The following is a 56006-nucleotide window of genomic DNA, read 5'->3' as shown; positions in this document are numbered from 1 at the left end:
CGCCGCGCGTCTGGTCGCCGATGTAGGTCGGCGCGCTTTCGCCTTTGGCGCGCTTCACCGCCCGGCCGATGCCGCCGAGCGTGTCGAAATAGTGGTCGATGGTGGTGACGCCGAGCTCGACCGATTCGAGGTTCTGGTAGGCGAGATCGACGCCGCCCAGCACGCTTTGCAGCAGTTCCGGCTGCGCCTTTGCTTGGCCATCGCGGCCGTAGGCGAAGCACTTGCGCCTCGCGTAGCAGTCCGCCAGCTCGTCCTCGTGCTCGAACGTCCCCGCGTCCACCATCATGTTGACGTTGGCGCCATAGGCCCCGTCGGCGTTGGAGAAGACGCGCAGCGCCGCCGTCTCGATGTCGCAGCCCGCTTCGGCCATGTGCTTCAGCGCGTTGGCGCGGAGGTAGTTTTCTTCCTCCGGCTCGTCGGCGCTGGCGGCCAGCCACGCCGCCTCGGCCAGCATCCGCGTCTGGATCGGCAGCAGGTCGCGGAAGATGCCCGAGAGTGTCGCCATCACGTCGATGCGTGGCCGACCCAGCTCCGCCAGCGGGATAAGCCGCGCGCCGCAGACGCGGCCGTAGCTGTCGAGCCGCGGCGCCGCGCCCATCAGCGCCATCGCCTGCGCCACCGGCGCGCCCTCGGTCTTGAGGTTGTCGGCGCCCCACAGGACGATGGCGACGGTGCGCGGCAGCGGCCTGCCGCCCTCCATGTGCCGCGCCAGCAGCCGCGCGGCCTGCTTCGCGCCGTCCTGCATCGCGAAGGCCGAGGGCAGGCGGAACGGGTCGAAGCCGTGCAGGTTGCGCCCCGTCGGCAGCACGTCGGGGCTGCGCAGGATGTCGCCGCCCGGCGCGGGCGGGATGAAGCCCGCGTCGAGCGCGTGGATGATGGCCGGCGTCTCGTTGTCGCGCGCGAGGTTGTCGGCGATGGCCTTCAGCCGGGTCAGCGCGGCCACGTCGCCGCCATGCGCGCGCGCCGCCGCCATCGGGGCGAGCCCCGCCGCCAGCGCGTCGATGGCCGCGCGCGGCAGCGCGTCGCCCGCCGCCTCGGCCACCGCCGCCAGCATGTCGGCCCGCGCCGCCTCGCTCGCCGGCCGGCCCACGACGTGCAGGCCGTGGGGGATCAGCGCGTACTCCACGTCGAGCAGCTTCGGGCCCAGCGCCGCCACCTCTCCCTCGGCGTCGGCCCAGGCCGGCTCCAGCGCGGCGAGGTCCACCGCCGCCGCCTGCGCCTGGATCAGCTCTGCGAGATCGGCGCGCTCATGCGCCTGCTCCGGCGGCGTGGAGCGCCAGCGGTCGAGCGAGGCCTTGAGGTCGAGCAGCCCGCGGTAGAGGCCCGCGGCAGCCAGCGGCGGCGTCAGGTGGCTGATCAGCGTCGCCGCCCCGCGCCGCTTCGCAAGCGCGCCCTCCGAAGGGTTGTTGGCGGCGTAGAGGTAGAAGTTCGGCAGATCGCCGATCAGCCGGTCGGGCCAGTCGTCGCCGGCGAGCCCCGCCTGCTTGCCGGGCATGAACTCCAGCGCGCCATGGGTGCCGAAATGCAGCACGGCGTGCGCCTGAAAATCCTCGCGCAGCCAGCGGTAATAGGCGCTGAAGGCGTGGGTCGGCGCGAAGCCGCGCTCGAAGAGCAGCCGCATCGGGTCGCCCTCGTAGCCGAAGCCCGGCTGCACGCCGACGAAGACGGCGCCGAACTGGCGGCCCAGCACAAAGATGTCGCGACCGTCGGTGAGCTGGCGGCCCGGCGCCGGGCCCCACTGCGCCTCGATCTGCGCCAGATGCGGCTCGCGGCGGACATGGTCCTCGGCGGAGATGCGCGCATGCACGTTCGCGTCGGCGCCGAAGCGCTCGGCATTGCCCTGCAGCACATCCGCCCGCAGCGCGTCGACGGTGGCGGGAACCTCCACCGAATAGCCGGCCTCCTTCAGCGCCTTCAACGTGTTGAAGAGCGACTCGAAGACCGAGAGATAAGCCGCCGTCCCCGTCGCCCCGGCGTTGGGCGGGAAGTTGAAGAGCGTGATCGCGATCCGCCGCTCGGCCCGCGCAGCGCGGCGCAGGCGGATCAGCCGGTCGACGCGCGCCGCCAGCACCTCGGCGCGCTCGGCGCAGGCGTGCATCGCGCGCGGCTCCGAACCAGTGAAGTCGCACTCGCGCGCGCAGCCGCCGCAATGGCCGTTCAGCCCCGCCGAGCGCCCGCCGAACACGATCGGGCCAGTGGCGCCGTCGATCTCGGGAATGGCGACCATGATCGTCGCCTCGACCGGCGTCAGCCCGCGCGCACCGTCGCGCCAGGCCTCAAGCGTCTGGAACTCCAGCGCGTGCGCGGCGAGATAGGGCACGTCGAGCCGCGTCAGCATCGCCTCGGCGCCGGCGGCGTCGTTGTAGGCCGGGCCCCCTACCAGCGAGAAGCCGGTGAGCGACACCACCGCGTCCACGACCGGGCGGCCATCCTTCATGAAGAACGCCTCGATGGCGGGGCGCTGGTCGAGCCCGCTGGCGAAGCACGGGATCACCCGCAGCCCCTTCGCCTCGAGCGCGCGGATCGCGCCGTCATAGTGCCGCGCGTCGCCCGAGAGCACATAGGCGCGCATCACCAGCAGGCCGACCGTGCCGGCGGTTCCGCCCTTCGGCAGGGCGTCGACCGTCTCGGCCATGCGGCCCTTGAGGTCGGGGTGGTACACGCCGATGTCGGGATAGTCCTGCGGCGCCTGCGCGGCCTTCTCCAACATCGGCGCACCGCCGTAGCGACCGACGAGAAACCGGATCATGTTCAGCACGTTCTCGTCGGAGCCGGCGAGGTAGTACTGCATGGTCAGGAAATAGGCGCGCAGATCCTGCGCCTTGCCGGGGATGTATTTCAGGATTTTCGGCAGGCGTCGCAGCATCTTCATCTGCCCGGCGCCGGAGGATTTCGCGCCCGGCTTCGGCTTGCCGCGCAGGCGCTTCAGCATCGCCAGCGGGCCGGTCTGCTCCACGCTCATGTCCATGCGGCCGAGCCGGGTGAGCTTGACGACCTCGCCCGCCGACATCACGCCGACCATCGCGCGGCAGTGGGGCCTGCGGGCCTCCAGCGCGGGCATGATCATCTGGATGTGCTCGTCGAGAAACATCATCGACGCCACGACGATGTCCGCCCGGCCCACCGCCTCGCGCGCGTCGTGCAGCGCCTGCGGGTTCGCCGACCAGTCCGACGCCGCATGCGCGGTCACCACGACGCCCGCGCCCTCGGCGTCGAGCGCGGCCTGAGCCCGGTCGACCGCGGCGCCGAGGTGATTGTCGAGCGAGATGAGGCAGAGCCGCAGCGGCGCCGGCGCCCCGGTCGGCCGGTGGGCCTCAGCGCGCATAGTGGGCCTTGGCGTCATAGAGCGTCTCCACGTCGATGGCGGTCACGCCGCGCATCGCGGCATAGGCCTCGGTGTTGCGCCGGGCCTTGCCGCGCACGAAGAACGGGATCTTCTTCAGTTCCTTCTCGGCGTCCGCCGTCCAGCGGATCTCGGAGTCGACCGGCGCCGCCATGGTCGCGGGCTGCGCCTCTGCGGCGGCCGCCGGCGGCGCTTCGGGCGCCGGCGCGGCGCGCGGCGCGCCGCCGTGCAGATGCGAGGGGCCGGCGCCGTCGTGAAACTCGAAATCGTCGCGGAACATGTGCAGGAGGTGCTCCTCCAGCCCCATGACCAGCGGATGCACCAGCGTGTCGAACAGCACGTTGGCGCCCTCGAAGCCCATCACGGGGGAGTAGCGGGCGGGGAAATCCTGCACATGCACCGGCGCGGAGATCACCGCGCAGGGCAGGCCCAGCCGCTTGGCGATGTGGCGCTCCATCTGGGTGCCCATCACCATCTCCGGCTGCAGCCGCTGGATGGCCTCCTCGATCTCCAGATAGTCGTCGGAGATCAGCGCCTCGACGCCGTGACTCTCGGCGGCGGCGCGCAGGTCGCGGGCGAATTCGCGGTTGTAGCAGCCGAGGCCGACGACCTCGAAGCCCATCTCCTCGGCCGCGACGCGGGCCATGGCGACGGCGTGGGTGGCGTCGCCGAAGACGAAGACGCGCTTGCCGGTGAGGTAGGTGCTGTCCACCGAACGGGTCCACCACGGCATGTTGGTGGGCTCGTCGGCCAGCAGCGGCGCGGGGTCCACGCCCGCCAGCGCCGCGACTTCGGCGATGAAGTCGCGCGTCGCGCCGACTCCGATGGGGACGACGGTGGTGCGCCTCAAGCCGTGGGTCTTCTCAAGCCAGCGTGCGGCGGTGTCCGCTATCTCGGGATAGAGCACCACGTTGAAGTCCGCGTCCGCCAGCCGCGCGATGTCCTCGGGGCCCGCGCCCAGCGGCGCCGCGACGTTCACCGTCACGCCCAGCCGCGCCAGCAGCCCGGTGATCTCCTTGAGGTCGTCGCGGTGCCGGAAGCCCAGCGCGCAGGGGCCGAGGATGTTGCAGCGCGGCCCGCCCGGCGTGCGCTCCACCTTGCCGGCGAGGCGCCGCACGATCTGGTAGAAGGTCTCCGACGCGCCCCAATGCTCCTTCTTCTGGTAGCTCGGCAGCTCCAGCGGGATCACGGGCACCGGCAGGTCCATGCCTTCCGCCAGCCCGCCGGGATCGTCCTGAATGAGTTCCGCCGTGCAGGAGGCCCCCACCAGCAGCGCCTTGGGCTGGTAGCGCGCCACCGCGTCGAGGCAGGCCTGGCGGAACAGGTCTGCGGTGTCCGCGCCGAGGTCGCGCGCCTGAAAGGTCGTGTAGGTCACGGGCGGGCGGTGGTCGCGCCGCTCGATCATCGTGAACAGCAGGTCGGCGTAGGTGTCGCCCTGCGGCGCGTGCAGCACATAATGGGTGTCGCGCATGGCGGTGGCGATCCGCATCGCGCCCACATGCGGCGGCCCCTCATATGTCCAGACGGTCAGCTTCATAGCTTCAGCCTCAGACGACGGTTGAGCGGGCGGGAGAACAGCCCGGCGAGGTCTCCCGCCTGGTCGAAGCCGTGGATCGGCGTGAACACCAGCTCGATGGCCCACTTCGTCGTGAGGCCCTCGGCCTCCAGCGGATTGGCGAGGCCGAGCCCGCACACCGTGATGTCGGGCCGGGCGGCCCTTGCGCGGTCGAGCTGCTTCTCGACGTCCTGCCCTTCGGAGAGCGTGCAGTCGGGGAGCAGCGCCAGCTCCTCCGCCATCTGGGCGCGGTGGATGTAAGGCGCCCCAACCTCGATGAGCCCCATGCCGCATTCGCGGGCGAGAAATCGCGCGATGGGGATTTCGAGCTGGCTGTCGGGGAAGAAGAAGGCGCGCTTGCCGCGCAGATGCTCCGACGCGCGCGCCACCGCCTCCTGCGCCCGCCTGCGACCCGGCGCGATGGCGGCCTCGACGCGGGCGGGGTCGGCGCCGAACGCCTCCGCAGCCGCGCGCAGCCACGCCTCGGTTCCCTCCGCGCCCAGCGGGAAGGGCGCGGGCAGCCGCGTAGCGCCCCGCGCCTCAAGCAGCCGCGCCGTTTCCGCGAGGAAGGGCTGCGCGAGCATCATCTGCGTGTTCGGCCCGACGGCCGGCATGGCGGCGGCGGCGCGCGCCGGCAGGAAGCGCACCGGGCCGACGCCCATCTCGCTGAACAGCCGCGCAAACTGGTCCTCGACCACGTCCGCCAGCGCGCCCACGACCAGCAGCTCCTTCGCATCCGTTTCCGGCAGCGTCGGGACCAGCGCGGCCAGGCAGGCGTCCTCGCCTTGCGTGAACGTCGTCTCGATGCCGGATCCGGAGTAGTTCAGCACCCGGCAGCGTCCGGTATTGGCCGCGCTCAGCCGTTCCGCTGCGCGCCCGAGGTCCATCTTGATGACCTCCGACGGGCAGGAGCCGACGAGAAACAGCAGCCTGATCTCGGGCCGGCGCGCCAGAAGCTGCGCCACGACGCGGTCAAGCTCCTCGTTGGCGTCCTTCATGCCGGAGAGGTCGTGGTCGTCGATCACCGCGGTGGCGAAGCGCGGCTCGGCGAAGATCATCACGCCGGCGGCGGACTGGATAAGATGCGCGCAGGTGCGCGAGCCGACGACGAGGAAGAAGGCGTCCTGGATCTTGCGGTGCAGCCAGACGATGCCGGTAAGCCCGCAGAACACCTCGCGCTGGCCGCGCTCCTTCAGCACGGGCCGCTCGGCGCAGCCGGGCGTGGGGCGCGGGGGGAGGTCGAGCGGGCTCATTGCGCATACTCCGCCCAACGGCGGCCCTCGTCGGGGTCGGGCCGGGCGCCCTCCAGCCGCGCCATGCGCAGCTTCCACAGAAACTGCGCGGCGTTGACGACGTAGATGGCGTAGGCTGCGAGCGCGACCGCGAACTGCTCGCCCGCCGTCCCCCAGCCGCCCAGCAGCATCGCGAGATAGAGGGTGTGGAGCGCGATCACGCCCATGCTGACCACGTCCTCCCAGAAGAACGCGGGCGCGAACAGCCACTTGCCGAACACGACCTTCTCCCAGACCGAGCCCGTGATCATGATCGTGTAGAGAACCAGCGTCTTTACGACGACCGAGGCGACCGCGGCGCCGTAGCCCTCTCCAGTGGCGAGAAACCGCACGACGAGCGCGAGGCTCGCGAGAAAGACGAGGAACTGGAGCGGGGCCAGGACGCCCTGCACCGTGGTCCATACGGTCGCGTCGCGACGGGCGCGCTCGGCTGGCGTGTAGAGCGCGCGGCCGGCGGGCGTCGTCGTCCGGGGGCCGGATCGGCCCGCCGAAGGCCGGGTCGCCGTCGCCTCGGTCGAGCGTGTCGCCATCGTCGCCCCTCCCCTGGCACCGTCTCGCCGCGACGCCTCGGGCGGCGTCCGGCGCGGAGAGCTTCTGGACCGTCTCTCCATGACTCGAATGCTAGTGCGCCTGACGCCAGAGTGTCAACTAAACATGACGCTCAAACTGGACGGCATGACAGCCGGCGGCGGGACCACGCCGTGCACCGGTCGCGGTCCGGCCTCGCGATGCGCTTGGTTTCTCTAGAAAACGACCGAATCTGCGCCGTTTTGTCGCGAACGAACGTCCATCCCGCGGTTTTATCCAAGCCCCGATGCTCTCTTGCCCAGAGATGCGGCCACACTCTACGCAGTCCGGCGACGGCCGGATCACCGGCGCGCTGTAAATCTCGGTTGACAGCACGCGGCGCCCAGCCGCACGCTGATGGTCAAGGCCTGCGCCGCCGCCATCCGGTCCGGGATCGGCCGGCGCGGCCGCAGACGTCGCGGCTCACCAGCGGCCTTCGGAAGGAAGGCGCTGCGGGACCCGACGAGGACAAGCCGGGAGGACGTTCGGCATGGACGGCATCGACACCTTCGGCCGCCGGCAGGCTTTCGCGTTCGACGAGGCGGCGGCCAGGCCGGCGCGCAAGTCGCCGTGGCGGGCGGACCCAGCCGCCCAGGTTTTCGAACTGGTGCAGACCGAGGTGATTCCCCGCCTTCTCCTGAGTCGCCGCTGCGCCGAGACCGCGCGCCAGCCGACCATGGCCCATGTCGAGACGCTGGCGCGGCTGGCGCTCGCGCGCGACGGCGCCGGCGTCTGGGCGCAGGTCAGCGCGCTGCGCGACGCCGGCGCGCCCCTTTCGGCGCTGTTCGGCGGCCTGATCGGCCCCGCGGCGCGGCGGCTCGGCGACATGTGGAAATCCGACGCGGCCGACTTCGTGCAGGTCGCGCTCGGCTGCGGCCGGCTGGCCGTGGCGGCCCGCAGGCTGGGCGCCGAGGCGGAGGTAGCCCCCGCCGCGGGCGCTCCGCGCCTGCTGGTCGCGACGCTGGAGACCGAGCGCCATTCGCTCGGCGCCGGCATGATCGCCGAGAGCATGCGCGGCGCGGGCTGGTCGGTGAGCGAGGCGCCGGCGACGCGGCCCGAGGAGTTGTGCGCGCTGGCGAGCGACATCGCCTATGACGTCATCGGCGTCTCGGTCGGCGGCGACGCCGGGCACCCCCATGCCCGCGCCGCGATCTCCGCCCTGCGCGCCCTCCCGGCGACGCACGGCCCACGGCGGCCGCTCATCATGGTCGGCGGGCCAGCCCTTGCCTCCTGCCCGACGCTTGCGCAGGCGCTCGGGGCCGACGGTGCGGCGAACGACGGGGTTTCGATGATCATGGCGGCCCGCGCTCACTTGCCGAAACCTACGTGATCAAGGACAAGACAATTGTCCGTTACCGACTGATACAAGGCGCTCCGGTTCATGCAGAGGCCTGTCGCGATCGAGCCGATCAGTCCTTTCCGGGATCCGGAGGGCTCGCTTGGCGCCTTGCCGGCCGAACTGGCGAGCATGGCGCTCGTCGCCGCGAGCGACATCGCGCTGGTGCTGGACGCCGACGGCTACATCCGCGACGTCGCGCATAACGGCGTGGAGCTGGCGCGCGAAGGCTGCGAGGCGTGGATCGGCCAGCGCTGGGTCGACACCGTCTCCCGCGAGACGCGCATCAAGGTCGAGGAGCTTCTGGCGGCCTCGCCGGTCGAGGGGCTGCCGCCCGCCCGCCAGGTCAACCACCTCTCGCCGCGCGGCGTCGAGCTGCCCGTCCGCTACAGCGTCGTCTCCATCGGCCGGGGGCGGCGGCTGGCCGTAGGCCGCGAGATGCGCAGCTTCGCCGCCCTGCAGAGCCGCCTCGTCGAGGCCCAGCACGCCACCGAGCGCGAGTACGCCCGCCTGCGCGACGTCGAGATGCGCTACCGCCTGCTGTTCCAGATGTCGTCGGAGGCGCTGCTGATCGTGGACGCCGCGACCCGCCGCGTCGCCGAGGCGAACCCGGCGGCGGAGCGCATCCTCGGCGGCGGCGGACGGCGCGTGGTCGGCCGGCCGCTGGCGGCGAGCTTCGCCACCGACGACGCCGGCGCGCTCGACCGGCTGGCCGCGCGCGCCCGCACCGCCGGCCGCGCCGACGGCGCCCAGGCCCGGCTTCCGGACGGCGCGACGCTCGACGTCTCCGCCGCGCTGTTCCGGCAGGAGGCCACCGCCTTCCTGCTGATCCGCCTTGGCGGCGCGACCGCCGGTCAGGCGCCCTCCGACGAGGCGCGCGCCGTGGCCGGCGTCATCGCCGCCGCGCCCGAGGCCTATGTCGCGACCGACGACGACGGCGCCATCCGCTACGCCAACATGGCGTTCCTGAACCTCGCCCAGCTCGCCGCGCAGGAGCAAGCCATCGGCGCCTCGCTCGACCGCTTCCTCGGCCGCCCCGGCATCGACCTCAACGTGCTGATCTCGACGCTGCGCGAGACCGGCTCGGTCCGCCTGTTCTCGACCTCGCTGCGCGGCGAGTTCGGCTCGGTCGTCGACGTCGAGATCTGCGCCGCACGCACCGAGGAGGGCGACGCGCCGCTCTACGGCTTCCTGATCCGCAACATCGAGGGCCGCGCGGGCCAGACGCGCGACGGCGTGCTGCCGCGCTCGGTGGAGCAGCTCACCGAACTCGTCGGCCGGGTGCCGCTCAAGGATCTCGTGCGCGAGACGACCGACGTCATCGAGCGCCTGTGCATCGAGGCGGCGCTTGAGCTCACCGGCGACAACCGCGCCTCCGCCGCCGAGATGCTCGGCCTCTCGCGCCAGAGCCTCTATGTGAAGCTGCGCCGCTACGGCCTCGGCGACCTCGACGACGTGGACGGCTAGGCGCGGCGCCCGCTGCGGCGGCGGCGAGCCCCGGTTCAGCCCTCGTCCTTCGCGAACCAGTCGTGGTTGGCGGCGCGGATGCGCTCGATCTGTTCGCGGATGCGCCAGAGATGGGCGCGCATGGCGTCCGCCGCGCCGTCCGCGTCGCCGCGCTTCAGCGCCTCGAAGATCGCCATGTGATCCTCCCAGGCGGCCTGCGAGGCGAAGGAGAGCGAGAGCATCCGCACCCGGTCCATGTGCGACTTCATCTCGTTGATGAGATCCCACGCGAAGCCGACGCCGGCATAGGCGCAGAGGTCGTGGTGGAAGCGGTCGTCGAGGGCGTGGAACGTCGCCCGGTCGTCTGCGTCGACGGCGCGCTTCTGCTCCCGCAGCAGGGCGTCGAGCGCCGCGACCTCCAGCCGCGTCATGCGCTGCGCCGCGGCCCGCACCGTCTCGACCTCCAGCGCCACGCGCACGAAGCGCGCCTGCATCACCGCCGTCTCCGAGATCAGCGTGACCGTCGTGGAGCGCTGCGGCCTGATCTCCAGCAGCCCGAGCTTCGACAGCCTGTAGAACGCGTCCCGCACCGGCTGGCGCGACACGCCGAGCTGCGCCGCCACCTCGACCTCGGAGATCCGCGCGCCCGGCTCCAGCGTCAGCGACAGGATGCTCTGGCGCAGCTGCGCGAAGACCTGGTCGGCGACCGTGGGCCGCGCGACGGGCTCCAGCGTGGGCAGTCGCAGGTCGCTCCCCTCGGCCATGCGGCGTTCTCCCCCCTCGTCGCGGAAGGCCGCAAGCCGCCCCCGCCCCTCCCCCTATGGCCCATTCGAGCGCGTGTTGACAGCATTTCTATACTAGCATATTAGCCTATCACAAGAGCCGTAAGGGCCGGATCGACGGGGTTGGAGACGCGGATGGCGCTGCTGGACGAAGACCGGCTGTTTCCGGTGGAGGGGCGCGCGCGCGACCTCGCCCGCGCCCTGCACGCCGGCGTGCGCGACCTGCCGCTCGTCAGCCCGCACGGCCACACCGACCCGCGCTGGTACGCCGAGGACGCGGCCTTCCCCGACCCCGCACGCCTGTTCGTGACGCCCGACCACTACGTGTTCCGGATGCTGCATTCGCAGGGCGCGCCCCTCGAGGCGCTCGGCGTGCCGCGCGCCGACGGCGGCGAGACCGAGGCCGACCCGCGGGCGGTCTGGCGGATCTTCGCCGAGAACTACCACCTGTTCCGCGGCACGCCCTCACGGCTCTGGCTCGACCACGCCTTCGAGACGGTGTTCGGCGTCAGCGAGCGGCTGTCCGCGGCCAACGCCGACGCCGTCTATGACCGGATCGCCGACTGTCTCGCGCGGCCCGAGTATCGCCCCCGGGCGCTTTTCGAGCGCTTCAACATCGAGGTCATCGCCACGACCGAGAGCCCGCTCGACGACCTGCGCTGGCACGCGATGATCCGCGACAGCGGCTGGAGCGGCCGCGTCGTCACCGCCTACCGGCCCGACCCGGTGGTGGACCCCGAATTCCCCGACTTCGCCGCCAATGTCGAGAAGCTGGGCGCGCTGACGGGCGAGGACGCGACCGGCTGGGACGGCTATCTCACCGCCCACCGCGCGCGCCGCGCCTTCTTCAAGGGGTTCGGCTGCACCTCGACCGACCACGGCCACGCCACCGCCCGCACCGAGGATCTGCCGCAGGCCGACGCCGCCGCCCTCTTTGACAAGGCGCTGCGCGGACGCAGCACGGCGGAGGAGGCCGACGCCTTCCGCGGCCACATGCTGACCGAGATGGCGCGCATGAGCCTCGAAGACGGGCTCGTGCTCCAGATCCATCCCGGCAGCTTCCGCAACCATTCGGCGCAGGCCATGGCGCGGTTCGGGCGGGACAAGGGCTATGACATCCCCACCCGCACCGACTATGTGCGCGCGCTGAAGCCGCTGCTCGACGCGGTGGGCGAGCGCCCCGAACTGACGGTGATCGCCTTCACCCTCGACGAGACGGCTTACGCGCGTGAGCTGGCGCCGCTGGCCGGCGTGTACCCCGCGCTGCGGCTCGGCCCGGCCTGGTGGTTCTACGACAGCCCCGAGGGGATGCGCCGGTTCCGCGAGGCGACCACCGAGACGGCGGGTTTCTACAACACCGTCGGCTTCAACGACGACACCCGCGCCTATCTCTCGATCCCCGCGCGCCATGACGTGGCCCGTCGCGTGGATTGCGCCTTCCTCGCCACGCTGGTCGCCACGGGGCGGCTTGCGGAGGACGAGGCCCACGAGGTCGCCCACGACCTTTCATATCGGCTCGCCAAACGGGCCTACCGGCTGTGACGGCCGTTCCAGGGAGGAAGACAGCATGAAGCACTATCGGACGATCATCGGCGCGCTTCTGGCGTCCGCCGCGCTCGCCGGCGCCGCAGGCGCCTGCGAGATCACCTTCAAGTCCTCCGACACCCACCCCGAGGGCTACCCGACCGTCGCGGCGGTCGAGAAGATGGGCGAGATGCTCAAGGAGCGCTCCAACGGCCGGCTCTGCGTCGAGGTCTACCACTCCGCCCAGCTCGGCGAGGAGAAGGACACCATCGAGCAGACGAAGTTCGGCGTGATCGACTTCAACCGCGTCTCGATGGGCCCGTTCAACAACCTCGTCGAGGAGACCAAGGTCGTCTCGCTGCCGTTCATCTTCCGCGGCACCGACCACATGCACCGCGTGATGGACGGCCCGATCGGCGACGAGATCCTCGCCGCCTTCGAGCCGCACGGCTATGTCGGGCTGGCCTATTACGACGGCGGCAGCCGCAGCTTCTACAACCGCGAGAAGCCGATCAAGTCTGTCGAGGATCTGGCGGGCATGAAGGTGCGCGTCATGCAGTCCGACGTCTTCGTGGACATGATGACCGCGCTCGGCGCCAACGCCACGCCGATGCCCTTCGGCGAGGTCTACTCGGGCCTCCAGACCGGCGTCATCGACGGCGCCGAGAACAACTGGCCGTCCTACGAGTCCACCGGCCACTACGAGGTCGCCGGCTACTACACGCTGAACCAGCACCTGATCGTGCCCGAGGTTCTGGTGATGTCGAAGGTCAGCTGGGACAAGCTGAGCCCCGAGGACCAGGCGCTGGTGCGCCAGGCCGCCAAGGACAGCGTGCCGATCAACCGCGAGCTCTGGGCCGAGCGCGAGAAGGTCTCGGAGGCAAAGGTGCGCGCCGCCGGCGTGCAGGTCATCGACACCATCGACAAGGCGCCCTTCATCGCGGCGATGGCCCCAGTCTATGAGCGCCACGCCAATACCCCCAAGCTCAAGAGCCTCGTCGAGCGCATCCAGGCGACCGAGTGAGCGCTTCCGCCAGCCTGACCGACTGACTGACTGACCCACCGGACGGCCCGCGCGGGCCGTCCGCCCAACCGGCCCCGCCGGCCCGATCCGCGCGGGCAGGCGGCGCACTCTCGAAAAATGGGGACCGCTGCTCGTGAGACGGACCATGGAGATCGCCGCGCTCGGCCTCGGGCGGCTCGCGACGGCCGCCCTGTGGCTGGCGGCCGCGGCGCTGGTGCTGATGACCGTCGTGATCGCGGCGCAGGTGGTGTTCCGCTACGGGCTGAACAGCTCGATCGTCTGGAGCGAACCCTTCGCCGTCATCCTGATGGGCTGGTTCATCTTCCTCGGGGCGGCGGTGGGCATCCGCGAGGGCTACCACCTCAGTTTCGACATCCTGCTCTTCGTGCTGCCCGAGCGGGTGAAGCTGATCCTCTACTCGATCTCGGACATTCTCGTGATCGCCTTCGGCTTCGGCATGCTCTGGTATGGCGGGCAGCTCGCCGCCTCGGCCTACGAGGTGAAGCTGCCCTCGCTCGGCGTCTCCGGCGCGGTGGACTTCGCGCCGCTGGTCGGCGGCGGCGCGCTCATCGTGATCTTCTCGCTGGAGCGCCTCGCCCGCCGCGCGGCCGGCCTTCCGACATCCCGCTTCGGCGACGCCGCCGAAGCCGCCGCCGAAACCAGGGAGGGCTGAGCCCATGGATCTCTGGATCCTGTTCGGGACGTTCACCGTCCTGCTGCTTATCGGCACGCCGGTCGCCTTCTGCCTCGGCATCGCCTCCTTCGCGACGATCCTGCACATGGGGCTGCCGCCGGTGGTGGTGTTCCAGCGGCTGAACTCCGGCGTCTCAGTGTTCGCGCTCATGGCGATCCCGTTCTTCATCTTCGCCGGCGAACTGATGGTGCGCGGCGACATCGCGCGCCGGCTGGTGGCGCTGGCGGGCGGACTGGTGGGGCATTTCCGCGGCGGGCTGGGGCAGGTGAACATCTCCGCCTCGCTGCTCTTCGGCGGCATCTCCGGCTCGGCGGCGGCGGACGCCTCGGCGATCGGCGGGCTGATGGTGCCGCAGATGAAGGAACGCGGCTACGACGTGGACTATGCGGTGAACATCACCGTCGTCTCCTCGATCATCGCGCTGATGATCCCGCCCAGCCACAACATGATCATCTATTCCATCGCCGCCGGCGGGCGCATCTCGATCGCGGACCTCTTCACCGCCGGCATCCTTCCGGGGCTGACGCTGGCGCTGGCGCTGATGGCGACGGCGTGGCTCGTGGCGCGCAAACGGGGCTATCCGGTCGACGCCTTTCCGGGCTGGGCCGCGGTCGGCGCGCTGTTCGTGACCGCCATCCCCGGCATCCTGCTGATCGGGATCATCTTCGGCGGCGTGCGCTCGGGCGTGTTCACCGCCTCCGAGAGCTCCTGCATAGCCGCCGTCTACGCGCTGCTCGTCACGACACTCGCCTACCGCACCATGAGCTGGAGCGGCTTCGTAGCCGCGACCGTCGCCGCCGTGCGCACCACCGCGATGGTGCTGATGGTGATCGGCTGCGCCGCCGCCTTCGGCTGGCTGCTGGCGGTGCTGAGGGTGCCGGCGGCCATGGTCGAGCTGGTGAAGGGCGTCAGCGACAACCCCATCGTCATCCTGCTGCTGATCAACGTCACCCTGCTGGTGCTCGGCACCTTCATGGACATGTCGCCGCTGATCGTGATCACCACGCCGATCTTCCTGCCGGTCGCGACGGCCTTCGGCGTCGACCCGGTGCATTTCGGCGTGATCATGGTGCTCAACCTCGGCATCGGCCTCTGCACGCCACCGGTGGGGGCCGTGCTCTTCGTCGGCTGCGCCGTGGGCGGGATCGGCGTGGGCAAGGTCATACGCACGATCTGGCCTTTCTACCTCGCGGCCTTCGCGACGCTGATGGCCGTCACCTACATCCCCGCCCTTTCCCTCTGGCTGCCCTCGGTGTTCCGATGACCGCATATCCCGAAGTCCCCGCCGACCCCGGCGTGAAGCGCCAGGTGCTGGCCGACCACCCCGATCTGATGGTCGTCGCCTTCCGCTTCGCCCATGCCGGCGCCGAGGGGAAGCTCCACCGCCACCGCCACGTCCAGTCCACCTATGTCGCCTCCGGCCGCTTCCGCTTCACTGTTGGCGGCGCGCCGCGCGAAGTGGGGCCCGGCGACAGCTTCGTGATCGACGGCGACGTGGAGCATGGCTGCGTCTGCCTGGAGCCGGGCGAGCTGATCGACAGCTTCGCCCCGCGCCGCGACGATTTTCTGTGAGAGAGGGCCCAGCCATGCTGACCGTCGAGACCCGCCACGCCGTCGACCCCGCCAGCGCCGAGCGCATGGGCACGCAGGAGCTGCGCGGCGCCTTCCACGCCGGAGGGCTGTTCCGCGACGGCGAGATCCGCCTCGTCTACACCCATTACGACCGCATGATGATCGGCGGCGCGACGCCCGCCGGCGGCGCGCTCACGCTCGACCATGTGGCGCAGACCGGAACGCCGGGCGTGCTCGACCGGCGCGAGATGGCGGTGGTCAACATCGGGGCCGCCGGCGCCGTGGCCGCCTGCGACGAGACCTTCGCCATGGAGAAAGGCGACGTCGTCTATATCGGCATGGGCGCCGGCCCGGTCACGTTCTCCGGCGAGGGCCGTTTCTACATCCTCTCCGCGCCCGCGCACCGCGCGATCCCCGCGCGTCTGGTGCGCCTTTCCGACGCGAAGCAGATCAGGCTCGGCTCGCCCGAGGCGGCCAACGAGCGCACGATCTACCAGTTCATCGTGCCCGAGGCCGGGCCCTCCTGCCAGCTTGTCGTCGGCTACACCAAGTTCGAGCCGGGCTCGGTCTGGAACACCATGCCGGCACACCTGCACGACCGGCGGATGGAAGCCTACCTCTACTTCGACCTCGCCGATGACGCCCGCGTCTTCCACATGATGGGCCGCCCGGAGGAGACCCGGCACATCGTGATGAGGAACGAGGAGGCGGTCCTCTCCCCGGCGTGGTCGATCCACTGCGGCGCCGGCACCGGCCCCTACACCTTCATCTGGGCGATGGCCGGCGACAACGTCGACTACCGCGACGTCGACATGGTGGCGATGGAGACGCTGGCGTGAGCCGCTTCTCGCTGGAGGGCCGCCGCGCGCTCGTCACCGGCGCCAACGCCGGGATCGGCCAGGCCATCGCGGTCGGGCTCGCCGAAGCCGGCGCGGCGGTCGTCTGCGCCGGGCGGCGCGACTGCGACGAGACGCTGGCGCTGGTCGCGGCGGCGGGCGGCCGCGCCGAACCCCTCGCGCTCGACTTCGCCGACCCGATGGCGGCGAAGGGCGTCTTCGAGGGCGAAGGCTTCGACATCCTCGTGAACAACGCCGGGATCATCCGCCGCGCCGACAGCGTCGACTACGCCGAGGCCGACTGGGACGACGTGATGGACGTCAACCTCAAGGCGCTGTTCTTCACCTGTCAGGCCTTCGCGAGGGAGGTCCTTTCGCGAGGCGGCGGCGGGCGGATCGTCAACATCGCCTCGCTCCTGTCGTTCCAGGGCGGCGTCCGCGTGCCGGCCTACACCGCCTCCAAGCACGGCGTGGCGGGGCTGACCAAGATCCTCGCCAACGAATGGGCCGGCCGCGGGCTGAACGTCAACGCCATCGCGCCGGGCTACATCGAGACCGCCAACACCGAGGCCCTGCGCGCCGACCCCGAGCGGTCGAAGGCGATCCTCGACCGCATCCCCGCCGGCCGCTGGGGCGCCGCCGAGGACATCGCGGGAACCGCCGTCTTCCTCTGCTCGCCCGCCGCCGCCTACATCCACGGCGCGGTGCTGAACGTCGACGGAGGCTGGCTTGCCCGCTGAGCGGCCCGCCGAACCCCTCGCCCGCAGCGGCCCGGCCCCGCGCGTCGGCGTCGTCCATCTCGGCCTCGGCGCCTTCTTCCGCGCCCATGGCGCCGTCTATCTCGCCGAGGCGATGGCGGCGACGGGCGGCGACTGGGGCGTGCTCGGCGTCTCGCTGGTCAGGCCCGACATGCGCGACGCGCTGGCGCCGCAGGGCGGCGTCTACACCGCGCTCGAACTCGGCCCCGACGGCGAGACGGCGCGGCGCGTCGAGAGCGTCGTCGGCGTGCTGGTCGCGCGCGAGGATCCCGCCGCGGTGCTAGAGGCGATGGCCGACCCCGCCGTGCGCATCGTCACCCTGACCGTCACCGAGAAGGGCTACCGCCACGAGCCGGCCACCGGCGCGCTCGATCTTGGCCATCCCGACATCGCCCACGACGTTGCGGAATGCCTGCCCGTCTCGGCGCCCGGCTTCCTCGTGCGCGCGCTGCAGCGCCGCCGGGCCGCGGGCGTGGCGCCCTTCACCGTGCTCTGCTGCGACAACCTCCCCGAGAACGGCCGCGTCGTGCGCGGCGTGACGCTGGCGCTCGCCCGCCGCATCGACCCCGCTCTGGCCGACTGGATCGCCGCCGAGGGCCGTTTCCCCTGCAGCATGGTCGACCGCATCGTTCCCGCGACGACGCCGGCCACCATCGCCCGCGTCGCCGAGCTGACCGGCCGCGCCGACGCCGCGCCGGTGCAGCACGAGCCGTTCCGCCAATGGGTCGTCGAGGACGACTTCGTGGGCGGCGCCCGGCCCGAGCTCGCCGCCGCCGGCGCCGAACTGGTGGCCGACGTCGCGCCCTACGAGGGCATGAAGCTGCGGATGCTGAACGGCGCGCACTCCGCACTCGCCTATCTCGGCTACCTTTCCGGGCGCGAGACCGTCGCCGACGCCATGGCCGACCCCGTGCTCGCGGCCTTCGTCCGCCGGCTCTGGCGCGACGAGATCATCCCGGTGGTCGCGGCGCCGCCGGGCGTCGATCTCTCCGCCTACGCCGATGCGCTGGCCCGGCGCTTCGCCAACCCCGCGATCCGCCACCGCACCTGGCAGATCGCCATGGACGGCAGCCAGAAGCTGCCCCAGCGCCTGCTCGCCTCGCTCGACCTGAATCTCGGCGCGGGTCGCCCGGCGCCGGGCCTAGCCCTGGCCGTCGCAGCCTGGATGCGTTACGTCGCCGGCGTCGACGAGGCGGGCGGCCCCATCGACGTGCGCGACCCGATGGCGGCGCGCCTGCGGGCGCTGAGCGACGCCGCCGAGGGGCCGCAGGCGAAGGCGGCCGCGCTGCTCTCGGTCGCGGAGATCTTCCCCCCCGCGCTGGCCAGGCGCCTCGCGGAGCCGGTGGGCGCGGCCTGCGCCCGATTGGCGGAGGTCGGCGCCCGCCGCGCCGCCGCCGACCTGACGGAGACCGCCCCATGATCGAAAGCTGGCGCTGGTACGGCCCGCTCGACCGCATCTCCCTGCCCGAGATCGCCCAGACCGGGGCCGCCGGCATCGTCACCGCGCTCCACGAGATCCCCTATGGCGAGGTCTGGCCGCGCGAGACCATCGCCGCCCGCCGCGCCGAGATCATCGCCGCCGGCTTCGACTGGGTTGCGGTCGAGAGCCTGCCGGTCCACGAGGACATCAAGCGCGGCGAGGGCGACCTCGCGCGCATCTTCGCCAACTACCGCCAGTCGCTCGCGAACCTCGCCGCCGAGGGGCTGCGGACGATCTGCTACAATTTCATGCCGCTGCTCGACTGGACGCGCACCGACCTCGCCCACCCGCTGCCGCGCGGCGGCGCCTGCCTTCGCTTCTCCGCCCCCCGCATGGCCGCCTTCGAACTCCACATGCTGGAGCGCGCGGGCGCCGAGGCCGACTACTCGCCCGAGGCGCTTGAAGCCGCCGAGGCCTGGACGCGCAGGGCGACGGAGCAGGACCGCGCCGACCTGCTCGCCGCGATCATGGCCGGCCTGCCCGGCGCCTATGCCCGCTACGACGTCGCCGGCCTGCGCGAGGCGCTCGCCGGCTGGCGCGGGGTCGACCGCGCGGCGCTGCGCGCCAGCTACCGCCGCTTCCTGGAGGAGGTCGTCCCCACGGCGGAGGAGTTGGGGATGCGCCTCTGCGTCCACCCCGACGACCCGCCGCGCGACATCCTCGGCCTGCCGCGCATCGTCTCCTCGGGAGAAGACATCGCCTGGGTGCTGGGCGCCGTCGACGCGCCCGCCAACGGCGTGACGCTCTGCTCCGGCTCGCTGGGCGCCAACCCGGCCAACGACGTGCCCGCCATAGCCCGCGCCGTCGCCCCGCGCATCCACTTCGCCCACCTGCGCAACGTGCGGAAGGAGCCCGACGGCAGCTTCGAGGAGGCCGAGCATCTGGGCGGAGACACCGACATGGTGGCGTTGATCGAGGCCCTGCTGGCCGAGGAGGCGCGTCGGCGTTCGGAGGGCCGCGAGGACGCCGCGATCCCCTTCCGCCCCGACCACGGCCACGACCTGCTGGGAGACGCCGAGCGCGCCGCCCACCCCGGCTACCCCCTCATCGGCCGCCTGCGCGGCCTCGCCGAACTCCGCGGCGTCGCGCAGGCGGTGACGCGGCTGCGCGCGAGCGGCTAGGGACGCGGCGGGGCGACGGGCGGCGAACACGGCAGGCGGTCTTTCTCCCACGACGGCGCCGCCGCAGCGTCGAAGGCCGCGCCCTCCCTCGGGTGGCCGCTTCGCGACGGCCGAACAATGCGGTTCATGGCGCAAACGACTTCGACCGTTCCGCAGGTCGCGGCGTTGCAATGCGCGGATTTCACCCGTCCGCCCCGCGGCGCCTCTTGAGCGATGAGGGCCGCGCCCTCCCTCGGGTGGGCGCTTCGCGACGGCTGAGCGGCGCGGTTTATGGCGCAAACAACTTCGACGGCGCAGCGGGTTGAGGCGTTGCAATGCGCCCTCCCTGGGGGGAGGGAGGGCGCGGCCCGTGCTGGTCGCACGGGCCAAGGGTCGAGCGAGGCGCCTTCAGGCCACAGGCCGCCTTCCCCGCACCCCGGCCATTCGAACGGAACGGAAGCTCCCACTCGCAACCTCACGGCCCGCAATCGTCGGCGGCGGCCGAACCCCTGCCGAACCCCTGCCGAAAACCCTCCCGAAACTGTCCTGAACCGGAACTTTGCACAACGGGAAGCCATCGCCCCACAATCCGGACGACTCCCTGACTTCGCGAAGGACTCCGCATCGGCGTCCTCACGCGCCACGCGACTCTCGGCCGGGCCGCTGACCACGCCGTGCAGCGCTGCGCCCACCGCCGCGGCGACGGAGTCCTCGGGGCCGGCGCCCTCTGTCGGCGGTCGCGCGGCGTCCCCCTCCGCCCCCTCACCCCGCCCGCTTGCGGCGCCGGCGGCTGTGGTGGGCGCTGCGCGCCGGCGGCGGCTCCCCTGGCGTGGCCGAAGAACTCGCGCCCCGAGAGCTCTCGCGGGATGGCGACGCGGATCGGCGGGCGGTCGGCGCGGCGGCTCTCGCGGCGGACGGCCTCGGCCGCCCGCTGCCCGGCAGCGGCGCCGCGTCGCCCGAGCCGCCGAAGTGAGCAATCCGCGTTCATATTTCCGACGAATTGATTAACTCTCAGGCTTCTCCGGCCGTTGCGCCGTCGAAATCGCCTTGCCCAACAGCGCTGCGCGGAATGGCATGCAATTTGCTCGGTCGGGGACAGCGCAGCCCCGCAGGTCGGGAGCTTCGGTTGGCGTGCCGACGGCAGGAATGCGGTCGACCCGGCAGGGGCGGCGCGTGGGCTCCCCCCCTCGCGCGCCGCCCCGATCCGCCGGGCCGCTGACGGGCGGAAGGCCCGCGTCCGCACCTGTCGAACCGATGACAGCGCGTCGGGCTGGCCGCCGCGCACAGACAGGGAAACCGCCACGCATGTGCGATCACCATCTTAATACCTCCCGCCTCGACCTCGCCGCGCCGCGGCTTGACCGTCGCGGCTTCCTCCGCAGCACCGGCGCCATGACGCTGACCATGGCGGCGGCCGGCGGCCTCGGCGCGGGCCGCGCGCTGGCCTCGGACGCCCTCACCTCCACGCATGGCACGGGCTTCTGCAACCTCAACCTGTTCCTCGCCCACGCCGACCAGCTGGCGCAGGAGGACGGGCTGGAGATCCAGTTCGTCAACACGCCGACCTTCGCCGAGCAGGTGACGTTCCTCGGCATCGGCCAGGTCGATGTCGGCCTGATGCCCTACACGAGCTTCATGGCGCTCTACGACGCCGGCGCGCCGGTGACGATCGTCGCCGGCGGCGGCATCGAGGGCTGCGGCATCGTCTCCCAGCCGGGCCTCGACAGCGCGGAGAAGCTGAAGGGCAAGACGCTCGGCACCTTCCAGCTCGATACGCTCGAAGTCATGCCCTACGACTGGCTCAAGGCGAAGGGCGTGCCCTTCAGCGACGTCAACGTGCGCTACATGGGCAACACGCCCGAGGCGGTGGAGGCGTTCAAGGCCGGCGCGCTCGACTGGATCTGCACCATCGAGCCCTACGTCACCTCGCTCATCAAGGACGTGCCCGGCGCGCATCTGCTCTCCGACGGCAAGGACATCTACGGCGCCGGTTACACCGACTGCGTGCTCGCCTGCCGCACCAACCTCATCACCGAGAAGCCCGCCGCGCTGAAGGCGCTGATCAAGGGCATGATGAAGGCGCAGGCCGCCGCGGAGGCCGACCCCGACACCGCGCTCGAGAAGCTTGTCGGCACATACTACAAGACCTCGATGGAGAACGCCCAGTTCGCCAAGTTCAAGCAGCCCGCGGTGGTGGACGCCCGCAACCAGACCGACTTCATCCTCGAACGCGTCGATAGCGTGATCGAGATGGGCTACATCAAGAAGAAACCCGGCCGCGACGCGATCGACTGGACGCTGCTGGAGGAGGTCATCGCCGAGAACGCCGACCTCTACGGCTCGCTCAAGCTGAAGTCGGCCTGAGATGGCGGACGCCGCGCCCGACATGCGGGCCGGCGGCGCGCGCGCTTCCGGCGGGGCGACAGCCCCGCCGGCCCGTGCGCCGCTGGTCGCGCCGGAGAAGCTGCGGGGCTTCATCGCCTCGTTCGGATGGACCGTGGCCTCCGTCGGCCTGTTCACGCTGATCTGGGAGTTCTGCTGGCTGGTCGGCTGGGCGGACCCCAAGCTGCTGCCGCCGCCGCACATCTTCCTCGGCCAGATCGGCGAACAGACCAAGTTCTTCAACACCGCGACGCGCTGGGCGGTCGGCGTGAACCCCGACAGCGGCCCGACGGGCCTGGAGTCCGTTATGGTGACGGTCGCCGCCACCATGGCGCGCGTCGTCGCCGGCCTCGTCATCGCCTCGGTCCTCGCCATCAGCCTCGGCGTGCTGATCCGCTACTACGTCATGGTCGAGCGCCTCACGCTGCCGACGATCACGCTGCTCTCGCCGGTCTCGCCCATCGCCTGGCTGCCGGTGGCGATCTTCCTGTTCGGCATCGGCAACGCGCCGGCGATCTTCATGGTGGTGGTGGCGCTGTTCTTCCACATGGTGCTGGCGACGGTGACGCACATCGACAACGTCAACCGCAACTTCATCCATGTCGCGCGGACGATGGGGGCGACGAAGCGGCAGGTCTACGCCCGCGTCGTCATTCCCGCGATCCTGCCGGGGCTGCTGATGGTGCTGCGGCTCAACCTGTTCGGCGCCTGGATGGTGGTGCTGGTCGCCGAGAGCACCGGCGTCGGCCACGGGCTCGGGCAGGTCATCATGCTGGCGCGCAACACCTTCAACCCCTCGCTGGTGTTCTTCGTGATCGCGCTGATCGGCGTGCTGGGGTTCCTGACCGACTGGGCGCTGCGGATGGTGCAGCACAGGGTTCTCTACTGGCTTCCGGAGAAGGGCGCGCACCATGGCCTCTGACGCGAAGGGCTTCTCGAAGAAGGATCCGGTCGTCTGCCGGGGCCTTGGCAAGACCTGGGCCGCCGGCACCTCGCGGGCCCACGAGGCGCTGAAGGGCATCGACCTCGACGTGAAGCCCGGCGAGTTCGTCGTGCTGCTGGGCCCGTCGGGCTGCGGCAAGAGCACGCTGCTCTACCTCATCGCCGGGCTTGAGGACGTGACGACGGGCGAGCTGAACCATTTCGGCGAGCCCGTGACCGGCCCCTCCCCCGACCGCAGCCTGATCTTCCAGGAAACCTCGCTGTTTCCGTGGCTGACGGTGTGGGAGAATGTCGCCTTCGGCCTCTCGATCCGCGGCGCCTCGCACGCCGAGCGCAAGGAGGCCGCGGTGCAGGCGCTGCGCGAGGTCGGCCTGACGGCGGCGATGAACAAGCGACCCGACGAGCTGTCGGGCGGCATGCGGCAGCGCGTCGCCGTGGCGCGCGCGCTGGCGATGCGGCCCAAGGTGCTGCTGATGGACGAGCCCTTCGCCGCGCTCGACGTGCAGACGCGCCAGAAGATGCAGGACTTCCTGCTCGACGTCTGGCGCGACAGCGGCGCCACGGTGCTGTTCGTGACCCACCACATCGACGAGGCAGTGGCCCTGTCGGATCGGGTGGTGGTGTTCACGTCCCGGCCCGGACGCATCAAGACCATCGTGACCAACGACCTGCCCCGCCCGCGCGACCCCTTCGCGCCGGAAAGCGAGGCGATGCGCCGCCACCTCACCGCGCAGCTGCGCGACGAGGTGGACCGCGCCTTCGCCGAACAGGAATCCTTCGGGGCCTAGCCCGCATCCAGGAGACTAGAAGTGACCGCATCCCTCGTGCGCAGCCGGGCGTTGATCGCCGGCGCGAAAGACCGCCTGTCCGTCGAGCAGATCGACGGCGGCGCCGTGCTCATCGAGGACGGCATGATCGCCGCGATCGGCGAGTTCGACGCCCTGAAGGCGAAGAACCCCGGCGCCGCCGTGATCGGCTCGGGAAATGACGTGGTTCTGCCCGGCTTCGTGAACGGCCATCACCACATCGGCCTGACGCCGGTGCAGCTCGGCTCGCCGGACATGCCGCTCGAGCTCTGGTTCGTCACCCGCATGGTGAGCCGCAACCTCGACCTCTACCTCGACACGCTCTACTCGGCCTTCGAGATGATCGGCTCGGGGATCACCACGGTCCAGCACATCCATGGCTGGATGCCGGGCACGCCGGATCAGGTGGCGAAGGCGTCGGCCGACGTGATCCGCGCCTATGAGGACGTCGGCATGAAGGTCTCGTACTGCTATGCGGTGCGGGACCAGAACCGGCTCGTCTACCAGGCCGACGAGGAGTTCGTCGCCAGCCTGCCGAAGGAGCTTCATGAGCCGATGAAGCGCTGGTTCGGGCGCTTCCAGACCGGCCTCGACGAGTGCCTCGGCCTCTTTGCCGACCTGCACGGCGCCCACCATCACAAGAAGCGCGTGAAGATCCAGCTCGCGCCGGCCAACCTGCACTGGTGTTCGGACGAGGCGCTGACCGCGCTTTCGGAGACGTCGAAGAAGTATGACGCCCCGATGCACATGCACCTGCTGGAGACCGCCTACCAGAAGGCCTACGCCGAGAAGCGCGGCGGCTGCACCGCGGTCGACTACATCGAGCGCTTCGACATGCTCTCGCCACGGCTGACCCTCGGCCACGGGGTATGGCTGAACGAGAGCGACATCGACAAGCTCGCCGCCGCCGGCGCCTGCGTCTGCCACAACTGCTCGTCGAACTTCCGCCTGCGCTCCGGACTGGCGGCGCTCAACCACTTCGAGGCGAAGGGGATCAACACGGCCATCGGGCTCGACGAGGCGGGGCTGAACGATGATCGCGACATGCTCAACGAGATGCGTCTCGTCGCCCGCGCCCACCGCACGCCCGGCATGACGGAGGAAGACGTGCCGACCTTCCCGCAGGTGCTGCGCATGGCGACCGAGGGCGGCGCGAAGACCACTCCCTACGGCGAGACCATCGGGCGGCTCGAAGTCGGCCGCGCGGCGGACCTCGTGATGATCGACTGGGACCAGGTCCACTACCCCTACATGGACGCGGAGACCCCGCTGATCGACGCCGTGATCCAGCGCGCCAAGACCAGCGGCGTCACCCGCGTCATCTGCGACGGCGAGACGCTCTACGAGAACGGCCGCTTCACCCGAGTCGATCAGGCGGGCGCGCTCAAGGCGTTGCACGACGACCTCGCCCGCGCCCTCTCCGACGACGAGGTGGAGCGGCGCAACCTCTCGAAAGCCCTGCTGCCCCACGCGCGGAAGTTCTACGCCGACTACATCGACCCCGCGCGGCACGAGCCCTTCTACCGGCAGAGCTCGCGGGTCTGAGCGCGGCCCGGCGGGGGGCGGCCATTGCGCCGCTCCCGCCGGTGCTGGACAGTGCCGGCGGAAGCGGCTGGACGCGGAGCCCATGGACGGCGGCGAAGAACTTCAGGAACTTGACGCGGAGGACGGGCGCGGCGCGCTCGCGGCCCGCGTCGCCGAGGCGCTGCGCGACCGCGTGATCCGCGGCGCGCTCAGGCCCGGCGAGCGGGTGGTGGAGCGGCGGCTCTGCGCCGAGCTGGGCGTGTCGCGCACGCCGCTGCGCGAGGCGCTCAAGCTGCTCGCGCAGGACGGCTTCGTGGAGCTGTCGCCCCATCGCGGCGCGCGCGTCACCGCCCATGACGCTGAGGGGGCGCTGGCGCTGTTTGAGGTGATCGCGGCGCTGGAGGGCGTCGCGGCCGGGCGGCTCGCGGCGAGCATCGACGCGGCCCTGCTCTCCCGACTGGAGGCGCTGCACGAGGCCATGCACGCGCACCACCGCGCCGGGCGGCTCGACGCCTATTTCGACGTCAACAGCGCGGTGCACGACGCCGTCGTGGCCGGCTGCGGCAACCCGGTTCTGGCGCAGAGCCACCGGCGGCTGATGCTTCAGGCCCGCCGGGGGCGCTACATGGCGATCATGGACGCCGACCGGTGGGCCGGCGCCATCGGCGAGCACGACCTGCTCATGGCCGCCCTGCGCGCCCGCGACACGGATGCCGCGCGGAGCGTGTGGGAGCGCCATCTCAGGAACACCGGCGCCTCGGTGGCGCAGGCGCTGCAGGGGGAACGCGAATGAGCGCGACGACATGACCGACCGGCGCGACTTCCTCGGCTACGGCGACGCCCCGCCCGACCCGCGCTGGCCGGGCGGCGCGCGCCTCGCCGTCTCCGTCGTCGTCAACGTCGAGGAGGGCGCGGAGCTTTCCGTCGGCGACGGCGACGAGCGCAACGAGACGGTCCACGAGGTCGTCGAGGAGGTCGTCGGCGCGCCGGACCTCTGCATGGAGAGCCATTTCGAATACGGCGCGCGGGCCGGCTTCCGGCGCATCCTGCGGGTGCTCGACGCGCATGGCGTGAAGGCGACCTTCAGCGCCTCGGCCCGAGCCTTCGAGCGCTCGCCGTGGATGGCGCGGGAGATCGTGGCCAGCGGCCACGAGGTCAGCGCGCATTCGTGGCGCTGGGAGCGCCACGCCAACATGGACGAGGCGGCGGAGCGCGCCGTCATCACCCGCGCCGTCGCCGCGATCGAGGCGGCGGCGGGCGTCAGGCCGGTCGGCTGGCACACACGCTCCTCCGCCTCCGCGGCGACGCGCCGGCTGGTGGTGGAGGAAGGCGGCTTCCTCTACGACAGCGACGCCTACAACGACGATCTGCCATGGGTCGCCGAGGTCTCGGGCCGATCCCATGTCGTGCTGCCCTACGCCTTCGACACCAACGACATGCGCTTCACCCGCCAGGGCGGCTTCACCTTCGGGGCCGACTTCGCGCGCTATTGCGGCGACGCCTTCGACACGCTGCACGGCGAAGGCGGGCGGATGATGTCGGTGGGCCTGCACCTGCGCATCATCGGCCGCCCTGGGCGCATCGGCGGGCTCGATGCGCTGCTGGGCCGGATGCGCGAGGCCGGCGACGTCTGGTTCGCGAGGCGCATGGACATCGCGCGGCACTGGCGCGCGCGCGTCGGCCTGCCCCCGTTCGGCGAGGGCTGAGCATGCGCCTCGCAGTCGTCAACGCCAACACCTCGCCGCACATCACCGAGATCGTCGCCGCCGAGGCGCGGGCGACGCTGGGGGCCGGCGCGACCGTCGTCCCGGTCACGCCGCGCTTCGGCCCGGCGGTCATCCACACCCGGCTCGACGTCGCCGTGGCGGCGCATGGCGTGGCGGAGGCGTCGGCGCGCGTCGCTGGCGAGGTCGACGCCATCCTGCTCGCCGTCTCCTACGACACCGGCGCCGCGGCCCTGCGCGAGGCGCTGCCGATCCCCGTCGTCGGCATGAGCGAGGCGACGGTGGCGATGGCGCGGCTGGCCGGCGGGCCGATCGGCTACGTCGTCTCCGGGGCGCGGTCGATCCCGCTCTATCGCGAGACGCTGGCTGGCTGCGACCTCGACCGCGACTGCGCGGGCTGGCGCGCCATCGAGGCGCCCGACGCCTACGCGCCCGGCGGCGCGGCGGCGGCGGACCCGATGCTGGCCGACGCGGTCTGCGCCCTCGCGGCGGAGGGCGCCTCGGCGGTGGCGCTGCTCGGGGCGATCCTCGCCGGCGCCGCCCGCCGCATCGGCCCGACCGCGCCGGTGCGCGTGCTCGACGGCGGCCGCTGCGGGGCGCTCATGGCGCAGGCGCTCGCGACGCTCGGCACCGCGCCGCGCCGGCCCGGTCCCGCGGGGGCGCTGAGCGGCGTCGACCCGGCGCTGGCGGCGCTGGCGCGGCGCGACTGATTCTCCCGCAGCCGGCGCCCGCATCGGCGGCGCCGCGCCGCCCGGATGATCATCGGGCAGGCATTGGCGTCCGGCGCCGCCACAGCGCGTCATCGGCGCTGGCGGATGGCATGCCATCGCTCCACCCTGCCGACGCGCATTGATGGAGGGCGAGGCATGACGGTTCGGATGATGGTGGCGGCGGCGGCGGTCGCGACGGCGGGGCTCGCGGCGAGCGGCGGCTGGGCGCTGGCGGACGCCGTCGCCCTGCGCGTGGCGGGCAACTTCTCGCAGAACCAGAAGCACATCGCCATCGAGCAGGCGCGCTTCGACGGTCTGGCCGAGGCCACCGGCATCGACGTCGCCGTGAACTACAACCCGATGGACGTCGTCGGCGTGAAGGCGCCCGACGCGCTGCGCCTTCTCAAGAGCGGCGCGTTCGACGTGATGAGCGTGCAGATCGGCATGGCCTCACGCGACGACCCCTTTTTCGAGGGCGTCGACCTGATCGGCGTCTCGACGGACCTCGACGCGCTGCGCAAGGCGGTGGACGCCTATCGCGGCGTGTTCGACGCGCGGCTGCAGGAGAAGTTCAACGCCAAGGTGCTGACGCTGTGGCCCTTCGGCCCGCAGATGTTCTACTGCAATCATGAGATCGCCTCGCTCGACGACATCGCGGGCCTGAAGGTGCGCAGCTTCACCCCCTCGATGTCCGCGCTGCTTGAGGCGTTCGGCGCCACGCCGGTGACGCTGCAGTTCTCCGAGGTCTACCCCGCCCTGCAGAAGGGCGTCGCGAGCTGCGGCGTGACCTCGCCGACTTCCGGCAACAGCGGCAAGTGGCCCGAGGTGACGACGCATTTCCTGCCGCTCTCGGTCTCCGGCTCGGTGCAGGGCCACTTCATCAACCTCGACGCATGGAACCGCTTCGACGCCGCGCAGAAAACCGCGCTCGAGACGGCGTTCAAGGCGATGGAGGACGATCTCTGGGCGCTGGCCGCGGCGGCGAACAACGACGCGATCCGCTGCAACACCGGGCAGGAGCCCTGCGAGCAGCACACGAAGTTCGACATGACGCTGGTCAAACTGTCGCCGGAGGACGAGGCGAAGCTGAAGGCCGCCACCACCGGCGCCGTGCTGCCGATCTGGAAGGAGACCTGCAACGCCGTCAGCGCCGACTGCACGGCGACGTGGAACGCCACCGTCGGCGCCGCCGTCGGCCTGAAGATCGAGTGAGCCCGGTCGACCGCGGATCGGCCGGACGCCGCGTCCGACCGGACGCGATGGGCCTGCTGCGCATTCCAGCGCGCTGGGCCGCGCTGGCCGCGGGCTGGTCGCTGCTCGGGCTCTCCGCCCTGATCGGGCTGGAGGTCGCGCTGCGCAAGGTGTTCAACGCCTCGCTTCAGGGCGCCGACGAGATGGGGGGCTATGTCGTGGCCTGCGTCGTCGGCTTCGGCGGCGCGCTGGCCACGCTCGACCGTGCCCACACGCGCATCGACCTGCTGCTGGAGCGGCTGCCCGCGGGCCTGCGCGCGGGGCTCAACGCGGCGGCGGCGCTGTCGCTCGCCGCGATGGCGGGGTTTCTGGCGCTGCGCGGCTGGGCGACGATGCGGGAGAGCGTCGATTATCGCAGCCTCTCGGGCACGCCGCTGCAGACGCCGCTATGGGCGCCGCAGGCCGTCTGGGTCGCGGGGCTCGCCTTCTTCGCCTCCGTCGCACTGGCGGCGGCGCTGCATGCGCTGGCGCTGCTGGCGCTCGACCGCGGCGCGCTCAACCGCCGCTACGGCGCGCGCACGCTCAGCGAGGAGATCGCCGAGGAGCGCGCCTCGCTCTCCGACCGCGGCGGAGACGCCGGAGCATGATCGGCGCGACCGACGCGCTCATCGGCTTCGCGCTGATGCTGGGCATGATGTTCCTCGGCGTGCCGGTGGCGGCGGCGCTGTTTCTCGTCGCCGCCCTCGGCGCCGCGGTCTGGCTCGGCATGCCGATGCTGATGGCTTTCGGCGGCAATTCCTGGAGCGTTCTGAACGACTTCACCCTCACCTCCATCCCGCTGTTCATCCTGCTGGGCGAGATCCTGCTGCGCTCGGGCATGGCGGACCGGATGTACGAGTCGCTCAGCGACTGGGTCTCGCGCTGGCCCGGCGGGCTGCTGCACACCAACGTGCTGGCGAGCGGCGTCTTCGCCGCCGTCTCCGGCTCCTCGGTCGCGACCGCGGCGACCATCGGCTCGGTGGCGCTGCCGGCGATGGCGAGCCGGGGCTACGCCCCGCGGATGGCGCTGGGCTCGATCGCCGCCGGCGCCACCCTCGGCATCCTCATCCCGCCCTCGATCAACATGATCATCTACGGCGCGATGACCAACACCTCGATCGGGCGGCTGTTTCTGGCTGGCGTGGCGCCGGGCCTCCTGATGATGGCGCTGTTTCTGGGCTGGATCGCGCTGGCGAGCCGGCTGAACCCGGAGATCTGCGGCGTGCCCGCGCCGACGCGCCCGCTCGGCGAGCGGCTGCGCAGGCTGTCGGGGCTGGCGCCGCCGATCGTGATCTTCGCGGTGGTGATGGGCGGCATCTACGCCGGCTGGGCGACGCCGACCGAGGCCGCCGCGCTGGGCGTGCTGGCGGCGGTCGCGCTGGCGGCGCTGGCGCGGCGGCTCTCGGTCACGATGCTGCACCAGGCGTTCGAGGCGACGGTGCGGCTCTCTGCGATGATCCTGCTGATCCTCGTGGCGGCGCAGTTCCTGAACTTCGTCATCGGCGTCATGGGCGTGCCGCAGGCGATGACGCGGCTCGTGGCCGCCATGGCCGGCTCGCCGCTGGAGGCGCTGCTGCTGCTGACGCTGTTCTACCTCGTGATCGGCTGTTTTCTGGAGACGCTGTCGATGATGGTCGCCACGATCCCGGTGGTGTTTCCCATCGTGGTCCATTTCGGGATAGACCCGGTATGGTTCGGGGTGTTTCTTGTCATCCTGATGGAGGTCGCGCTCATCACCCCGCCCATCGGCATGAACCTCTACGTCGTGCAGGGCGTGCGCGGCGAGGGGCCGATCTCCGACGTGATCCGCGGCGCCGCGCCATTCGTGCTGGTGATGCTCGCCATGGTCGCCCTGCTGATCGCCCTGCCCCAGCTCGCGCTGTGGCTGCCCGACCGCGTATTCGGATGAGCCCATGACCCTCCGCCTCGGCATGCTGACCCCCTCCTCCAACACCGTGCTGGAGCCCGTGACGCAGGCGATGCTCGCCGACGCGCCGGGGGTCACGGCGCATTTCTCCCGGTTCAGGGTGACGGAGATCGGCCTCGGCGCAGCGCAGCTCTCGCAGTTCGAGCAGGAGCCGATCCTCGCCGCCGCCGAACTGCTGTCGCACGCGAAGGTAGATTGCATCGCCTGGAACGGCACCTCGGCGAGCTGGCTGGGCTTCGAACGCGACGAGGCGCTGTGCGCGGCGCTGGCCGCCCGCACCGGCGCCGCGCCCTGCACCGCCGTTCTGGGCTTCAGAGACCTGTTCCGCGCCGCCGGCGCCCGCCGCATCGGGCTGGTCACGCCCTACACGACCGACGTGCAGACCCGCATCGCGGAGAACTGGGGACGCGAGGGCTTCGAGGTGACGGCGGAGCGCCACGCCGGCCTAAGCGACAACTTCTCCTTCGCGACCCTGCCGCAGGAGCGCATCGCCGCGATGATCCGCGAGGTCGCCGCCGACCGGCCCGACTGCGTCGCCGTGGTCTGCACCAACATGGATGCGGCGCGGCTGGCCCCGGAGATCGAGCGCGAGACCGGCGTGCCGGTCTTCGACAGCGTCGCGGTGACGCTGCGCGCCTGCCTCGCCGCGCTGGGCGCGCGGTCGCCGGGCCTGGCGCGCTGGGGCCGGCTGTTCGACCGATGGGCGCCGGCGTGACCGCATTGCGGGTCCGCGCGCCGGCGCGCTAGGCTCGACCCCGCCGCGCGCCCAGCGCCCTCCCGCGGCGACAGATGCGGAAGGCCAACCGCCCGTGAACGACGCTCTCGACTTCTTCGCCAATCCCCGCGCGGCGGGGCCGCGGGGCGCGCTTCCGCTCGGCCCGCTGACCCGCGCAGACTTCGAGGCGGCGGAGGCGGCGCTGACCGCATGGCCGGGCTATGCGCCCTCGCCCCTGCGCCGGCTTGACGGGCTGGCGCGCGAGACGGGGCTCGGCGCGGTATTCTACAAGGACGAGGCGACGCGCTTCGGGCTCGGCGCCTTCAAGCCGCTTGGCGCAGGGTTCGCGGCGGCGCGGGCGGCGCAACGGGCGCTCGCGGCGCATGGCTGCGAGGCCGAGGTCGCGGACATCGTCGCCGGCCGGTGGCGTGAGGCGCTGGCCGACGTAACGCTGGCCTCCGCGACCGACGGCAACCACGGCCGCGCGCTCGCCTGGGCGGCGCGCGCCTTCGGGGCGCGGTGCGAAATCCACATCCACGCCGCCGTCAGTCAGGGCCGGGCGGACGCCATCGCGGCCTTTGGCGCCCGCGTCACGCGCACCTCCGGCGGGTATGACGACAGCGTACGCGCCGTCTTCGACGAGGCGGCGCGGCGGGGGTGGATCGTGGTGCAGGACACCGCCGCCGGGAGTTATCGCGACGCGCCCCTCGACATCACCGCGGGCTACGGGCTGATCGCCGGCGAGATCGCGCGCCAGCTCGACGCGCCGCCGACACATGTCTTCGCCCAGGCCGGCGTCGGCGGGCTCGCGAGCGCCCTCGCGGCCCGCTTCGCGCTGGAATGGGGCGCTCGGCGGCCGTTCTTCGTCACGCTGGAGCCCACGCGCGCCGCCTGCGTGCTGGCGAGCCTGCGCGCCGGCCGCCCGGTCGCGCTCACCGGCGACATCGACACCGCGATGGCGGGCCTGTCCTGCGGCGAGGTCTCCGCCATCGCGTGGGAGGTGCTGGAGACCGGCGCCGACGCCGCGATCTCGCTGTCGGACGACTGGGCCTTCGCAGGGATGCGCCGGCTGGCCGACCCCGCCCCGCCCGACGCGCCCATCGTCGGCGGCGAATGCGCCGGCGGGGCGGTCGGCGCGCTGATGGCGCTGGCCGCCCTGCCCGAGGCGCGCGTCGCGCTGGGGCTCGACGCGTCCTCGCGCGTCCTGCTCATCGGCACGGAAGGCGCCACCGACCCGGCGATCTACGCCGGGATCACCGGGCGCGCGCCCGAGGCGGTCGCCGGCTGACGCTCCGCGGCCCCTGCGCCGCGCGCTCAGCCGCCCTCCCCGCCATAGCGCGCCACCAGCGCCCGCAGAACCTGGTCGAGGAAGCGCGCGGCGGCCACCGGCAGGGTCCGCCCCCTGAGCTGGGCGGCGACGAGGGCGCCTTCGGGCACGTCCCGACGGTCGAGCGGCGCGCTGGCGAGCCCCGTCTCCCCGGCCGCCGGGGCGCCTACCGAGAACTGGAAGGTGATCGCCCGGCTCTGCGCCGCCACGGCCTTGAGGTGCTCGAAGGAGTTGGACTGGAACGCCGGCGCCAGCGGCCGCGACAGGCGCGCCGCCGCCCGCTCCAGCAGCCGCCGCCCGCCGAAGGGCGCCTGCGGCAGGGCGAGCGGCCACTCAAGACAGTCGCGCAGCCGCAGTGCGCGGCCCTCGCGCGCCTTCTCAGCCAACGGATGATCGGCCGCCATCACCGCCATCAGCGTCTGCGGGACCGACAGCGCCGGCTGCGTCTCCACCCGCTCGACCGGGCCGACGATGAATGCGAGGTCCGCCGTGAAGTCGGCCAGCGCCTTCTCGGCCTCCGCGTGGTCGGCCACGCTCACGTCAAAGCTGACGGCGGGGTGTTCGGCGGCGTAGACGGCCATCTGCTCGGGCAGAAAGTACGGCGCCAGCGCCTGGCTGCAGGCGATGGCGACATGGCCGCGACGCACGCCGGAGAGGTCGGCGATCTGCCCGCGCACCCGGTCCATCTCGGCGATCTGGCGGCGGCCGGCGTGCAGCAGCAGCTCGCCCGCCGGGTTCAGGCGCACCCCGCGCGGCAGCCGCTCGAACAGCTTCTCGCCCAGCTCTGCCTCCAGCGCCATCAGACGGCGGTTGAGCGCGGAGGGCGTGATCGCCAGCCGGTCCGCCGCCTTGCGGATCGACCCCAGCCGCGCGATCGCCTCGATCTGGCGCAGGATCAGCAGATGCCGCATCGCCGCTCCCCGAGCGTTGCCGAAAATGGGACGGTATGCGCCTAAACTAGCAGACGACAGCATCAGCCCGCCAGCGCAAGTTCGCCCGAGAAAAGCCATCCGAGCTGGAGCCCCGCCATGATGCTGACCCGCCGCAGCCTTCTCGCAACATCCGCCGCAGCAGGCGCGCTGGCCGCAGCGCCGCTGCGCGCCCAGTCCGCCATGCCGGTCAAGATGATCCTCAACTGGCGCTACCAGGGCCCGCAGGGCTGGTTCTTCCTCGCCGAGGACCGCGGCTACTTCGCTGATGCGGGCGTCGAGATGACCATGGACCAGGGCAGCGGCTCCGGCGCCGCGGTCGGCTCGGTCGCCGGCGGCGGCTACGACATGGGCTTCGGCGACATCAACGCGCTGATCCAGCTCGCCGCCGACAAGCCCGAGGAAGCGCCGATCGCCGTCTACGTCATGTACAACCGCCCGCCCTTCACGGTCGCGGTGAAGGCTGACAGCGACATCCACACCGCCAAGGATCTCGAAGGCCGCAAGCTCGGCGGCGCCGCCAATGACGGCGCGCTGAAGCTCTGGCCGGCCTTCGCCGACGTCGCCGGGATCGACACCTCCGGCGTGGAGGTCCTGAACTTCCAGCCCAGCCTGCGCGAGCAGATGCTGCGCACCGGCGAGGTGGAGGGCGTGTTCGGCTTCGTGAACACCATCCGCTTCAGCGCGATGCTTTCGGGCATGGACCCCGACAAGGAGATCCGCTTCATCAACTACGGCGACTACGGGATGGACCTCTACTCCAACGCCCTGATCGTCTCGAAGCGTCTGGCGGAGGAGCACCCCGAGCAGGTCAGGGGCGTCGTCGCCGCCATCGACCGGGGCATCCGCGACACGCTGGCCGACCCCGACGCCGCCATCGACGCCGTCGCCCGCCGCGAGGCTCTGATCGACAAGAGGGTTGAGAAGCTGCGCCTGATGGCGACGCTCTCCGACGAGATGGGCCACCCGGAGATCGCCGAGTTCGGCCTGGGCATGCCCGACCCGGAGCGCCTGAAGAAGGCCATCGACATCGTAGTGAAGGCCAACGGCCTCAGCCGCACGCCCGCGCTCGACGAGGTGTTCACCGACGCGTTCCTCCCGCCGATGGCCGACCGCATCACCTCGCTCGGCTGAACGCGCCGCCCGGCGGACGCAGGACCGCGCCCCGCAAGGGGCGCGCAAGGCCGGGCGCGCCCGGCGCAACGGGATATCGCAGCATGGACATGGGACTGACCGGCGCCGTGGTCGTCATCACCGGCCCCGCCAAGGGCATGGGCGCCGCCGTCACGCGCGCCTTCGCCGAGGAGGGCGCGCGCCTGGCGCTGGCGGCGCGCGACACTCTCGCCTGCGCCGCCGTCGAGGCGGAGGTCCGCGCCATGGGCGCGGAGGCCGCCACCTTCGCCTGCGACCTGACCGACGGCGCGACCTGCTTCGCCGCCGTCGAGGCGATCAAGGCGCGCTTCGGGCGCATCGACGCGCTGGTGAACGTGGCGGGCGGCTCGGGCCCCATCGGCAAGACCGGGATCGAGACGACCCAGGACGAGTTCGACGAGATCGTGCTGCTCAACATGCGCGGCCCGTTCAACATGATCCGCGCCGTCGCGCCGGTGATGATCGCGCAGGGGGCGGGGCGCATCGTCAACGTGGGCGGCACCTTCGGGATGCGCGGGCGCGCCGGACGGCTCGCCTATTCCAGCAGCAAATGGGGCCTGCGCGGCGTGACCAAGAGCTTCGCGCTGGAGCTGGGCGCACACGGGATCGCGGTGAACACCGTGGCGCCCGGCATGGTCGACGGCCCGCGCTTCCGCGGGAAGGTCGCGCCTGAGATGGCGCGGCGGCTGGGCATCACCGAGGAGGAAGCCGCCGAGCGCCACGCTGCCGACTATGCGCTGAGGCGCATCTCGACCGACCGCGACGTGGCCGACGCCTGCGTGTTCCTCGCCAGCCCGCGCGCGCGCCAGATCACCGGGGCCGACCTGCCCGTGGACGGCGGATGGGCCGCGCTGTGACGGCCGACCTCATCCTCGCCGGCGGCGTCGTGGTGGACGACCGCAGCCAGACCCGCGCCGACGTCGCGATCCGGGATGGCCTCGTCGTCGCGGTGGGCCTCGGCGACGCCCTGCCGCCGGGGCGCGAGACGCTGGACGCGACGGGCCTGCATCTGCTGCCCGGCGCCATCGACGTCCATGTGCATTTCCGCGAGCCGGGCTACACGCACAAGGAGGACTGGCGCACCGGGACCGAGGCCGCCTCCATGGGCGGCGTCACCACCGTCTTCGAGATGCCCAACACCAACCCGCCGACGCGCAGCGTGGCGGAACTGCGCCGGAAGCAGGACTGCGCCCAGAAAGCCTGCGTCGACTTCGGGCTCTACGGCCTGATGGCGGAGGACAACGTCGCCGAACTTGAGGCGCTGGCGGCGGCCGGGGCCAACGCGTTCAAGTGCTTCATGGGCAACACTTTCGGCAACCTGCCCTCGCCCTCGACCGGCGCGATGCTGGAGGGGTTCGAGATCGCCGCCGCCCTCGGCCTGCGCGTCTCGCTGCACGCCGAGACCGCCTCCATCATGGCCTGGCGGCAGGCGCGGCTGGAGGCGGCGGGGCTCGACCACCCGCTCGCCCATATCGGCGCCAGGCCCGAGATCGTCGCCATCGAGGCGGTGGGCCGGGCGGCGGCGCTGGCGGAATGGACCGGGGCGCGCATCCATGTGCTGCACATCTCCTCGGCGGGCGAACTGGTCCCGCTGGCCGACGCGAAGCGCCGCGGCGTCGACGTCACCGGCGAGACCTGCCCCTGCTACCTGATGCTCGACAGCCGCGACTACGCCCGCCTCGGCCCGGTGATCCGCGTCAACCCGCCGGTGCGCGAGGCGAAGGACAGCGCGGCGCTGTGGGACGCGCTGCGCTCGGGCGTCGTCGACATGATCGCGACCGACCATGCGCCGCACACGCCGGAGGAGAAGCGGCGGGGCCGCATCTGGGACGCCGACTGCGGCTTCCCCGGCGTCGAAACCCAGATGCCGCTGATGCTGACGGCGGTGAACGAGGGCCGGATCACGCTGGAGGACTATGTCGGCATGAGCGCGGTGAAGCCCGCCCGCGCCTTCGGGCTGTGGCCGATGAAGGGCCGCATCGCCCCCGGCGCCCACGCCGACATCGCCGTGGTGGACCTCGCCCGCCGCGAGACCGTCGCCGCCGACCGCCTGCACTCGCGCGGCAGGATCACGCCCTTCGAGGGCGTCGAAACCGTCGGCGCGCCGGTCCACACCCTCGTGCGCGGCCGCCTCGTTCAGCGCGACCGCAGGCTCGTCGAGGGCGTCGCCGGCTGGGGCCGGCAGGTGACGGACATCCAGCGCATGCCGGCGCCCCGGCCGCGCAACGCCGACCAGTCGCTGAGGGCGCTGCTGGCGGGAGGACGTCCATGATGCTCGAAAAGAACCTCAAGCCCGCGACAGTGGAGCCGCTGATCCGCTTCGACCGCGTCGCCGTCACCTACGGCGGCGGCGCGGAGGCGACCGAGGCGCTCACGCCGACCTCGCTGAGCGTGCCGGAGGGCGACTTCGTGGCGCTCGTCGGCCCTTCGGGCTGCGGCAAGTCCACGATCCTCAAGCTCGCCGCCGAACTGATGAAGCCTTCGGCCGGCGACATCTACTTCGGCGGGCGCGAACTTGGCGCGAAGCCGGTGCGGGTGGGTATGGCGTTCCAGTCCTCCACGCTGCTGCCGTGGATGAGCATCCGCGACAACGTCATGCTGCCGCTCAAGATCGTGCCGCCCTTCCGCGGCCAGTGGCGCAGGAAGCGCGGGGGCGAGTTCCGCGACCGCGCCGACGCGCTGCTGGAGAAGACCGGCCTGATCGACTTCGCCGACAAGCAGCCCTGGCAGCTCTCCGGCGGCATGCAGCAGCGCGCGAACCTCTGCCGCGCGCTGATCCACGACCCCGACCTTCTGCTGCTCGACGAGCCCTTCGGCGCGCTGGACCAGTTTACCCGCGAGGAGCTTTGGGGGACGCTCCAGGAGCTGTGGATGGAGCGCACCGTCACCGTCCTGCTCGTGACGCATGACCTGCGGGAGGCCGCGTTCCTCGCCAACCGCATCTGCGTCATGAGCCCGCGGCCCGGGCGCATCCTGGAGGACCGCGCCGCCGACTTCCCCCGCCCGAGGACCATCGACATGACCTTCGAGCCGGACTTCGCCGCCGTCATCCAGCGCCTGCGCGGGCTGATCGTGCACAGCCGGGAGGGCGCGCGATGAGCCCCGACCTCCGCCGCCGGTTCGCCTCCGCCGCGCTCATCGTCGGCGTGTTCGTGTTCTGGGAGCTGGCGTGCCTCGTGTTCGGCATCTCCTCGCTGATCCTGCCGCGGCCGAGCGAGATCGTCGGCGCGCTGATCGAGTACGCCCACGGCATCTGGCCCCATGCGGCGCAGACGCTCTACACCACGCTGACCGGTTTCGCCTTCGGGGTGATGATCGGGCTGGCGCTCGGCGTGCTGATCGGCTCGTCGCGGCTCGCCTACGACACCGCCTATCCGCTGCTGGTCGGCATCAGCTCGATCCCCAAGGTCGCCGTGGTGCCGATCTTCGTGCTCTGGTTCGGGGCCGGCACCGTGCCGGCGATCCTGACAGCGATGATCATCTGCATCTTCCCCATCGTCGTGAACGTCGCGACCGGCATCGCCACCGTCGAGCCTGAGCTTGAGGACGTGATGAAGTCGATGAAGGCGACGAAGCTCGACATCCTGTGGAACGTCGGCCTGCCCCGCGCGATGCCGTATTTCTTCGCCTCGCTGAAGGTCTCGGTGACGCTGGCCTTCGTCGGCTCCGTCGTCGCCGAGACGGTCGCCAGCAACCGCGGCGTCGGCAACATGATGATGATCGCATCGTCTTCGTTCAACGTGCCGCTGGTGTTTGCGGGACTGTTCGTTCTCGCCGCGCTCGGCGTGTCTCTCTATGTCATATTCTCATTGATCGAACGGCGCGTCGTCGGCTGGGCGATGCGCAAGGCGATCTGATCCTCCAGCAACAAGGGCGCCACCATGCGAAACCTGCTCGCCGCCACCATCGTGACAATGCTCCTCGTCGGCCCCGCCGCCGCCGGGAACCTCGCGATCAAGTTCACCACCGACTGGAAGATCCAGGGCATCCATGGCTGGTTCTACCTCGCGCGCGACAAGGGCTACTTCGCGGAGGAAGGCCTCGACGTGACCATCGACCAGGGCGAGGGCTCCGCCGCCACGGTCACGCGCGTCATGTCGGGCGCCTATGACGCGGGCTTCGGCGACATGAACGCGATCGTGCAGAACGCCGCGACCAACCCCGAGCAGGCCCCGGTCATGGTCTACCAGATCTACAACCAGCCGCCGTTCTCGATCCTCGCGAAGGCCGACGGGCCGGTGAAGAAGGCTTCGGACCTCAACGGGTTGACCGTCGGCGCCCCGCCGGGCTCGGCGGTGACGAAACTCTTTCCCGCGCTTGCCTCCAAGGCGGGGATCGACCTCGCGACGGTCGAGATCATCCATGTGCAGCCCAACATCCAGGAGCAGATGCTGCTGCGCGGCAATGTCGACGCGAGCCTCGTCTTCAACGTCACCAGCTATCTCAACCTGATCGGGCTGGGGCTGGACCCCGACAGGGATTTCCGATTCATCGGCTACGGCGAAAGCGGGCTCGACATCTATTCCAACGGGGTGATGGTCTCGCGCGACCTCCACGACAACCATCCCGAAGCGGTCGCGGGCCTCGTCCGCGCCATCAACCGCGCGGTGATGGAGGTGATCGCCGACCCATCGCTCGGGGCCGCCGCCGTCAAGGCCGAGGAGCCGCTGCTCGACGCGGCGCTGGAGGCGAAGCGGCTGGACTTCGCGCTGAGCCGGCTGATCGACTCGCCGGAGACGCGGGAGCTGGGCGTCGGCGCGGTGGACATGGCGCGGCTGGCGCGCACCATCGGCGTGCTGCAGGAGATCGAGGGCTTCGAGACCGCGCCGGAGGCGGCCGCGATCTTCGACGCCGCCTTCCTGCCGCCGCTTGAGGACCGGCGCCGCTGAGGCGCCGCGACTTGGGGGGGGCCGATGTCAACGCTCGACGCCGAACGCCTGCTCGGAGCGGGAGACGCCGCCCTGAGCGATGTGCGCCTCATGCTGGAGGGCGGCCGCATCGCCGCGCATCTCCCGGCCCCGTCTGGGGCCGGCTCGCTCGTCCTGCCGGCCTTCGCCAACGCGCATGACCACGCCCGCGTCACTCGCGCCAGCCAGGGCGGCGGCGTCGGGGCGGCGCTGGAGGCCTGGCTGCCCTACCTCGCGCTGATCCCCTCGGTCGACCCGTGGCTCGCCTCCGCCGTCGCCTTCGGCCGCTCGGCGCGCGGCGGCGCCGGGGCGGTGATGGCGCACTACACTCGCGTTCAGGGCCTCGTCGACTATGCCGAGGAGGCGCGGGCGGTGGCGCAGGCGGCGCGGGAGGTCGGCCTGCGCATGGCTTTCGCCGTGAGCATGCGTGACGCCAACCCGCTGGTCTACGACCGCGAGGACGCGATGCTCGCCCGCCTCTCCCCCACCGCGGCGGACGTCGCGCGCCGGCGTTTCATGCGCGCGCCCATGCCGGCGGCGGAGCAGGTCGCGCTGGCGGAGACCGTCGCCGCCGAGATCGAGGGCGATCTCGTCACCGTCCAGTTCGGCCCCGCCGGCCCGCAGTGGTGCTCCGAAGCGCTGCTCTCGCTGATCGCGGAGCGCAGCGCCGCCACCGGCCGCCGCGTCCACATGCATCTGCTGGAGACGCAAGCCCAGCGCCTCTGGGCGGACGCCCGTCATCCCGAGGGCCTCGTCGTCTGGCTCGACAGGCTCGGGCTCCTGTCAGAGCGGCTGTCGCTCGCCCATGGCGTCTGGCTGCGGCCCGACGAGATGGAGCTGCTCGCCGAGCGCGGCGCCACGGTCGTCACCAACGCCAGCTCAAATCTCGGGCTCGCCTCGGGCGTCGCGAAGGTGGGCGACATGGTTGCGCGCGGCCTGCGCGTCGCGATCGGACTCGACGGCATGGCGCTCGACGAGGACGAGGACGCCCTGCGCGAGATGCGGCTCGACTGGCTGCTGCACCGCGGATGGGGCCACCGCCCCGCGCTCTCGCAGGCCGGCCTGCTGGAGATGGCGACGGCGCATGGCCGCTTCGCGATCACGGGCGACGCCGGCGCCGGGGCCGCGCCCGGCGCGCCGGCCGACCTGCTGACGCTCGACTGGGCGGCGCTGTCGGCGGAGCTGATCGAGGACGTCCCGCCGATGGACCTGCTGATGGCGAAGGGAACCGCCGCCCATATCCGCGGCCTGCGCGTGGCGGGCCGCGAGGTTGTGGCCGACGGCCGCGTGACCGGCGTCGACCTGCCGGCGCTGGAGGCAGAGCTGCTCGCCGCGCTGCGCGCCGGGCGCGGCCAGACCGAGGATCTGCGCGCCGTCATGCCCGAGCTGCGCGCCGCCTTCGCCGACCATTTCGCCGCCGAGCCGCCATGCTGCTGAGGCGCGAGGCGCAGGCGTTCCGACTGCCCATGGCCGGCCCGGACGACGCCTCCGGGCTGGTCGCGCTGGTCGAGGACGGCGCGCTCGACCCCGCCCTCATCGTCGCCATCCTCGGCAAGACCGAGGGCAACGGCTGCGTCAACGATTTTTCGCGCGGCTACGCGGTCTCGGCGCTGAGGGCGGCGCTGGGGCGCTGGCTGGACGCCGCCGCGCTCGACCGCATCGCCATGGTGATGTCCGGCGGCACGGAGGGCGCACTCAGCCCGCACATGCTCGTGCTCGCCGCCCGGCCTGCGCCGCCAAACGCCGCGCCCGGCCCCGCCCTCGCGCTGGGCCGCTGCGTCACCCGCGACCTCGCGCCGTACGAGATCGGCCGCCCCGCCCAGATCGCGCTCGCCGCCGAGGGCGTGCGCGCCGCAATGGCCGACGCCGGCGTCGACGAGCCCGAAACCGTCCATTTCGCGCAGGTCAAGGTTCCCCTGCTCTCAGCCGCGCAGATCGCCGCCGGCGGGACCGCGGCGGCCGATACGCTGAAATCCATGGGCCTTTCGCGCGGCGCCGCGGCGCTCGGGGTGGGGGTCGCGCTCGGCGAGATCGACGAGGCGGACGCCATGGCCGCCGCGGTCGGCGCCGCGCCGCTCTGGTCAGCCCGCGCCTCCTGCTCGGCGGGCGTGGAGCTGAAAGGCATGGAGGTCGTGGTGCTGGGCATGTCGCCCGCCTGGGCCGGCCCGCTGCGCATCGACCATGCCGTGATGGCCGACGGACTCGACACCGACCCCGTCCGCGCCGCGCTGCGCCGGCTCGGCGCCCGCTTCGACGGGCAGCTTCCGCCCCATGAGGCCGCCCGCGTGCGCGCCGTGCTCGCCAAGGCCGAGGCGCCGCGCTCTGGCGCCGTGCGCGGCTGGCGCCATACGATGCTGGACGACAGCGACATCTCCGCCACCCGCCACGCCCGCGCCTTCGCCGCCGGGGCCCTCGCCGCGCAGATCGGCCATGCCGCGCTCTTCGTCTCCGGCGGCGCCGAGCATCAGGGCCCGGACGGCGGGGGCCCCTGCGCCATCCTCTACGACGCCTCCGACAAGGACAGCCAATGACCGATCTCACCATCCACGCCGGCCCCTTCAGCTTCGGCGCCGCGTTCGAGGCCGCCGCGCCCAAGACCGTCGCCGCGTTCCGCGCGGCGATGCCCTTCGTCAGCCAGATCGTCCATGTCCGCTGGAGCGGCGAGGGCGTGTGGGTTCCGCTCGGCGAGCATGATTTCGGCGTCGGCTACGAGAACCACACCAGCCACCCCGCGCCGGGCCATGTCATCCTCTACCCCGGCGGGATCAGCGAGACGGAGATCCTGCTCGCTTATGGCGGCGTCGACTTCTCCTCGAAGATGGGCCAGCTCGCCGGCAACCATTTCATCACCCTGACCTCGGGGCTGGAGAACCTGCGCCCGCTCGGCGAAATGGTGCTGTGGCAAGGCGCCCAGCCGATCCGCTTCGAGGCCGCATGATGGCCGAGCACGTTCTCGAGCCGTCGCCGGAGACCGTCTGCTGGGGCTGGCTCGACAGCGAGAGCGCCCCCGCCCTGACCATCGACAGCGGCGACGTCGTGACGCTGCGCTCGGTCAGCGGCGGACCGACCCAGCTTCCGCCCGAGGGTTTCGCGGCGGTGGATCCGGCGCAGAGGGCGATCCACGCCGTGCTCAAGCCCCATCTCGGCCCGCACATCCTCACCGGCCCGGTGGCCGTGCGCGGCGCGAAGCCCGGCGACGCGCTGCGCATCGACATCCTTTCCGTCGAGCTCAGCGAGGACTGGGGCTACAACATGATCCGCCCGCTGGCGGGGACGCTGCCGGACGACTTCCCGGAGCCGGACCTCGCCCACATCGCGCTCGACCGCGCCCGCGGCGTGGCGCGGCTGCCATGGGGGCTGGAACTGCCGGTCGCGCCGTTCTTCGGGGTGATGGGCGTCGCGCCGCCGCCGGTGTGGGGGCCGCAGAGCTCCGTCGCGCCGCGCCGCTTCGGCGGCAACATCGACTGCAAGGAGCTCGTCGCCGGAACGACGCTGGTGCTGCCGGTGCTTGCGGAAGGCGCGCTGTTTCTCGCCGGCGACGGCCACGCCCTGCAGGGCGACGGCGAGGTGTGCGTGACGGCCGTGGAGTGCGGCCTGCGCGGCCGCTTCCGCCTGACCGTCGAACCCGGCGCAGCGCCGGAGCGCCCGTGGGCGGAGACGCCGACGCACCTGATCACCCTGGGCTTCGACCCCGACCTCGACCGCGCCGCCGAGATCGCCCTGCGCGACATGATCGCCCGCATCGTCGTCGAAACCGGGCTCAGGCGCGAGGACGCCTACCGCCTGTGCAGCCTCGCCTGCGACCTGCGCGTGACCCAGCTCGTCAACCAGCACAAGGGCGTGCACGCGATGCTGCCGAAGTCGGCGCTCGCGCGCGCCTGACGCCGGCCGGGGACGGTCCGAGGCGAGAATCAGGCGGCGCCGCGAACGGTCGAAGCCGGAAACGACGAAGGCCAAAAGCAACAGAGGCCGGAGCGGGCGCGCCGCTCCGGCCTTCCATACGGCGGCGGGGGCCCGCCGTCTCGCGGCGGCCCGACCGATCAGTTCAGGCGGACCGCGACGTCCCTGATCGAGGCGTCGATGCGCGCCGCGGAGGCCTCGGGCGTCATGCGGCCGCGCAGCACGTCCTCGGCGGCGGCGATGGCCACGGCCACCGCCTTGTCCTTCACCTCGCGCATCGCGGCGCCCTCGGCGGCGGCGATCTGGTCAGTCGCGGCGCGCAGACGGCGGTCGACAGCGTTCTGGAGGTCGGCCTTGGCCTGCTCGGCGGCAAACTTCGCATCCTCCCTGGCCCGGGCGACGATGTCCTGGGCGGTGGACTCGACTTCCTTCTGCCGGCGCTCGTAGCTCGCCAGCAGCGCCTGGGCCTCCTCGCGCAGGCGCTTGGCCTCGTCCAGCTCGCTGCGGATGCGGTCGGCGCGGGCGTCGAGGGCGCGCAGCACCATGCCATGCACGTCGTAGCGCCACAGGATCGCGAGAAACAGGACGAAGCTGAGCGCGACGACGAAGTAGGTGTCGTAGAGAATCGCCATCGGTCGGGCCCTCAGCCGTTGAGCCGGGCCGAGACGGCGGCGCGCGCGTCGGCGTCCGTCGTCTCGCCGGGAATGAAGCTGTCGACGATCGCCCGGGCGGTCTCGGCGGCGACCGCCTCGACGCTGGCCATGGCGCCGTCGCGGATCTCGCCGATGCGCTTCTCGCTCTCGGCGGTGCGGGCGGCGATTTCGGCGTCGGCCTTCGCGATGGCCTTGTCGAGGTCGGCCTTCGCCTCTGCACGGGTCTGGTTCGCGATCTCCTGCGCCCTGGCCTTGGCTTCGGCGAGCGCCTTGTCATAGGCGGCCTCGGCCTGCTCGGCGCGGCGACGGAACTCCGCAGCGCGGTCGAGGTCGTCCTCGATCGCGTCGTGCCGCTCCTCGATGGCGCCGACGATGCGCGGCAGCGCAAGCCGCGTCAGAATGAAGTAGAGCGCGGTCAGCGCGACCAGCAACCAGAAGATCTGGCTGGGAAAGGTGGTGAAGTCGAGCTGCGGCATGCCGATCGCTTCGGCGCCGCTCTCTCCGCCATGGGCTGGCTCGGCCATGTCTCTCTCCGGGCGTGTCGCCTCAGGCGCGCCGGGCGGGCGCGGCCCGGACCGGCAGGGTCAGGGGCGGTGTCTGGGAACGCCGCCGCGCGCTAAGCGCGGCGGCGCAGGTCTGCGGCAGGACTGCGAGGGTCTCGGATCAGACCGCGAACAGCAGCAGCATCGCGACCACGAGGCCAAAGATGCCGAGGGCTTCCGCGAAGGCCATGCCGATGAAGAGCGTGGCGGTCTGCTCCTTGGCGGCGGCCGGGTTGCGCAGCGCGCCGGCGAGGAAGTTGCCGGCGACGTGGCCGACGCCGATGCCGGCGCCCGCCATCGCGAGACAGGCCAGACCGGCGCCGATGTACTTGCCCAGGGCGGCTGCGGCTTCGAGTTCCATGGGAGGCTCCTTGCGGTTGATCGTTGTCGATGCGGCCGAACGGCCCGGAAAGGCTCCGGAGCGCGCTCAGTGCATGTGCAGCGCGTCGTTGAGGTAGACGCAGGTGAGAATGGCGAAGACGTAGGCCTGAATCGCGGCGACGAGGAATTCGAACGCCGTCAGCCCGACCATCGCGGCGATCGGCACCACGCCGAACACGCCCAGCGCGCCGACGAAGCCGGCGAACACCTTGAGAACGGCATGGCCCGCCAGCATGTTGGCGCCAAGCCGGATCGAGTGGCTGATCGGCCGCACGAAGTAGGAGATCAGCTCGATCACCATCAGGACCGGGCGCAGCGGCCCCGGCGCGTCCTTCGGCCAGAAGAAGCCGAAGAAATGTGTGCCGTGCTTGATGAAGCCGATCGCGGTGACGGTGACGAACACCATGAGCGCCAGCACCCCGGTCACGGCGATGTGGCTCGTGACCGTGAAGGAATAGGGCAGCATGCCGAGAAGGTTCGAGAACAGGATGAACAGGAACAGCGTGAAGATGTAGGGGAAGTACTTCATCCCCTCCTCGCCCGCGATGTCGGTCACCATCTGCCGCACGAAGCCGTACATCAGCTCGCCGACGGACTGGAGCCGCGTCGGCACATGGCCGCGGCCGTTGGAGCCGCCGAGCAGCAGCAGCGCGATCACCGCGACGACGATGGCCATCCACAGCGTCGCGTTGGTGATGGTGAACAGGCTCATCTCGCCGCCGAACAGCGGCTTGACCAGAAACTGCTCCATCGGGTCGATGTGCATCTCGCCGCTTGCGCCTGTCGCCACCGCTCAGCCCCTCTCGTCCCGCGCCCGTCCGGCGCGTATTCCGTTCAACGCCCCGAGGGCGCGTCATTCCGCGCCGACGCGGCGTCGCGCCGGCGCAACTCGTCAGCCGAGCGCATCATCACGCGCACGCCCGCCGCAAACCCCAACAGCGTGAAGATCAGCAGGAACGCGGGAAGCGTCCCGATCGCGCTGTCGATCCCCCAGCCGATCCCGGCGCCCAGAAGCACGCCGACCACCAGCTCCGTCACCATCCGCCACGCCAGCGACGCCGCGTTGAACTTGTCGGCGCCAGCGCTGCGCTTCGGCCGCCGCGCGCCGCGCGCCGCGGCGATCCGCGCATCGAGGGCTGCAAGCTCGTCTTCGCGCGCGTCAGGAGCCATGTCCGCCGCCGGCCTCCGTCACCCGCGCGCGGGAAGCGAGCCCCCTTGCGCGCGGTCACGTCTAAGCAGGGCGCCGCATTGCGTCAAGCGCGCCGGATCGGCGGCGGCGGGGCGCGACGCCGCATCCGGGCCGCATCTGGGCGCGACGCGGCACTCACCCGCCCCACAGCGCGATGGGCTGGCCCTCGACGCGCTCGCCCACCGCGCGCAGCCGCCCGGCGGCGTAGGCGGCCAGCGCGGCCGGGTAGAGGCGGTGCTCCAGCGCCAGAACCCGGGCGGCGAGACGCGCTGCGTCGTCGCCCGCCAGCACCGGGGACGCGGCCTGGCCGAGAATCGGCCCCGTATCGGTCGCGTCGCGCACCAGATGGACCGTGCAGCCATGGATCGCCACGCCGTCGGCCAGCGCCCTGGCGTGGGTGTCGAGCCCGCGGTAGCTCGGCAGCAGCGCGGGGTGGATGTTGAGCAGCCTGTCGCGCCAGCGCGCCGTGAACCACGGCGTCAGCAGCCGCATGAAGCCGGCGAGGCACACCAGCTCGGCGCCCGCCGCCTCGATCTCCGCCGAGAGCGCGCGCTCGAATCGCTCGCGGTCGGCGTGGTCGCGGTGATCGACGAGCACGGTTGGCGCGCCTGCGGCGCGCGCCTTCGCCAGCCCACCGGCCTCGGGTCGGTTCGCCGCGACCAGGACGCAGGCCGCCGGATAGTCCGGCGCCGCCATCGCCGCCAGCAGCGCCGCCATGTTGGAGCCGCCGCCGGAGATGACGATCGCGACGCGCTTCCGGGCGGCGGCGCTCACCGGTAGCGCACGCCGTCGCCGGCGACGGCGCGGCCGATGACGAAGGCGCGCTCGCCGGCCTCCTCCGCCGCCGCCAGCACGGTCTCCGCCGCCTCGGGCGGCGCGACGGCGACCATGCCCACGCCGCAGTTGAAGGCGCGCAGCATCTCCGCCTCGTCCACGCCGCCGGCCCCGGCGAGCCAGTCGAAGAGCGGCCCGCGCGACCAGGCCCCGCGGTCGATCTCGAAGCCCAGGCCCTGCGGCGCCACGCGCGGCAGGTTGCCGGTCAGACCTCCTCCCGTGACATGCGCCAGCGCCAGCGCGCCGGCCCTTCGCATCGCGAGGCCCGCCCTGACGTAGAGCCGCGTCGGCGTCAGCAGCGCCGCGCCGAGCGGGCCGTCGGCGAAGGGCGCCGGGTCGTTCCACGCCAGCCCTTCCTGCGCGACGATGCGGCGGATCAGCGAATAGCCGTTGGAATGCGCCCCGTCCGACGCGAGCCCGATCACGACCGCCCCTTCCGCGAAGGGCGCCGGCAGCAGCCCGCCGCGCTCCGCCGCGCCCACCGCGAAGCCGGCGAGGTCGAAGTCGCCGGCGGGATACATCCCCGGCATCTCCGCCGTCTCCCCGCCGACCAACGCGCAGCCGCAGTCGGCGCAGGCCCCGGCGATCCCGGTCACGACCTGCGCGGCGGACGCGACGTCGAGCTTTCCGGTGGCGTAGTAGTCGAGGAAGAAGAGCGGCTCGGCGCCCTGACAGACGAGATCGTTGACGACCATCGCGACGAGGTCGCGGCCCACGGTGTCCAACAGCCCGGTGTCGATGGCGAGCCGGAGCTTGGTGCCGACGCCGTCGGTCGCCGCGACGAGGATCGGGTCGACGTAGCCGGCCGCCTTCAGGTCGAAAAGCGCGCCGAAGCCGCCGAGGGCTCCCATCACCCCGGGCCGGGCGGTGGCGGCGGCGGCGGGCTTGATCGCCGCCACCAGCGCGTCGCCGGCGTCGATGTCAACGCCCGCGTCGCCATAGCTGAGGCCGTTGCGCCCGGGCTTCCGAGATGCGGTCGGTTCGGTCATGGCGGGCCCTGCTGCGCGGAGTTTCCCGCGCCCCTTAGCGCAGCGCCGCGGCGGGGTGAAGGCGGAGCGGCGCAGGAGCCGCCGCCAGGGCGACTGGCTGGCCGCGCGTCAGGCGGTGGCGACCCGGTCCCGCCCGCGCGCCTTTGCGACGTAGAGCGCGGCGTCTGCGCGGGCGAGCGCCTCGTGCAGGCTCTCGCCGGCATTGCGGAGTTCGGTGACGCCGAAGCTCGCGGTGAAGGCCAGCCGCCGCCCGCCCGCCGTCGGGCGCGCGGCGGCGACCGCCGCCCGCACGCGCTCCGCGATGGCCGCGGCGCGGGCGAGGTCGGCGCGCGGCAGGGCGAGAGCGAACTCGTCGCCGCCGATGCGCCCGAGAAGATCGCCGGCGCGGATCTCGGAGCGCGCCGCATCCGCAAGCGCCACCAGCGCAGCGTCCCCGGCGGCGTGTCCGCAGCCGTCGTTCAGGCGCTTGAAGCGGTCGATGTCGAAGGCGATCAGGCTCATGGTCGCGCCGCGCCGCGCGACGCCGGCCCGCACCGTCTGGGCCGTCTCGAAGAAGCCGCGCCGGTTCAGCAGCCCGGTCAGCGGGTCGAGCGCGGCGAGGCTGCGCAGGTCGGCGCCCTGCTCGCCGTCGGCGGCCTGATCGCCGACCATGGCCACATAGCTGTCCAGCGCGCCGTCGGCGCCGCGCACGGCGCGGACCGACAGCCGCATCCACCGCGCCCTGCCGCCCTCGCCCCAGCCGAAGCCCGTCGCGCTCGCCTCGCCGGCGCGCGCCGCCTCGCCGAGCAGCGCGCCGGCGTCGGCGGTGAAGGAGGCGCGGTCGAGCAGCGCGTCGAGGGTCATGCCGAGGGCGTCGCCGGCGGAAAGGCGCTCCAGGCGCTCCGCCGAGCGGCTCCACGCGCTGATGCGGCCGGCGCGGTCGACGCAGAAGATCGCCGGGCCGTCCGCGATGTCGGCGAGGGCGGCGAACCGCGCGCGCTGACGGTGCGCCTCCTGCTGCGCCTCGGCGGCTACGGCGTCGTTGACGAGCAGCGCGGTGTAGCCGCCGCAGGGCGCGCGCATCAGGGTGAGCGCCGCGATCGCGCCGGAGGCGGCTCGCAGCCGGCGCCGCAGCGCCTCGCCCCGCCGCATGGCGGCGATCGCGGCGGCGGTCAGGTCCGGCGCCGGGACGCGCAGGAGGTCGGCGAGGCCGGTCCCCGGTCGCGGCGCCTCCGCTCCCATAAGCTCCAGCGCCGCCTCGTTGCATGCGACGATCCGCCCGCCGGCGTCCGCCTGGACCACGCCCACCGGCCAGGCCTCTACGTCCATCCCGCCTCCGAATGGAGCGATCGCGGGTCTGGCGGCCGCCTCGACCGCCTCGCGCCCGCCCGACCGCGCCGCGCCGGACGAGCGGACGGCGGAGGCCGGCGCCCAGTCCTCGCGCCACGCGGGGCGGTCGCGCGCAGCATCGTCCGGCTCGATCGTCTCGTCTCGCATCCGCATGCTCCGAAAGGTTAGCGAGAGGTTGCCACAATCAGTTTAATGAAGCCTTAATTGTCGCTGTTGACCACGAAACCTCCCGACAGGTAAGCGAATTCGCAGGGGCCCGTAGCTCAATGGTCAGAGCGGACCGCTCATAACGGTTTGGTTGGGGGTTCGAGTCCCTCCGGGCCTACCACCCCCGGCGACCTGGTCGAGATTGGACGATTTCTCGCATGGGCGGGCTGTTCCCCGCCTCCGCCCGGCAGCGTTGATCGCTGCGCCGGTCCGGCGATCCGGGCGCCCGCCCGGTGGAGAAGCGCCGAGGGCCCGGATCGGTCGCGATCGCCGGGAGGCTCGCCGAGAGGTAGCGCCGCCACGTCGTGATTGACGTACCTCAGACGCTGGCTGAAAGTGGTGCGCCAGCGGGGGGCGAAGGTGGGGCGGCCGACGGTAAACGACATCGCGCGCACGGCGAAGGTCAGTCTGGCCACGGTCGACCGCGTGCTGAACGCGCGTCCGGGCGTACGCCGCGAGACCATCGAGCGCGTGACGCAGGCGGTCGAGGCGCTCGGTTATGTCCGCGACGTCGCGGCGGCCAATCTCGCCCGCCAGCGCAGCTATCGGTTCGTCGTCGCCCTGCCCGACGCCGGCGACGAGTTCGCCCGCGCCCTGCGCGCCGCCATGGCCGGCGCCGCGCGGATGGTCGGCACGGACCGGGTGTCCGTCGAGGTGGTCGGTTTTCCCGCCGAAGACCCCCACGCGCTGGCGGAGCTGCTCAACGGCCTCGCCGCCCGCGACCGGACCGGCCGGCGCCGCGTCGACGGCGTCGCCGTCACGGCCGCCGAGACGCCCCATGTGCGTGACGCGATCCGGCGCCTCAAGCGCGAAGGCGTCGCTGTGGCGGCGCTGGTGTCCGACCTGCCGAACACCGAGCGCGATCATTTCGTCGGCGTCGACAACGTCGCCGCCGGCCGCACCGCCGGCGTGCTGATGGGGCGCTTTGTCGGCCCGCAGGGCGGCGCGGTCGCGGTGCTGGCGCGCTCGATGCTGCTGCGCGAGAGCATCGAGCGGCGGCTGGGGCTCGACGCCGTGCTCGCGCGCGACTTCCCCGCCGTCGTCGCCCGGCCCTCGCTGGAGGGGCGCGGCGACCAGGCGGCCGCCGCCCGGGCGCTGGCGGCGCAGACGGCGCGGCTGGGCCCGGCGCTCGGGGTCTACCTGCTCGGCGCCGATGTCGGCGCGCTCGACGCCCTGCCGCCCGCCCCCGACGGCGCCCGGCCCGTCGTCATCGCCCACGAACTGACGCCCGGCGCCCGCGCCGCGCTGGGGGACGGGCGCATCGACGCCGTCATCACGCAGGACCTCGGCCATGTCGCGCGCAGCGCCCTGCGCGTGCTGCGCGCCCGCAGCGACGGCGTCGCCATCGACCCGGCGCAGGAGCGCATCCGCATCGAGATCGTGATCAGAGAGAACCTGCCGGCGCAGACCGGCCCGGACCGGGAGGGGGAGACGACATGAAGACCATGCAGGGGCCCGCGCTGTTTCTCGCGCAGTTCGCTTCGGACGCGGCCCCGTTCAACGAGTGGGCGTCGATCACGCGCTGGGCGGCGGATTGCGGCTTCAGGGGGGTGCAGGTTCCGAGCTGGGACCGCCGGCTCTTCGACCTCGACCTCGCCGCCGAGAGTCGGGACTATTGCGACGCCTTCAGGGGCGTCGCGGTCGAGAACGGCGTGGCGGTGACGGAGCTTTCGACCCACCTCCAGGGCCAGCTCGTCGCAGTCCACCCCGCCTATGACGAGATGTTCGACGGCTTCGCCGACCCGGCAGTGCGCGGCGACCCCGCTGCGCGGCGGGTCTGGGCGGTGGAGCAGGTGCGCAAGGCGATCGTCGCCTCGCGCAATCTCGGCCTCTCCGCCCATGCGACCTTCTCCGGCGCGCTCGCCTGGCCCTACGTCTATCCGTGGCCGCAGCGCCCGCCGGGACTCGTCGAGGCCGCCTTCGACGAACTGGCGTCGCGCTGGCGGCCGCTGCTCGACCTCGCCGGGGAGCACGGCGTCGACCTCTGCTACGAGATCCATCCCGGCGAGGATCTGCACGACGGGGCCAGCTTCGAGATGTTCCTCGAACGGGTCGACCACCACCCGCGGGCGAAGATCCTCTACGATCCGTCGCATTTCGTGCTGCAGGCGCTCGACCACCTCGCCTTCATCGACGTCTATCACCCGCGCATCGGCATGTTCCACGTCAAGGACGCCGAGCTGAACCCGACCGGGCGGCAGGGCGTCTATGGCGGCTTCCAGCCCTGGGTGGACCGCGCCGGCCGCTTCCGGTCGCTCGGCGACGGGCAGGTGGATTTCAAGGGCGTGTTCTCGAAACTCGCGCAATACGGCTTCGACGGCTGGGCCGTGGTCGAGTGGGAATGCGCGCTGAAGCACCCCGAGGACGGCGCGCGCGAGGGCGCGGCCTTCGTCGCCGACCACATCATCCGCGTCACCGACCGCGCCTTCGACGACTTCGCCGGCGCCGCGGTCGACGCCGCCGCCAACCGCCGCTTGCTGGGGCTCGACCGATGAGCGCCCGCGGCGAAACCGGGGAGGACGGGGCATGATCGACGCCGCGCCTTCGAGCGCGCCCGGCCGCATCCGTCTGGGGATGGTCGGCGGCGGGCGCGACGCCTTCATCGGGGCGGTGCACCGCATCGCCGCCCGGCTTGACGACCGCTTCGCGCTGGTCGCCGGCTGCTTCAGCGCCGACCCGGCGAAGTCGCGCGCCTCGGGCGCCGAACTCGGCCTCGACCCGTCGCGCGTCTACGACGACTTCGAGGCGATGGCGCGGCGCGAGGCGCGGCTGAAGGACGGCGTCGAGGCGGTCGCCATCGTCACCCCGAACCACATGCACCTCGCCCCGGCGCGGGCGTTCCTGCGGCGCGGCGTGCATGTCATCTGCGACAAGCCGCTGACCGCGACGCTGGCGGAGGCGCGCCGGCTCGTCGCTCTGGCGGAGAAGTCCCACGCGCTCTTCGTGCTCACCCACAACTACACCGGCTACCCGATGGTCCGGCAGGCGCGCGCGATGGTCGCCGCCGGCGCGCTCGGGCCCCTGCGCGTCGTGCAGGCGGAATATGCGCAGGACTGGCTGACCGAACCGCTGGAGGCGACCGGCCAGAAGCAGGCGGCATGGCGGACCGACCCCGCCCGCGCCGGCCTCGGCGGCGCGACGGGCGACATCGGCACCCACGCCGCCAACCTCGCCTGCTTCGTGACCGGTCAGGCCATAGAGAGCCTCTCGGCGGAGCTGCACAGCTTCGTTCCCGGCCGGGCGCTCGACGACAACGCCCACGCGATGCTGCGCTTCTCCGGCGGCGCGAAGGGCATGCTCTGGTGCAGCCAGGTCGCGCCGGGCTGCGAGAACGGCCTGCGGCTGCGCGTCTACGGCGAGAAGGGCGGGCTGGAGTGGGCGCAGGAGAACCCCAACCTCCTGCGCTTCGCCCCCTTCGGCGAGCCGCCGCGCCTGATCACCCGCGGCGGCCATGGCGCCGGGCCCGAGGCCGCGCGCCTCACCCGCATCCCCCCGGGCCATCCGGAGGGCTATCTGGAGGGCTTCGCGAACCTCTACGCCGAGGCCGCCCGCGCCATCGCGGCCCGCCGCGACGGCCGCGCGCCAGAACCCGACGTGCTTTTTCCCGACGTCCGCGACGGGCTGGCCGGCGTCGCCTTCGTGGACGCCTGCGTGCGCAGCAGCCGGCGCGGCGGCGTCTGGGTCGGCCTCGCGCGGGCCTAGCGCGCCGCCGGGCCTCGCCCCCCCTGCCTTTTGAAGCGCTGTTAGGATCCGGGTTGCGGAGGGGAGCCCGTCCCCGACGGCGGCGGAGCTCGCCCGAACGCTGCGGAGAGAAGTCCCACCACTTCTGAGGTACGCACCTCATTTTTCCATGGACAGCGTTCCGTCGCCAGCCTTAGCCTGTGTTCCAGATCGAACGAGCCGGGGATTCGCCCCTGCCGCCCTCAGGGAGGAATGACCGCATGACCACCAGGCGCCTCATGTCGTCCGCGGCCGTCGCCGCGCTGACGCTCTCCGCCGCCGGCGCGGCGCAGGCCGAAAATCTCACGCTGTGCTGGGCCGCGTGGGACCCCGCCAACGCCCTCGTCGAGCTCTCCAAGGAGTTCGAGGCGCAGTCCGGCCACTCGATGAGCTTCGAGTTCGTGCCGTGGCCCAACTTCGCCGACCGGATGCTCAACGAGCTGAACTCCGGCGGCCAGCTCTGCGACCTGCTGATCGGCGACAGCCAGTGGATCGGCGGCGGCGCCGAGAACGGCCACTACGTCAAGCTGAACGACTTCTTCGACCGCGAAGGCATCAGCATGGACGACTTCGCCCCCGCCACGGTTTATGCCTACTCCACATGGCCCAAGGGCGCGCCGAACTACTACGCGCTCCCGGCGATGGGCGACGCCAACGGCTGGTTCTACCGCAAGGACTGGTTCGCACGGCCCGAAATCCGCGAGGCCTTCAAGGCGGAACATGGCCGCGAACTGGCCGAGCCGACGTCCCAGCGCGAGCTGATGGAGATCGCCAGGTTCTTCCAGGGCCGCGAGATCGACGGCCAGACGCGCTACGGCGTCTCGATCTTCACCGAGCGCGGCTCGGAGGGCATCACGATGGGCGCCACGGGCGCGCTCTACGCCTGGGGCTTCAAGTACGAGAACACGCCGGGCAGCTACGACATGGCCGGCGCGGTGAACTCGCCCGAGGCGGTCGAGGCGCTGGAGTTCTACAAGGAACTCTACCAGTGCTGCACGCCGCCGGGCTACACCAACGCCTACATGGAGCAGTCGCTCGACGCCTTCAAATCGGGCCAGGTCGCCATGGCGATGAACTGGTTCGCGTTCTTCCCCGGTCTCTACGCGGACCCCGACACCGGCGGCGAGCACATCGACTTCTTCGTGAACCCGCCGCAGAACGTCCCCGCCTCCACGCTCGGCGGCCAGGGCATCTCGGTCGTCGCCTACAGCGAGAAGCAGGACGCCGCGCTCGAATACATCAAGTGGTTCGCGCAGCCGGAAGTGCAGGCGAAGTGGTGGGCGCTCGGCGGCTACTCGGCGCACAACTCGGTGCTGAACGACCCCGGCTTCCCCGACAGCCAGCCCTTCGCCGCCGACTTCCTGAAGGCGATGGAGAACGTCCAGGACTTCTGGCAGGAGCCGGCCTACGCCTCGCTGCTGCTGGCGATGCAGAAGCGCCTGCACGACTACGTCGTGGCCGACCAGGGCACCGCGCAGGAGGCGCTGGACATGCTGATCGAGGACTGGACAGAGGTGTTCGAGGACGAAGGCAAGCTGTGACGCGGCCGGGCGCGCGGCGCGCCCGGCCTCCCTCACCCCGACCCTCTCCCGCAGGCGGGAGAGGGTGACCCCGGCGGCGCCGCGAGCGCGAAGCGCAGCTCTTTGCGCCGCGCCTTCGACCTGGCCGCAAGCAACTGGCGGCGCGCCCGACGCCCGGGCGCCGTCTCCGCCCCTCGCGCCCCCTCTCCCGCCTGCGGGAGAGGGCCGGGGTGAGGGCGTCGCCGCCGCCCGCCGCCGACACGCGGCGGAGCCAGCCAGAGGAAGACCATGACCGACGTCATCGCCACCGCAGCCGACCGCGCCGCCCGGGCCACGCCGCCGAGCGTCGCGCGCCGCGTGCGCGGCCTGTCGGACCGGGCGATCGCATGGCTCTTCGTCGCGCCGACCATCTTCCTGCTGCTGGCGATCAACATCTTCCCGCTGATCTGGACCATCCGTCTCAGCTTCACGAACTTCGCCGCCAACCGCCCCAACCGTGAGGTCGACTGGGTCGGCCTTCGGAATTACGAGCGGATACTCACCGACGGCGATATCTGGCTGTCGATGCAGGCCACGGCGCATTTCCTGTTCTGGACCATCGCCCTGCAGGTGCTGATCGGCTTCGCGCTGGCCTGGCTGATCAACCAGAAATTCCGCGGCGACGACCTGTGGACCACGATCATCGTGCTGCCGATGATGCTGTCGCCGGCGGTGGTCGGCAATTTCTGGACCTTCCTCTACCAGCCGCAGATCGGCCTCTTCAACTATGCGGTGGCGTGGGTGACGGGGGCCGACCCGTCCAGCTTCGAGATGCTGGGCTCGGTGACGCTGGCGCCCTGGGCCATCGTCATCGTGGACACCTGGATGTGGACGCCCTTCGTCATGCTGATCTGCCTCGCCGGCCTGCGCTCGATCCCCGAGTCGATCTACGAGGCCGCCGAGATCGACCGCGCCAGCCCCTGGCGACAGTTCTGGACCATCACAGTGCCGATGGTCGCGCCGTTCCTCATGCTGGCGGTGCTGTTTCGCGGCATCGAGAACTTCAAGATGTTCGATCTCGTGGTGCAGCTCACCGGCGGCGGCCCCGGCTCCGTCACCGAACTCGCCTCGATCAACCTCAAGCGCGAGGCGTTCGAGAAGTGGCGCACGGGCTATTCC

At 72.0% G+C, this 56006-nt stretch carries 52 protein-coding genes and 1 tRNA gene (2 of these 53 cut by a window edge); 39 read left to right on the top strand and 14 right to left on the bottom strand.

Translation table 11 applies throughout. The annotated features are described in order from the left end of the window. The 4 genes in view from BLW43_RS09035 to bchF are tightly spaced (each overlapping or abutting the next) and all read right to left on the bottom strand, a layout consistent with a single transcriptional unit that may run on beyond the window. A protein-coding gene (locus BLW43_RS09035; RefSeq protein ID WP_217632133.1) for a magnesium chelatase subunit H crosses the window boundary here: on the bottom strand, nucleotides 1-3325 show its 5' portion. The gene continues 395 nt to the left of window position 1, outside the view; only the first 3325 of its 3720 coding nucleotides appear in the window; its start codon is at nucleotides 3323-3325; its stop codon lies beyond the left edge, outside the window. Further along, entirely contained in the window at nucleotides 3315-4880 is a 1566-nt protein-coding gene (gene bchB / locus BLW43_RS09030; protein ID WP_093252081.1) for a ferredoxin:protochlorophyllide reductase (ATP-dependent) subunit B, read from the bottom strand. The genes BLW43_RS09035 and bchB overlap by 11 nt, the downstream gene beginning before the upstream one ends. Then, nucleotides 4877-6151 (bottom strand): ferredoxin:protochlorophyllide reductase (ATP-dependent) subunit N, encoded by a 1275-nt coding sequence (locus tag BLW43_RS09025; protein ID WP_093252080.1) that lies wholly within the window; start codon nucleotides 6149-6151, stop codon nucleotides 4877-4879. The genes bchB and BLW43_RS09025 overlap by 4 nt, the downstream gene beginning before the upstream one ends. Next, the gene (bchF, locus tag BLW43_RS09020; protein ID WP_093252079.1) at nucleotides 6148-6720 is read right to left on the bottom strand and encodes a 2-vinyl bacteriochlorophyllide hydratase; all 573 of its coding nucleotides are present in this window, start codon (nucleotides 6718-6720) and stop codon (nucleotides 6148-6150) included. The genes BLW43_RS09025 and bchF overlap by 4 nt, the downstream gene beginning before the upstream one ends. A 527-nt stretch (nucleotides 6721-7247) precedes the next feature. On the opposite strand from bchF, the gene BLW43_RS09015 reads away from it, so the two are divergent. Next, a complete protein-coding gene (locus BLW43_RS09015; RefSeq protein ID WP_093252078.1) occupies nucleotides 7248-8087 on the top strand; it encodes a cobalamin B12-binding domain-containing protein in 840 nt (279 codons plus the stop codon). Nucleotides 8088-8138: 51 nt separating this feature from the next. Next, nucleotides 8139-9560 (top strand): transcriptional regulator PpsR, encoded by a 1422-nt coding sequence (gene ppsR, locus BLW43_RS09010; RefSeq protein WP_175478822.1) that lies wholly within the window; start codon nucleotides 8139-8141, stop codon nucleotides 9558-9560. A 35-nt stretch (nucleotides 9561-9595) separates the two neighbouring features. On the opposite strand, the gene BLW43_RS09005 is transcribed toward ppsR, so the two are convergent. Further along, nucleotides 9596-10303 carry a GntR family transcriptional regulator gene (locus BLW43_RS09005; protein WP_093252077.1) on the bottom strand — a complete coding sequence of 236 codons (708 nt, stop codon included), beginning with the start codon at nucleotides 10301-10303 and terminating at the stop codon, nucleotides 9596-9598. A gap of 153 nt (nucleotides 10304-10456) precedes the next feature. On the opposite strand from BLW43_RS09005, the gene uxaC reads away from it, so the two are divergent. From uxaC to BLW43_RS08895, 21 genes are all read left to right on the top strand, one after another. Then, nucleotides 10457-11863 (top strand): glucuronate isomerase, encoded by a 1407-nt coding sequence (gene uxaC / locus BLW43_RS09000; protein ID WP_093252076.1) that lies wholly within the window; start codon nucleotides 10457-10459, stop codon nucleotides 11861-11863. Between the two features lie 25 nt (nucleotides 11864-11888). Beyond that, nucleotides 11889-12869 carry a TRAP transporter substrate-binding protein gene (locus tag BLW43_RS08995; RefSeq protein WP_093252075.1) on the top strand — a complete coding sequence of 327 codons (981 nt, stop codon included), beginning with the start codon at nucleotides 11889-11891 and terminating at the stop codon, nucleotides 12867-12869. Between the two features lie 145 nt (nucleotides 12870-13014). Then, on the top strand, nucleotides 13015-13542 hold the full coding sequence (locus BLW43_RS08990) for a TRAP transporter small permease (RefSeq protein WP_093252074.1): 528 nt from the start codon (nucleotides 13015-13017) through the stop codon (nucleotides 13540-13542). A 4-nt stretch (nucleotides 13543-13546) separates the two neighbouring features. After that, nucleotides 13547-14827, top strand: a complete 1281-nt coding sequence (locus BLW43_RS08985) for a TRAP transporter large permease (RefSeq protein ID WP_093252073.1) — start codon at nucleotides 13547-13549, stop codon at nucleotides 14825-14827. After that, nucleotides 14824-15135: a cupin domain-containing protein gene (locus BLW43_RS08980; RefSeq protein ID WP_093252071.1), complete on the top strand. Its 312-nt coding sequence runs from the start codon at nucleotides 14824-14826 to the stop codon at nucleotides 15133-15135. The genes BLW43_RS08985 and BLW43_RS08980 overlap by 4 nt, the downstream gene beginning before the upstream one ends. Nucleotides 15136-15149: 14 nt before the next feature. Continuing rightward, nucleotides 15150-15974, top strand: a complete 825-nt coding sequence (gene kduI, locus BLW43_RS08975; protein ID WP_093252070.1) for a 5-dehydro-4-deoxy-D-glucuronate isomerase — start codon at nucleotides 15150-15152, stop codon at nucleotides 15972-15974. Next, complete coding sequence (kduD, locus tag BLW43_RS08970; protein WP_093252068.1) at nucleotides 15971-16711, top strand: 2-dehydro-3-deoxy-D-gluconate 5-dehydrogenase KduD; 741 nt, start codon at nucleotides 15971-15973, stop codon at nucleotides 16709-16711. The genes kduI and kduD overlap by 4 nt, the downstream gene beginning before the upstream one ends. Beyond that, the gene (locus BLW43_RS08965; protein ID WP_093252067.1) at nucleotides 16701-18149 is read left to right on the top strand and encodes a mannitol dehydrogenase family protein; all 1449 of its coding nucleotides are present in this window, start codon (nucleotides 16701-16703) and stop codon (nucleotides 18147-18149) included. The genes kduD and BLW43_RS08965 overlap by 11 nt, the downstream gene beginning before the upstream one ends. Further along, on the top strand, nucleotides 18146-19330 hold the full coding sequence (uxuA, locus tag BLW43_RS08960; RefSeq protein WP_093252065.1) for a mannonate dehydratase: 1185 nt from the start codon (nucleotides 18146-18148) through the stop codon (nucleotides 19328-19330). The genes BLW43_RS08965 and uxuA overlap by 4 nt, the downstream gene beginning before the upstream one ends. Before the next feature lie 1284 nt (nucleotides 19331-20614). Next, nucleotides 20615-21673, top strand: a complete 1059-nt coding sequence (locus BLW43_RS08950) for an ABC transporter substrate-binding protein (protein WP_093252061.1) — start codon at nucleotides 20615-20617, stop codon at nucleotides 21671-21673. 1 nt (nucleotide 21674) lies between these two features. Next, entirely contained in the window at nucleotides 21675-22613 is a 939-nt protein-coding gene (locus tag BLW43_RS08945) for an ABC transporter permease (protein ID WP_217632131.1), read from the top strand. Continuing rightward, a complete protein-coding gene (locus BLW43_RS08940) occupies nucleotides 22603-23421 on the top strand; it encodes an ABC transporter ATP-binding protein (RefSeq protein ID WP_093252059.1) in 819 nt (272 codons plus the stop codon). Before BLW43_RS08945 ends, BLW43_RS08940 begins: the two co-directional genes overlap by 11 nt. Nucleotides 23422-23442: 21 nt before the next feature. After that, on the top strand, nucleotides 23443-24984 hold the full coding sequence (locus tag BLW43_RS08935) for an amidohydrolase family protein (protein WP_093252055.1): 1542 nt from the start codon (nucleotides 23443-23445) through the stop codon (nucleotides 24982-24984). An 82-nt stretch (nucleotides 24985-25066) separates the two neighbouring features. Then, nucleotides 25067-25756: a GntR family transcriptional regulator gene (locus BLW43_RS08930; protein WP_093252052.1), complete on the top strand. Its 690-nt coding sequence runs from the start codon at nucleotides 25067-25069 to the stop codon at nucleotides 25754-25756. A gap of 10 nt (nucleotides 25757-25766) precedes the next feature. Continuing rightward, entirely contained in the window at nucleotides 25767-26669 is a 903-nt protein-coding gene (locus tag BLW43_RS08925) for a polysaccharide deacetylase family protein (protein WP_093252050.1), read from the top strand. Between the two features lie 2 nt (nucleotides 26670-26671). Then, nucleotides 26672-27397 carry an aspartate/glutamate racemase family protein gene (locus BLW43_RS08920; protein WP_093252047.1) on the top strand — a complete coding sequence of 242 codons (726 nt, stop codon included), beginning with the start codon at nucleotides 26672-26674 and terminating at the stop codon, nucleotides 27395-27397. Between the two features lie 156 nt (nucleotides 27398-27553). Then, the gene (locus tag BLW43_RS08915; RefSeq protein WP_245730982.1) at nucleotides 27554-28609 is read left to right on the top strand and encodes a TRAP transporter substrate-binding protein; all 1056 of its coding nucleotides are present in this window, start codon (nucleotides 27554-27556) and stop codon (nucleotides 28607-28609) included. Continuing rightward, nucleotides 28606-29235 carry a TRAP transporter small permease subunit gene (locus BLW43_RS08910; RefSeq protein ID WP_245730981.1) on the top strand — a complete coding sequence of 210 codons (630 nt, stop codon included), beginning with the start codon at nucleotides 28606-28608 and terminating at the stop codon, nucleotides 29233-29235. The genes BLW43_RS08915 and BLW43_RS08910 overlap by 4 nt, the downstream gene beginning before the upstream one ends. Beyond that, nucleotides 29232-30536, top strand: a complete 1305-nt coding sequence (locus BLW43_RS08905; RefSeq protein WP_093252044.1) for a TRAP transporter large permease — start codon at nucleotides 29232-29234, stop codon at nucleotides 30534-30536. The genes BLW43_RS08910 and BLW43_RS08905 overlap by 4 nt, the downstream gene beginning before the upstream one ends. Before the next feature lie 4 nt (nucleotides 30537-30540). Further along, nucleotides 30541-31269, top strand: coding sequence for a maleate cis-trans isomerase family protein (locus BLW43_RS08900; protein ID WP_093252040.1), 729 nt, complete (start codon nucleotides 30541-30543; stop codon nucleotides 31267-31269). Between the two features lie 94 nt (nucleotides 31270-31363). Continuing rightward, the gene (locus tag BLW43_RS08895) at nucleotides 31364-32557 is read left to right on the top strand and encodes a diaminopropionate ammonia-lyase (RefSeq protein ID WP_175478821.1); all 1194 of its coding nucleotides are present in this window, start codon (nucleotides 31364-31366) and stop codon (nucleotides 32555-32557) included. 26 nt (nucleotides 32558-32583) lie between these two features. Here BLW43_RS08895 and BLW43_RS08890 read toward each other — a convergent pair whose 3' ends face one another. Then, complete coding sequence (locus tag BLW43_RS08890) at nucleotides 32584-33507, bottom strand: LysR family transcriptional regulator (protein ID WP_093252034.1); 924 nt, start codon at nucleotides 33505-33507, stop codon at nucleotides 32584-32586. A 117-nt stretch (nucleotides 33508-33624) separates the two neighbouring features. Here BLW43_RS08890 and BLW43_RS08885 point away from each other — a divergent pair, with 117 nt between their 5' ends. The 10 genes from BLW43_RS08885 to BLW43_RS08840 all read left to right on the top strand — a co-directional run bounded on the left by BLW43_RS08885 (nucleotide 33625) and on the right by BLW43_RS08840 (nucleotide 43466). Beyond that, entirely contained in the window at nucleotides 33625-34659 is a 1035-nt protein-coding gene (locus tag BLW43_RS08885; protein ID WP_217632129.1) for an ABC transporter substrate-binding protein, read from the top strand. Nucleotides 34660-34742: 83 nt separating this feature from the next. Continuing rightward, nucleotides 34743-35534, top strand: coding sequence for an SDR family NAD(P)-dependent oxidoreductase (locus BLW43_RS08880; protein WP_093252031.1), 792 nt, complete (start codon nucleotides 34743-34745; stop codon nucleotides 35532-35534). Next, nucleotides 35519-36949: a dihydroorotase gene (locus tag BLW43_RS08875; RefSeq protein ID WP_093252029.1), complete on the top strand. Its 1431-nt coding sequence runs from the start codon at nucleotides 35519-35521 to the stop codon at nucleotides 36947-36949. The genes BLW43_RS08880 and BLW43_RS08875 overlap by 16 nt, the downstream gene beginning before the upstream one ends. Next, nucleotides 36946-37776 carry an ABC transporter ATP-binding protein gene (locus BLW43_RS08870; RefSeq protein WP_093252026.1) on the top strand — a complete coding sequence of 277 codons (831 nt, stop codon included), beginning with the start codon at nucleotides 36946-36948 and terminating at the stop codon, nucleotides 37774-37776. Before BLW43_RS08875 ends, BLW43_RS08870 begins: the two co-directional genes overlap by 4 nt. Beyond that, the gene (locus BLW43_RS08865; RefSeq protein ID WP_093252024.1) at nucleotides 37773-38534 is read left to right on the top strand and encodes an ABC transporter permease; all 762 of its coding nucleotides are present in this window, start codon (nucleotides 37773-37775) and stop codon (nucleotides 38532-38534) included. The genes BLW43_RS08870 and BLW43_RS08865 overlap by 4 nt, the downstream gene beginning before the upstream one ends. A 24-nt stretch (nucleotides 38535-38558) precedes the next feature. Then, entirely contained in the window at nucleotides 38559-39566 is a 1008-nt protein-coding gene (locus BLW43_RS08860) for an ABC transporter substrate-binding protein (RefSeq protein WP_093252021.1), read from the top strand. A gap of 24 nt (nucleotides 39567-39590) precedes the next feature. Further along, nucleotides 39591-41021, top strand: a complete 1431-nt coding sequence (locus tag BLW43_RS08855) for an amidohydrolase family protein (protein ID WP_093252019.1) — start codon at nucleotides 39591-39593, stop codon at nucleotides 41019-41021. Next, a complete protein-coding gene (atzD, locus tag BLW43_RS08850; protein WP_175478820.1) occupies nucleotides 41012-42115 on the top strand; it encodes a cyanuric acid amidohydrolase in 1104 nt (367 codons plus the stop codon). Before BLW43_RS08855 ends, atzD begins: the two co-directional genes overlap by 10 nt. Continuing rightward, nucleotides 42112-42522: a DUF3830 family protein gene (locus BLW43_RS08845; RefSeq protein ID WP_093252009.1), complete on the top strand. Its 411-nt coding sequence runs from the start codon at nucleotides 42112-42114 to the stop codon at nucleotides 42520-42522. Before atzD ends, BLW43_RS08845 begins: the two co-directional genes overlap by 4 nt. Beyond that, the gene (locus BLW43_RS08840; RefSeq protein ID WP_093251999.1) at nucleotides 42522-43466 is read left to right on the top strand and encodes an acetamidase/formamidase family protein; all 945 of its coding nucleotides are present in this window, start codon (nucleotides 42522-42524) and stop codon (nucleotides 43464-43466) included. Before BLW43_RS08845 ends, BLW43_RS08840 begins: the two co-directional genes overlap by 1 nt. Before the next feature lie 158 nt (nucleotides 43467-43624). On the opposite strand, the gene BLW43_RS08835 is transcribed toward BLW43_RS08840, so the two are convergent. The 8 genes from BLW43_RS08835 to BLW43_RS08800 form a co-directional block, all read right to left on the bottom strand. Further along, nucleotides 43625-44116, bottom strand: a complete 492-nt coding sequence (locus tag BLW43_RS08835; RefSeq protein WP_093251997.1) for a F0F1 ATP synthase subunit B family protein — start codon at nucleotides 44114-44116, stop codon at nucleotides 43625-43627. A gap of 11 nt (nucleotides 44117-44127) precedes the next feature. Continuing rightward, nucleotides 44128-44661: a F0F1 ATP synthase subunit B' gene (locus BLW43_RS08830; RefSeq protein WP_093251995.1), complete on the bottom strand. Its 534-nt coding sequence runs from the start codon at nucleotides 44659-44661 to the stop codon at nucleotides 44128-44130. 139 nt (nucleotides 44662-44800) lie between these two features. Beyond that, entirely contained in the window at nucleotides 44801-45040 is a 240-nt protein-coding gene (locus tag BLW43_RS08825; RefSeq protein ID WP_093251991.1) for a F0F1 ATP synthase subunit C, read from the bottom strand. 66 nt (nucleotides 45041-45106) lie between these two features. Beyond that, the gene (locus BLW43_RS08820; RefSeq protein WP_093252636.1) at nucleotides 45107-45826 is read right to left on the bottom strand and encodes a F0F1 ATP synthase subunit A; all 720 of its coding nucleotides are present in this window, start codon (nucleotides 45824-45826) and stop codon (nucleotides 45107-45109) included. 68 nt (nucleotides 45827-45894) lie between these two features. Further along, a complete protein-coding gene (locus BLW43_RS08815; RefSeq protein WP_093251989.1) occupies nucleotides 45895-46230 on the bottom strand; it encodes an AtpZ/AtpI family protein in 336 nt (111 codons plus the stop codon). Nucleotides 46231-46384: 154 nt separating this feature from the next. Continuing rightward, on the bottom strand, nucleotides 46385-47023 hold the full coding sequence (gene purN / locus BLW43_RS08810; RefSeq protein WP_281243490.1) for a phosphoribosylglycinamide formyltransferase: 639 nt from the start codon (nucleotides 47021-47023) through the stop codon (nucleotides 46385-46387). Beyond that, the gene (gene purM, locus BLW43_RS08805) at nucleotides 47020-48072 is read right to left on the bottom strand and encodes a phosphoribosylformylglycinamidine cyclo-ligase (RefSeq protein WP_093251986.1); all 1053 of its coding nucleotides are present in this window, start codon (nucleotides 48070-48072) and stop codon (nucleotides 47020-47022) included. The genes purN and purM overlap by 4 nt, the downstream gene beginning before the upstream one ends. 108 nt (nucleotides 48073-48180) lie before the next feature. Continuing rightward, a complete protein-coding gene (locus BLW43_RS08800; protein WP_175478819.1) occupies nucleotides 48181-49548 on the bottom strand; it encodes a sensor domain-containing diguanylate cyclase in 1368 nt (455 codons plus the stop codon). A 105-nt stretch (nucleotides 49549-49653) separates the two neighbouring features. Here BLW43_RS08800 and BLW43_RS08795 point away from each other — a divergent pair. The 6 genes from BLW43_RS08795 to BLW43_RS08770 all read left to right on the top strand — a co-directional run. Then, a tRNA-Ile gene (locus tag BLW43_RS08795) sits at nucleotides 49654-49729 on the top strand. A 218-nt stretch (nucleotides 49730-49947) separates the two neighbouring features. Then, the gene (locus tag BLW43_RS08790; RefSeq protein ID WP_217632128.1) at nucleotides 49948-51048 is read left to right on the top strand and encodes a LacI family DNA-binding transcriptional regulator; all 1101 of its coding nucleotides are present in this window, start codon (nucleotides 49948-49950) and stop codon (nucleotides 51046-51048) included. Beyond that, entirely contained in the window at nucleotides 51045-52103 is a 1059-nt protein-coding gene (locus BLW43_RS08785) for a sugar phosphate isomerase/epimerase family protein (RefSeq protein WP_093251978.1), read from the top strand. Before BLW43_RS08790 ends, BLW43_RS08785 begins: the two co-directional genes overlap by 4 nt. A gap of 31 nt (nucleotides 52104-52134) precedes the next feature. Further along, nucleotides 52135-53310: a Gfo/Idh/MocA family protein gene (locus BLW43_RS08780; RefSeq protein WP_093251975.1), complete on the top strand. Its 1176-nt coding sequence runs from the start codon at nucleotides 52135-52137 to the stop codon at nucleotides 53308-53310. A 239-nt stretch (nucleotides 53311-53549) separates the two neighbouring features. Continuing rightward, entirely contained in the window at nucleotides 53550-54869 is a 1320-nt protein-coding gene (locus tag BLW43_RS08775; protein WP_093251973.1) for an ABC transporter substrate-binding protein, read from the top strand. A gap of 267 nt (nucleotides 54870-55136) precedes the next feature. Beyond that, nucleotides 55137-56006: the 5' portion of a carbohydrate ABC transporter permease gene (locus BLW43_RS08770; protein WP_093251971.1), read on the top strand. 87 nt of this gene lie beyond the right edge of the window; the window shows 870 of its 957 coding nt (coding positions 1-870); its start codon is at nucleotides 55137-55139; its stop codon lies off the right edge, out of view.

This window comes from Rubrimonas cliftonensis (assembly GCF_900107585.1).
Lineage (GTDB): Bacteria > Pseudomonadota > Alphaproteobacteria > Rhodobacterales > Rhodobacteraceae > Rubrimonas > Rubrimonas cliftonensis.
This window is presented reverse-complemented; position numbering and strand designations above follow the sequence as displayed.

What these genes read in the sequence shown, in the direction of transcription:
- BLW43_RS08840 (WP_093251999.1), top strand. Translation starts at nt 42,522, where the DNA reads ATGGCCGAGCACGTTCTCGAGCCGTCGCCGGAGACCGTCTGCTGGGGC.
- BLW43_RS08925 (WP_093252050.1), top strand. Translation starts at nt 25,767, where the DNA reads ATGACCGACCGGCGCGACTTCCTCGGCTACGGCGACGCCCCGCCCGAC.
- BLW43_RS08890 (WP_093252034.1), bottom strand. Translation starts at nt 33,507, where the DNA reads ATGCGGCATCTGCTGATCCTGCGCCAGATCGAGGCGATCGCGCGGCTG.
- BLW43_RS08865 (WP_093252024.1), top strand. Translation starts at nt 37,773, where the DNA reads ATGAGCCCCGACCTCCGCCGCCGGTTCGCCTCCGCCGCGCTCATCGTC.
- bchB (WP_093252081.1), bottom strand. Translation starts at nt 4,880, where the DNA reads ATGAAGCTGACCGTCTGGACATATGAGGGGCCGCCGCATGTGGGCGCG.
- BLW43_RS08995 (WP_093252075.1), top strand. Translation starts at nt 11,889, where the DNA reads ATGAAGCACTATCGGACGATCATCGGCGCGCTTCTGGCGTCCGCCGCG.
- purM (WP_093251986.1), bottom strand. Translation starts at nt 48,072, where the DNA reads ATGACCGAACCGACCGCATCTCGGAAGCCCGGGCGCAACGGCCTCAGC.
- BLW43_RS08835 (WP_093251997.1), bottom strand. Translation starts at nt 44,116, where the DNA reads ATGGCGATTCTCTACGACACCTACTTCGTCGTCGCGCTCAGCTTCGTC.
- BLW43_RS08860 (WP_093252021.1), top strand. Translation starts at nt 38,559, where the DNA reads ATGCGAAACCTGCTCGCCGCCACCATCGTGACAATGCTCCTCGTCGGC.
- kduI (WP_093252070.1), top strand. Translation starts at nt 15,150, where the DNA reads ATGCTGACCGTCGAGACCCGCCACGCCGTCGACCCCGCCAGCGCCGAG.
- BLW43_RS08950 (WP_093252061.1), top strand. Translation starts at nt 20,615, where the DNA reads ATGTGCGATCACCATCTTAATACCTCCCGCCTCGACCTCGCCGCGCCG.
- BLW43_RS08855 (WP_093252019.1), top strand. Translation starts at nt 39,591, where the DNA reads ATGTCAACGCTCGACGCCGAACGCCTGCTCGGAGCGGGAGACGCCGCC.
- BLW43_RS08880 (WP_093252031.1), top strand. Translation starts at nt 34,743, where the DNA reads ATGGACATGGGACTGACCGGCGCCGTGGTCGTCATCACCGGCCCCGCC.
- BLW43_RS08905 (WP_093252044.1), top strand. Translation starts at nt 29,232, where the DNA reads ATGATCGGCGCGACCGACGCGCTCATCGGCTTCGCGCTGATGCTGGGC.
- BLW43_RS08830 (WP_093251995.1), bottom strand. Translation starts at nt 44,661, where the DNA reads ATGGCCGAGCCAGCCCATGGCGGAGAGAGCGGCGCCGAAGCGATCGGC.
- BLW43_RS08775 (WP_093251973.1), top strand. Translation starts at nt 53,550, where the DNA reads ATGACCACCAGGCGCCTCATGTCGTCCGCGGCCGTCGCCGCGCTGACG.
- ppsR (WP_175478822.1), top strand. Translation starts at nt 8,139, where the DNA reads ATGCAGAGGCCTGTCGCGATCGAGCCGATCAGTCCTTTCCGGGATCCG.
- BLW43_RS08885 (WP_217632129.1), top strand. Translation starts at nt 33,625, where the DNA reads ATGATGCTGACCCGCCGCAGCCTTCTCGCAACATCCGCCGCAGCAGGC.
- BLW43_RS08785 (WP_093251978.1), top strand. Translation starts at nt 51,045, where the DNA reads ATGAAGACCATGCAGGGGCCCGCGCTGTTTCTCGCGCAGTTCGCTTCG.
- BLW43_RS08900 (WP_093252040.1), top strand. Translation starts at nt 30,541, where the DNA reads ATGACCCTCCGCCTCGGCATGCTGACCCCCTCCTCCAACACCGTGCTG.
- uxaC (WP_093252076.1), top strand. Translation starts at nt 10,457, where the DNA reads ATGGCGCTGCTGGACGAAGACCGGCTGTTTCCGGTGGAGGGGCGCGCG.
- bchF (WP_093252079.1), bottom strand. Translation starts at nt 6,720, where the DNA reads ATGGCGACACGCTCGACCGAGGCGACGGCGACCCGGCCTTCGGCGGGC.
- BLW43_RS08920 (WP_093252047.1), top strand. Translation starts at nt 26,672, where the DNA reads ATGCGCCTCGCAGTCGTCAACGCCAACACCTCGCCGCACATCACCGAG.
- BLW43_RS08800 (WP_175478819.1), bottom strand. Translation starts at nt 49,548, where the DNA reads ATGCGAGACGAGACGATCGAGCCGGACGATGCTGCGCGCGACCGCCCC.
- BLW43_RS08930 (WP_093252052.1), top strand. Translation starts at nt 25,067, where the DNA reads ATGGACGGCGGCGAAGAACTTCAGGAACTTGACGCGGAGGACGGGCGC.
- BLW43_RS09025 (WP_093252080.1), bottom strand. Translation starts at nt 6,151, where the DNA reads ATGAGCCCGCTCGACCTCCCCCCGCGCCCCACGCCCGGCTGCGCCGAG.
- BLW43_RS09005 (WP_093252077.1), bottom strand. Translation starts at nt 10,303, where the DNA reads ATGGCCGAGGGGAGCGACCTGCGACTGCCCACGCTGGAGCCCGTCGCG.
- BLW43_RS08820 (WP_093252636.1), bottom strand. Translation starts at nt 45,826, where the DNA reads ATGCACATCGACCCGATGGAGCAGTTTCTGGTCAAGCCGCTGTTCGGC.
- BLW43_RS08980 (WP_093252071.1), top strand. Translation starts at nt 14,824, where the DNA reads ATGACCGCATATCCCGAAGTCCCCGCCGACCCCGGCGTGAAGCGCCAG.
- BLW43_RS08990 (WP_093252074.1), top strand. Translation starts at nt 13,015, where the DNA reads ATGGAGATCGCCGCGCTCGGCCTCGGGCGGCTCGCGACGGCCGCCCTG.
- BLW43_RS08870 (WP_093252026.1), top strand. Translation starts at nt 36,946, where the DNA reads ATGATGCTCGAAAAGAACCTCAAGCCCGCGACAGTGGAGCCGCTGATC.
- BLW43_RS08985 (WP_093252073.1), top strand. Translation starts at nt 13,547, where the DNA reads ATGGATCTCTGGATCCTGTTCGGGACGTTCACCGTCCTGCTGCTTATC.
- BLW43_RS08825 (WP_093251991.1), bottom strand. Translation starts at nt 45,040, where the DNA reads ATGGAACTCGAAGCCGCAGCCGCCCTGGGCAAGTACATCGGCGCCGGT.
- BLW43_RS08845 (WP_093252009.1), top strand. Translation starts at nt 42,112, where the DNA reads ATGACCGATCTCACCATCCACGCCGGCCCCTTCAGCTTCGGCGCCGCG.
- BLW43_RS08780 (WP_093251975.1), top strand. Translation starts at nt 52,135, where the DNA reads ATGATCGACGCCGCGCCTTCGAGCGCGCCCGGCCGCATCCGTCTGGGG.
- BLW43_RS08945 (WP_217632131.1), top strand. Translation starts at nt 21,675, where the DNA reads ATGGCGGACGCCGCGCCCGACATGCGGGCCGGCGGCGCGCGCGCTTCC.
- BLW43_RS08875 (WP_093252029.1), top strand. Translation starts at nt 35,519, where the DNA reads ATGGGCCGCGCTGTGACGGCCGACCTCATCCTCGCCGGCGGCGTCGTG.
- BLW43_RS08915 (WP_245730982.1), top strand. Translation starts at nt 27,554, where the DNA reads ATGACGGTTCGGATGATGGTGGCGGCGGCGGCGGTCGCGACGGCGGGG.
- atzD (WP_175478820.1), top strand. Translation starts at nt 41,012, where the DNA reads ATGCTGCTGAGGCGCGAGGCGCAGGCGTTCCGACTGCCCATGGCCGGC.
- BLW43_RS08940 (WP_093252059.1), top strand. Translation starts at nt 22,603, where the DNA reads ATGGCCTCTGACGCGAAGGGCTTCTCGAAGAAGGATCCGGTCGTCTGC.
- uxuA (WP_093252065.1), top strand. Translation starts at nt 18,146, where the DNA reads ATGATCGAAAGCTGGCGCTGGTACGGCCCGCTCGACCGCATCTCCCTG.
- BLW43_RS08815 (WP_093251989.1), bottom strand. Translation starts at nt 46,230, where the DNA reads ATGGCTCCTGACGCGCGCGAAGACGAGCTTGCAGCCCTCGATGCGCGG.
- BLW43_RS09015 (WP_093252078.1), top strand. Translation starts at nt 7,248, where the DNA reads ATGGACGGCATCGACACCTTCGGCCGCCGGCAGGCTTTCGCGTTCGAC.